The sequence below is a fragment of the Photobacterium sp. SKA34 genome, from assembly GCF_000153325.1.
In the GTDB taxonomy this organism is placed as follows: Bacteria; Pseudomonadota; Gammaproteobacteria; order Enterobacterales; family Vibrionaceae; genus Photobacterium.
In genome coordinates, this window is the sequence record NZ_CH724141.1 from 556199 (window position 1) to 613869 (window position 57671).

The 57671-nt window shown below is 37.4% G+C and carries 57 protein-coding genes, 4 tRNA genes and 4 pseudogenes (1 of these 65 cut by a window edge); 28 read left to right on the forward strand and 37 right to left on the reverse strand.

The features are described from left to right. Nucleotides 1–67 precede the first annotated feature (67 nt). Nucleotides 68–1309, forward strand: coding sequence for a serine/threonine transporter SstT (sstT, locus tag SKA34_RS03975; RefSeq protein ID WP_006644227.1), 1242 nt, complete (start codon nt 68–70; stop codon nt 1307–1309). 102 nt (nt 1310–1411) lie between these two features. Here sstT and SKA34_RS03980 read toward each other — a convergent pair whose 3' ends face one another. Next, on the reverse strand, nt 1412–1735 hold the full coding sequence (locus tag SKA34_RS03980) for a hypothetical protein (RefSeq protein ID WP_006644228.1): 324 nt from the start codon (nt 1733–1735) through the stop codon (nt 1412–1414). Between the two features lie 315 nt (nt 1736–2050). On the opposite strand from SKA34_RS03980, the gene SKA34_RS03985 reads away from it, so the two are divergent. Both SKA34_RS03985 and SKA34_RS03990 read left to right on the forward strand, forming a co-directional pair. Beyond that, the gene (locus SKA34_RS03985) at nt 2051–2365 is read left to right on the forward strand and encodes a hypothetical protein (protein WP_006644229.1); all 315 of its coding nucleotides are present in this window, start codon (nt 2051–2053) and stop codon (nt 2363–2365) included. Nucleotides 2366–2569: 204 nt separating this feature from the next. Then, complete coding sequence (locus SKA34_RS03990; RefSeq protein WP_006644230.1) at nt 2570–3742, forward strand: cation:proton antiporter; 1173 nt, start codon at nt 2570–2572, stop codon at nt 3740–3742. Between the two features lie 57 nt (nt 3743–3799). Here the strand turns inward: SKA34_RS03990 and SKA34_RS03995 are convergent, their stop codons facing one another. Beyond that, nucleotides 3800–5023, reverse strand: a complete 1224-nt coding sequence (locus SKA34_RS03995) for an HlyD family secretion protein (protein ID WP_006644231.1) — start codon at nt 5021–5023, stop codon at nt 3800–3802. Continuing rightward, nucleotides 5016–5387, reverse strand: coding sequence for a hypothetical protein (locus SKA34_RS04000; protein WP_006644232.1), 372 nt, complete (start codon nt 5385–5387; stop codon nt 5016–5018). The genes SKA34_RS03995 and SKA34_RS04000 overlap by 8 nt, the downstream gene beginning before the upstream one ends. Nucleotides 5388–5558: 171 nt before the next feature. Between SKA34_RS04000 and SKA34_RS04005 the strand changes: the two genes are divergently transcribed. After that, nucleotides 5559–6566: an AraC family transcriptional regulator gene (locus SKA34_RS04005; protein ID WP_006644233.1), complete on the forward strand. Its 1008-nt coding sequence runs from the start codon at nt 5559–5561 to the stop codon at nt 6564–6566. Between the two features lie 73 nt (nt 6567–6639). Here SKA34_RS04005 and SKA34_RS04010 read toward each other — a convergent pair whose 3' ends face one another. Beyond that, nucleotides 6640–6993 carry a hypothetical protein gene (locus SKA34_RS04010; protein ID WP_006644234.1) on the reverse strand — a complete coding sequence of 118 codons (354 nt, stop codon included), beginning with the start codon at nt 6991–6993 and terminating at the stop codon, nt 6640–6642. 407 nt (nt 6994–7400) lie between these two features. Between SKA34_RS04010 and SKA34_RS04015 the strand changes: the two genes are divergently transcribed. The 4 genes from SKA34_RS04015 (at nt 7401) to SKA34_RS04030 (ending at nt 13291) form a co-directional block, all read left to right on the forward strand. Next, nucleotides 7401–8444 carry a GMP reductase gene (locus SKA34_RS04015; RefSeq protein WP_006644235.1) on the forward strand — a complete coding sequence of 348 codons (1044 nt, stop codon included), beginning with the start codon at nt 7401–7403 and terminating at the stop codon, nt 8442–8444. Between the two features lie 582 nt (nt 8445–9026). Continuing rightward, a complete protein-coding gene (gene corA / locus SKA34_RS04020) occupies nt 9027–9977 on the forward strand; it encodes a magnesium/cobalt transporter CorA (protein WP_006644236.1) in 951 nt (316 codons plus the stop codon). Nucleotides 9978–10713: 736 nt separating this feature from the next. Continuing rightward, nucleotides 10714–12438 carry an ABC transporter permease subunit gene (locus tag SKA34_RS04025; RefSeq protein ID WP_006644237.1) on the forward strand — a complete coding sequence of 575 codons (1725 nt, stop codon included), beginning with the start codon at nt 10714–10716 and terminating at the stop codon, nt 12436–12438. A 46-nt stretch (nt 12439–12484) separates the two neighbouring features. Beyond that, nucleotides 12485–13291: an ABC transporter ATP-binding protein gene (locus SKA34_RS04030; protein ID WP_006644238.1), complete on the forward strand. Its 807-nt coding sequence runs from the start codon at nt 12485–12487 to the stop codon at nt 13289–13291. A 58-nt stretch (nt 13292–13349) separates the two neighbouring features. Here SKA34_RS04030 and SKA34_RS04035 read toward each other — a convergent pair whose 3' ends face one another. The 4 genes from SKA34_RS04035 to SKA34_RS04050 all read right to left on the reverse strand — a co-directional run bounded on the left by SKA34_RS04035 (nt 13350) and on the right by SKA34_RS04050 (nt 18266). Then, on the reverse strand, nt 13350–13628 hold the full coding sequence (locus SKA34_RS04035) for a hypothetical protein (protein WP_006644239.1): 279 nt from the start codon (nt 13626–13628) through the stop codon (nt 13350–13352). A gap of 85 nt (nt 13629–13713) precedes the next feature. Then, nucleotides 13714–14067 carry a putative quinol monooxygenase gene (locus SKA34_RS04040; protein WP_006644240.1) on the reverse strand — a complete coding sequence of 118 codons (354 nt, stop codon included), beginning with the start codon at nt 14065–14067 and terminating at the stop codon, nt 13714–13716. Nucleotides 14068–14249: 182 nt separating this feature from the next. Next, nucleotides 14250–16160 (reverse strand): BCCT family transporter, encoded by a 1911-nt coding sequence (locus SKA34_RS04045; protein WP_039859971.1) that lies wholly within the window; start codon nt 16158–16160, stop codon nt 14250–14252. Between the two features lie 732 nt (nt 16161–16892). Next, entirely contained in the window at nt 16893–18266 is a 1374-nt protein-coding gene (locus SKA34_RS04050) for a lytic polysaccharide monooxygenase (protein ID WP_006644242.1), read from the reverse strand. Between the two features lie 936 nt (nt 18267–19202). On the opposite strand from SKA34_RS04050, the gene SKA34_RS04055 reads away from it, so the two are divergent. Both SKA34_RS04055 and ald read left to right on the forward strand, forming a co-directional pair. Continuing rightward, nucleotides 19203–19595, forward strand: coding sequence for an H-NS family nucleoid-associated regulatory protein (locus SKA34_RS04055; RefSeq protein WP_006644243.1), 393 nt, complete (start codon nt 19203–19205; stop codon nt 19593–19595). A gap of 382 nt (nt 19596–19977) precedes the next feature. Next, a complete protein-coding gene (gene ald / locus SKA34_RS04060) occupies nt 19978–21096 on the forward strand; it encodes an alanine dehydrogenase (RefSeq protein WP_006644244.1) in 1119 nt (372 codons plus the stop codon). A gap of 73 nt (nt 21097–21169) precedes the next feature. Here the strand turns inward: ald and SKA34_RS04065 are convergent. Both SKA34_RS04065 and SKA34_RS04070 read right to left on the reverse strand, forming a co-directional pair. Then, nucleotides 21170–21613, reverse strand: a pseudogene (locus SKA34_RS04065) (YbhB/YbcL family Raf kinase inhibitor-like protein); the annotation flags it as partial. A gap of 405 nt (nt 21614–22018) precedes the next feature. Continuing rightward, nucleotides 22019–22393 carry a hypothetical protein gene (locus SKA34_RS04070; protein ID WP_006644246.1) on the reverse strand — a complete coding sequence of 125 codons (375 nt, stop codon included), beginning with the start codon at nt 22391–22393 and terminating at the stop codon, nt 22019–22021. A 280-nt stretch (nt 22394–22673) separates the two neighbouring features. On the opposite strand from SKA34_RS04070, the gene SKA34_RS04075 reads away from it, so the two are divergent. After that, nucleotides 22674–23534 (forward strand): sigma-70 family RNA polymerase sigma factor, encoded by an 861-nt coding sequence (locus SKA34_RS04075; protein ID WP_006644247.1) that lies wholly within the window; start codon nt 22674–22676, stop codon nt 23532–23534. A 349-nt stretch (nt 23535–23883) separates the two neighbouring features. Here the strand turns inward: SKA34_RS04075 and SKA34_RS04080 are convergent. After that, a tRNA-Ser gene (locus tag SKA34_RS04080) sits at nt 23884–23974 on the reverse strand. A 255-nt stretch (nt 23975–24229) separates the two neighbouring features. Between SKA34_RS04080 and SKA34_RS04085 the strand changes: the two genes are divergently transcribed. Continuing rightward, on the forward strand, nt 24230–24739 hold the full coding sequence (locus SKA34_RS04085; RefSeq protein ID WP_006644248.1) for a hypothetical protein: 510 nt from the start codon (nt 24230–24232) through the stop codon (nt 24737–24739). 323 nt (nt 24740–25062) lie between these two features. Here the strand turns inward: SKA34_RS04085 and SKA34_RS04090 are convergent, their stop codons facing one another. The 7 genes from SKA34_RS04090 to SKA34_RS04120 all read right to left on the reverse strand — a co-directional run bounded on the left by SKA34_RS04090 (nt 25063) and on the right by SKA34_RS04120 (nt 29192). Further along, the gene (locus SKA34_RS04090) at nt 25063–26610 is read right to left on the reverse strand and encodes an IS66 family transposase (protein ID WP_006644249.1); all 1548 of its coding nucleotides are present in this window, start codon (nt 26608–26610) and stop codon (nt 25063–25065) included. 59 nt (nt 26611–26669) lie between these two features. After that, a complete protein-coding gene (gene tnpB, locus SKA34_RS04095; protein ID WP_006643801.1) occupies nt 26670–27023 on the reverse strand; it encodes an IS66 family insertion sequence element accessory protein TnpB in 354 nt (117 codons plus the stop codon). Next, nucleotides 27020–27340 carry a hypothetical protein gene (locus tag SKA34_RS04100; protein ID WP_004998436.1) on the reverse strand — a complete coding sequence of 107 codons (321 nt, stop codon included), beginning with the start codon at nt 27338–27340 and terminating at the stop codon, nt 27020–27022. Before SKA34_RS04100 ends, tnpB begins: the two co-directional genes overlap by 4 nt. 76 nt (nt 27341–27416) lie before the next feature. Continuing rightward, complete coding sequence (locus tag SKA34_RS04105) at nt 27417–27893, reverse strand: HAD-IA family hydrolase (RefSeq protein ID WP_006644250.1); 477 nt, start codon at nt 27891–27893, stop codon at nt 27417–27419. 54 nt (nt 27894–27947) lie between these two features. After that, nucleotides 27948–28038 (reverse strand) — tRNA-Ser (locus SKA34_RS04110). A 140-nt stretch (nt 28039–28178) separates the two neighbouring features. Further along, nucleotides 28179–28808: an HD domain-containing protein gene (locus SKA34_RS04115; RefSeq protein ID WP_006644251.1), complete on the reverse strand. Its 630-nt coding sequence runs from the start codon at nt 28806–28808 to the stop codon at nt 28179–28181. Between the two features lie 72 nt (nt 28809–28880). Then, nucleotides 28881–29192: a hypothetical protein gene (locus SKA34_RS04120; protein WP_006644252.1), complete on the reverse strand. Its 312-nt coding sequence runs from the start codon at nt 29190–29192 to the stop codon at nt 28881–28883. 245 nt (nt 29193–29437) lie between these two features. Here SKA34_RS04120 and SKA34_RS04125 point away from each other — a divergent pair, with 245 nt between their 5' ends. The 3 genes from SKA34_RS04125 (at nt 29438) to SKA34_RS04135 (ending at nt 31832) form a co-directional block, all read left to right on the forward strand. Then, entirely contained in the window at nt 29438–30025 is a 588-nt protein-coding gene (locus SKA34_RS04125; RefSeq protein ID WP_006644253.1) for a TetR/AcrR family transcriptional regulator, read from the forward strand. 141 nt (nt 30026–30166) lie between these two features. Continuing rightward, the gene (locus SKA34_RS04130; protein WP_006644254.1) at nt 30167–31186 is read left to right on the forward strand and encodes an NADP-dependent oxidoreductase; all 1020 of its coding nucleotides are present in this window, start codon (nt 30167–30169) and stop codon (nt 31184–31186) included. A 22-nt stretch (nt 31187–31208) separates the two neighbouring features. Continuing rightward, complete coding sequence (locus SKA34_RS04135) at nt 31209–31832, forward strand: glutathione S-transferase family protein (RefSeq protein WP_006644255.1); 624 nt, start codon at nt 31209–31211, stop codon at nt 31830–31832. 204 nt (nt 31833–32036) lie between these two features. On the opposite strand, the gene SKA34_RS04140 is transcribed toward SKA34_RS04135, so the two are convergent. The 4 genes and pseudogenes from SKA34_RS04140 to SKA34_RS23865 all read right to left on the reverse strand — a co-directional run. Beyond that, nucleotides 32037–32113, reverse strand: a tRNA-Asp gene (locus SKA34_RS04140). A 40-nt stretch (nt 32114–32153) separates the two neighbouring features. Further along, nucleotides 32154–32244 (reverse strand) — tRNA-Ser (locus SKA34_RS04145). A 119-nt stretch (nt 32245–32363) separates the two neighbouring features. Then, nucleotides 32364–32675: pseudogene (locus SKA34_RS04150) on the reverse strand (response regulator transcription factor); the annotation flags it as partial. Then, nucleotides 32664–32861: pseudogene (locus SKA34_RS23865) on the reverse strand (ABC transporter substrate-binding protein); the annotation flags it as partial. The pseudogenes SKA34_RS23865 and SKA34_RS04150, both read right to left, overlap by 12 nt. A 464-nt stretch (nt 32862–33325) precedes the next feature. Here SKA34_RS23865 and SKA34_RS04155 point away from each other — a divergent pair. Further along, the gene (locus tag SKA34_RS04155) at nt 33326–33877 is read left to right on the forward strand and encodes a hypothetical protein (RefSeq protein ID WP_006644258.1); all 552 of its coding nucleotides are present in this window, start codon (nt 33326–33328) and stop codon (nt 33875–33877) included. Between the two features lie 454 nt (nt 33878–34331). Here the strand turns inward: SKA34_RS04155 and SKA34_RS04160 are convergent, their stop codons facing one another. The 6 genes from SKA34_RS04160 to SKA34_RS04185 all read right to left on the reverse strand — a co-directional run bounded on the left by SKA34_RS04160 (nt 34332) and on the right by SKA34_RS04185 (nt 41576). Continuing rightward, nucleotides 34332–34535 carry a hypothetical protein gene (locus tag SKA34_RS04160; protein WP_006644259.1) on the reverse strand — a complete coding sequence of 68 codons (204 nt, stop codon included), beginning with the start codon at nt 34533–34535 and terminating at the stop codon, nt 34332–34334. A gap of 244 nt (nt 34536–34779) precedes the next feature. After that, entirely contained in the window at nt 34780–34989 is a 210-nt protein-coding gene (locus SKA34_RS04165) for a cold-shock protein (protein WP_005364106.1), read from the reverse strand. 334 nt (nt 34990–35323) lie between these two features. Beyond that, nucleotides 35324–36850: a DHA2 family efflux MFS transporter permease subunit gene (locus tag SKA34_RS04170; protein WP_006644260.1), complete on the reverse strand. Its 1527-nt coding sequence runs from the start codon at nt 36848–36850 to the stop codon at nt 35324–35326. Beyond that, nucleotides 36850–37899, reverse strand: a complete 1050-nt coding sequence (locus SKA34_RS04175; protein ID WP_006644261.1) for an HlyD family secretion protein — start codon at nt 37897–37899, stop codon at nt 36850–36852. The genes SKA34_RS04170 and SKA34_RS04175 overlap by 1 nt, the downstream gene beginning before the upstream one ends. Nucleotides 37900–37978: 79 nt before the next feature. Then, the gene (locus tag SKA34_RS04180) at nt 37979–38422 is read right to left on the reverse strand and encodes an NUDIX domain-containing protein (RefSeq protein WP_006644262.1); all 444 of its coding nucleotides are present in this window, start codon (nt 38420–38422) and stop codon (nt 37979–37981) included. 328 nt (nt 38423–38750) lie between these two features. After that, nucleotides 38751–41576, reverse strand: a complete 2826-nt coding sequence (locus SKA34_RS04185; protein WP_006644263.1) for an FAD-binding and (Fe-S)-binding domain-containing protein — start codon at nt 41574–41576, stop codon at nt 38751–38753. A gap of 151 nt (nt 41577–41727) precedes the next feature. Here SKA34_RS04185 and SKA34_RS22650 point away from each other — a divergent pair. Continuing rightward, nucleotides 41728–42315: pseudogene (locus SKA34_RS22650) on the forward strand (LysR family transcriptional regulator). A 6-nt stretch (nt 42316–42321) separates the two neighbouring features. Here the strand turns inward: SKA34_RS22650 and SKA34_RS04195 are convergent. Then, nucleotides 42322–42804: a GreA/GreB family elongation factor gene (locus SKA34_RS04195; RefSeq protein ID WP_006644266.1), complete on the reverse strand. Its 483-nt coding sequence runs from the start codon at nt 42802–42804 to the stop codon at nt 42322–42324. Nucleotides 42805–43087: 283 nt separating this feature from the next. Between SKA34_RS04195 and SKA34_RS04200 the strand changes: the two genes are divergently transcribed. Continuing rightward, a complete protein-coding gene (locus SKA34_RS04200; protein WP_006644267.1) occupies nt 43088–43516 on the forward strand; it encodes a hypothetical protein in 429 nt (142 codons plus the stop codon). Between the two features lie 83 nt (nt 43517–43599). On the opposite strand, the gene SKA34_RS04205 is transcribed toward SKA34_RS04200, so the two are convergent. Next, nucleotides 43600–44172 (reverse strand): porin family protein, encoded by a 573-nt coding sequence (locus tag SKA34_RS04205; RefSeq protein ID WP_006644268.1) that lies wholly within the window; start codon nt 44170–44172, stop codon nt 43600–43602. A 449-nt stretch (nt 44173–44621) separates the two neighbouring features. Here SKA34_RS04205 and SKA34_RS04210 point away from each other — a divergent pair, with 449 nt between their 5' ends. The 6 genes from SKA34_RS04210 (at nt 44622) to SKA34_RS04235 (ending at nt 50146) form a co-directional block, all read left to right on the forward strand. Then, on the forward strand, nt 44622–45239 hold the full coding sequence (locus SKA34_RS04210; RefSeq protein ID WP_006644269.1) for a hypothetical protein: 618 nt from the start codon (nt 44622–44624) through the stop codon (nt 45237–45239). Nucleotides 45240–46185: 946 nt separating this feature from the next. After that, entirely contained in the window at nt 46186–46701 is a 516-nt protein-coding gene (locus SKA34_RS04215; protein WP_006644270.1) for an SRPBCC family protein, read from the forward strand. A gap of 175 nt (nt 46702–46876) precedes the next feature. Beyond that, nucleotides 46877–47410 (forward strand): GNAT family N-acetyltransferase, encoded by a 534-nt coding sequence (locus SKA34_RS04220; protein WP_006644271.1) that lies wholly within the window; start codon nt 46877–46879, stop codon nt 47408–47410. An 81-nt stretch (nt 47411–47491) separates the two neighbouring features. Next, a complete protein-coding gene (gene lhgO, locus SKA34_RS04225; protein WP_006644272.1) occupies nt 47492–48424 on the forward strand; it encodes an L-2-hydroxyglutarate oxidase in 933 nt (310 codons plus the stop codon). A 318-nt stretch (nt 48425–48742) separates the two neighbouring features. Beyond that, on the forward strand, nt 48743–49048 hold the full coding sequence (locus SKA34_RS04230; RefSeq protein ID WP_006644274.1) for a DUF1289 domain-containing protein: 306 nt from the start codon (nt 48743–48745) through the stop codon (nt 49046–49048). Nucleotides 49049–49111: 63 nt separating this feature from the next. Then, the gene (locus SKA34_RS04235; RefSeq protein ID WP_006644275.1) at nt 49112–50146 is read left to right on the forward strand and encodes a DUF2157 domain-containing protein; all 1035 of its coding nucleotides are present in this window, start codon (nt 49112–49114) and stop codon (nt 50144–50146) included. Between the two features lie 83 nt (nt 50147–50229). On the opposite strand, the gene SKA34_RS04240 is transcribed toward SKA34_RS04235, so the two are convergent. Both SKA34_RS04240 and SKA34_RS04245 read right to left on the reverse strand, forming a co-directional pair. Then, on the reverse strand, nt 50230–51990 hold the full coding sequence (locus tag SKA34_RS04240) for a lysophospholipid acyltransferase family protein (protein WP_006644276.1): 1761 nt from the start codon (nt 51988–51990) through the stop codon (nt 50230–50232). A gap of 176 nt (nt 51991–52166) precedes the next feature. Continuing rightward, entirely contained in the window at nt 52167–52502 is a 336-nt protein-coding gene (locus SKA34_RS04245; RefSeq protein WP_006644277.1) for a hypothetical protein, read from the reverse strand. A gap of 499 nt (nt 52503–53001) precedes the next feature. On the opposite strand from SKA34_RS04245, the gene SKA34_RS04250 reads away from it, so the two are divergent. Continuing rightward, nucleotides 53002–53490: a CreA family protein gene (locus SKA34_RS04250; protein ID WP_006644278.1), complete on the forward strand. Its 489-nt coding sequence runs from the start codon at nt 53002–53004 to the stop codon at nt 53488–53490. A 72-nt stretch (nt 53491–53562) separates the two neighbouring features. Here the strand turns inward: SKA34_RS04250 and SKA34_RS04255 are convergent, their stop codons facing one another. From SKA34_RS04255 to SKA34_RS04265, 3 genes are all read right to left on the reverse strand, one after another. After that, nucleotides 53563–53841 carry a hypothetical protein gene (locus SKA34_RS04255; protein WP_006644279.1) on the reverse strand — a complete coding sequence of 93 codons (279 nt, stop codon included), beginning with the start codon at nt 53839–53841 and terminating at the stop codon, nt 53563–53565. A gap of 466 nt (nt 53842–54307) precedes the next feature. Then, the gene (gene mog / locus SKA34_RS04260; protein ID WP_006644280.1) at nt 54308–54841 is read right to left on the reverse strand and encodes a molybdopterin adenylyltransferase; all 534 of its coding nucleotides are present in this window, start codon (nt 54839–54841) and stop codon (nt 54308–54310) included. A gap of 146 nt (nt 54842–54987) precedes the next feature. Further along, entirely contained in the window at nt 54988–55440 is a 453-nt protein-coding gene (locus tag SKA34_RS04265; RefSeq protein ID WP_006644281.1) for an isoprenylcysteine carboxylmethyltransferase family protein, read from the reverse strand. 130 nt (nt 55441–55570) lie between these two features. On the opposite strand from SKA34_RS04265, the gene SKA34_RS04270 reads away from it, so the two are divergent. Next, nucleotides 55571–56092, forward strand: coding sequence for a M48 family metallopeptidase (locus SKA34_RS04270; protein WP_006644282.1), 522 nt, complete (start codon nt 55571–55573; stop codon nt 56090–56092). 86 nt (nt 56093–56178) lie between these two features. After that, the gene (locus SKA34_RS04275; RefSeq protein WP_006644283.1) at nt 56179–56529 is read left to right on the forward strand and encodes a hypothetical protein; all 351 of its coding nucleotides are present in this window, start codon (nt 56179–56181) and stop codon (nt 56527–56529) included. A 58-nt stretch (nt 56530–56587) separates the two neighbouring features. Here the strand turns inward: SKA34_RS04275 and SKA34_RS23780 are convergent, their stop codons facing one another. After that, entirely contained in the window at nt 56588–56719 is a 132-nt protein-coding gene (locus SKA34_RS23780; RefSeq protein WP_006644284.1) for a hypothetical protein, read from the reverse strand. Nucleotides 56720–57019: 300 nt separating this feature from the next. On the opposite strand from SKA34_RS23780, the gene SKA34_RS04280 reads away from it, so the two are divergent. Next, nucleotides 57020–57442, forward strand: coding sequence for a DUF3010 family protein (locus tag SKA34_RS04280; protein ID WP_006644285.1), 423 nt, complete (start codon nt 57020–57022; stop codon nt 57440–57442). Between the two features lie 182 nt (nt 57443–57624). Here SKA34_RS04280 and SKA34_RS04285 read toward each other — a convergent pair whose 3' ends face one another. Continuing rightward, on the reverse strand, nt 57625–57671 hold the 3' end of the coding sequence (locus SKA34_RS04285) for a glycosyl hydrolase family 18 protein (protein WP_006644286.1). Its footprint extends 2509 nt past the window's final position; the window shows 47 of its 2556 coding nt (coding positions 2510–2556); its start codon lies off the right edge, out of view — the gene reads right to left on this strand; its stop codon occupies nt 57625–57627.

Consider the following 57671-nt stretch of genomic DNA (forward strand, 5'->3'; position numbering starts at 1 on the left):
CCTGTTAAAAAATGTTTCAGACGCAAAATAAAAAGCTATTCACAGAATATAAAATGCAGGAAGTTATATGAGTCAATCACAACCTTTTTTAGCCAGAGTGGCCAATGGTAGTTTAGTTATACAAATTATGGTCGGTATCGTTGCAGGCGTATTACTTGCGACACTATCACCATCATCAGCGATGAGTGTGGGTTTTCTTGGGGGATTATTTGTTGCAGCGCTAAAAGCCGTTGCTCCTATTCTTGTTTTCATTTTGGTTGCTTCATCTATTGCTAACCAAAAGAAAGGCACACATACCAACATGAAGCCAATTATCATGTTGTATTTATTTGGCACTTTAATGGCGGCATTTACTGCTGTAGCTATGAGCTTTCTTTTCCCTACCACTTTAACGCTTGTTGCTAGTTCCAATTCAATTGCTCCACCGGAAGGTATCGCAGAAGTCATTAGTTCCCTTCTATTTAAGATTGTTGATAACCCAGTTCATGCACTTATGAACGGTAATTTTATTGGTATTTTAGCATGGGCTGTAGCACTTGGTTTTGCTCTTCACCAAGCAAGCGATGCGACTAAACAAGTTTTCCATGATATGTCGAACGGTGTAACACTCATTGTTCGCTTTATTATTCGTTTAGCACCTATCGGTATTTTTGGTTTAGTTTCGGAAACCTTTGCTAAAACAGGCTTTGCTGCATTGGCGGGCTATGCCCACTTACTGGGTGTCCTATTAGGCTCAATGGCAATTCTTGCTTTTGTTATTAACCCAATTATTGTTTACGTAAAAACAGGTGAAAACCCTTACCCGCTTGTTTTACGTTGTGTACGTGAAAGTGGTATTACCGCTTTCTTTACCCGTAGTTCTGCTGCCAACATTCCAGTAAATATGAAACTTTGTAAGGATCTTAACCTGCATGAAGATACTTACTCTGTTTCTATCCCATTGGGTGCTACCATCAATATGGGTGGAGCGGCAATTACCATTACCGTATTAACCCTTGCTGCCGTTCATACCCTAGGCATTGAAGTTGATTTAGCGACGGCAGTTTTACTAAGTGTTGTTGCAGCGGTTTCAGCTTGCGGTGCATCAGGCGTTGCTGGTGGTTCACTACTATTGATCCCTTTAGCTTCAAACTTGTTTGGTATCCCTAGTGAAGTCGCAATGCAAGTTGTTGCCGTTGGCTTTATTATTGGCGTGATTCAAGATTCAGCAGAAACAGCACTAAACAGTTCAACAGATGTGGTATTTACCGCTGCTGCATGTAGAGCTGCAGAGCGAAAAGAATCGAAAGCGAAATTACAAAGATCATAATTACGTTTTATAAGCTTAACCCAAGTTATGGGTAAAAAATGAGGCGATATCATTCTATTTATAGAGATTATGATATCGCCGCTTTTTATCACTATACTTAACTTAATAAACGTTAGTTGCTTTACGTATAGCATTCGATGACTTATTAATGGCCCCATTCACGACTTTACGCTTTTGGTTGTGTACTTTTTTTTCAACACGCTTTTCTACATAAGTACCGTCTTGAATTTCACTGATAGCACGTTGCGTATTATCGACTTTATTCTGACCATTACTTATCGAGTTCTGCGTTCCATGAATTGTATTTTGCACTTTATCTATCGAGTTATCGACACGATTTAAACCTTGAATTAGCGAATCAGCATGGGCAGTTGAAAGAGTCAATAAAGCAACTACAGGGATTAAATTAAGGTAACGCTTATACATTCATGTATTCCTTATAACATATTGAATTTATGGCACCTATCAATAGTAGCAACAGAGATTAATTTTTCAGACTAAAATGAAATAATAAAAAAAATCGACTATTGATTATTCCTGAAATGGATGTCCTCTCCTTTCATATGGTTTTAAAATTAGTGATTTAGCCATTAATAGTTAGTTACATTTTAATAAGTAGAACTGATGATAATGATTGATTTTTTTAGTTGGTAACACCTTGTCTTTGCCCGATAAAATCTTCTGACAGCGACAGACGTTTACCAACGTCCTAGCATATCTTAGAACAGAAGGAGACAAGACATGGCAAAGTATTCTTCCCATGCCGATATCTATACAATTGCAAGATCAGCCTTAACCAAAGCCAGTAAAAAACTGGCCGATGACGGTTTTGACACAGACATTTATTGTATGGATGGTCGTATTCGTTTAGTGATTGATAACAATCGACATCAACCTTATGAATACGCGTTACAGCTCCATAAAAACACTGATAATGAACAAATTCATCTTGAGGTAATGATTAAAAACAATCAGCAATCGTATTTAGTTGATGGACTTTCTGAGCCTGAATTGATTGCCGATATTTTATCGCAATACAAACGGTATCGCGCTTAATAACATTAATAAACATAGATAACTCAGCGTTATCTATGTTTATTTCTGGTTATCTCTTCGCTAATATCACTTTCCCTAGCTTTTATCTATTCCTAAATTATTGTCGCAAAAACATTCAACCCAATTTTTTTAAACCACTATGCTTTTATCATTGCCTTCTGCAATCAACTACGCGTGCTGCGTTTCATAGCTAGGTAGGTGTCGATGGTTGATAGTATCAATACAATGATTTTCGAGCTTAGCGCGATAGTGATTAGCGCTGCGGGCTTAGGGAGTTTATTTCTCTTTGCCAAACAACCCATCATCATTGCGTACATCGTTGCGGGCATTATTATTGGTCCTTATGGGCTTGGCATGATCAATAATGCTGAAGCGATTACCCAAATGGGGCATATTGGCGTCATTTTATTACTTTTTTTACTAGGGCTTAATTTACAACCTCAACGCTTGCTTCGTCTGTTTCGAGAAAGTGCTCTTATCACGCTGTGTTGCAGTCTATTTTTCTTCATTTGCACACTCCTTTTTGCATTAATAATCCAACTTCCTCTCAAAGATGCCATTATCACAGCCGCTGCAATGATGTTTTCCAGTACCGTTATTGGCCTTAAATTAATTCCCACCACAACGCTTCACCATCAGAAAATGGGAGAAATTATGACCAGTATCTTGTTAATTCAAGATATTTTAGCCATTACTGTTTTATTACTGCTCAATATCGATACTGAGCAGCGTATTGACCTTGCTATCTTTTTGATATTCGCCAAGCTTCTGATTTTTATAGTTAGTGCATACTTCGCCGTTAAGCTTATTCTGTTTCCACTAATGAAAAAGTTTGATGTTATTCAAGAATACAGTTTTATCGCAACCCTAGCGTGGTGTTTCTGTTGGGCTGAAATCAGCCATCGTATTGGTCTATCGTACGAAACAGGAGCCTTTATCGCGGGTACATTGTTAGCCGTAAGCCCCATTTCCAATGTGATTTCTATTCATTTGAAACCATTAAGAGAATTTTTTTTAATCCTGTTCTTTTTCGCTATTGGTGCGAATATTAACTTATTGGCCAGTGATATTTATACTTTATGGGGGATTTTATTTGGTGTAGTGCTGATTCGTCTAAAGGCATGGGGGTTTCATCGCGCTCTTATCATTTCAAACACAGAGGCTCCTATAAACAAAGAGTTGAGTGCAAGATTAAGCCAAGCAAGCGAGTTTTCTTTATTGCTCGCTTACACTGCCGTCGCCAATGGGTTGATTTCCAAACAAGGACAGACATTTATTCAAATCGTAACATTAACAACCTTCATTCTTTCAACCTATTGGATAGTGAGCCGTTATCCAACACCTATATCGAATGTTAATACGTTACGCCAAGATTAAAAAAGCCAGCCTCTTTAAAATAAGAAAACTGGCTTATTGCATTTTGTAAGTAATTACTTACATTGACCACACATAGAATAGCTGTGACTTCATTCGAATAATGATCCCACGAACCACATCTAAGAAACCTAAGAAGCTAATCGGTTTTTCAGCGCTGATCCAACCGATACCTACCGATCCAACAGGAATATCATAACCTTCAGTTTCACGTACTTTCAGGCGGACGAAGTGATGTTTATTTGCCATATTCGCCCCCGTTGTTTGACGTACATTGGTTTCTCGACCAATCAAGTTACCTTGTGATTCGCCTGTTGCTTCAACAATACCTTCCACTTCAGCAGTAAACACCTTTCCAGGGTAAACTGCCGTTGCAAATTCAGCCAGTTGTCCCACTTTTACATTACGAATAGCCTGGTGATTGACACGCATTAACATATATTTTTCGTTAGTATACATTTGCATACGGGGCACAGAGCCTACGAACTGCCCTTCGCGCATAATGAAGTTTGTTACATAACCATCAGCAGGCGCGTACACTTTGGTATGATCTAAATCCCATTGTGCTTTCGCGACATTTTCATGCTGTGTATCAACATCAACTTCACGGCTATTCACTGCTAAACGTGACTTTTCTAATGCTAACTTCGCTTTCTTAACTGATATTTTGGCTTTTTCAATTTGTGAAGCAAGCATCACCTTTTGTGACTTAGCAACCTCTACAGCTGTCCGCTGCTCATCTAATTTACTTTGCGTAATCGTATGTTGTACTACTTTATTTTGCTTAATATAGCGATTCAGCATTGCTTGTTTTAATTTATAATCTTCATTCGCTGCAACAAGCTGATTTTGCGCGATCTCAATATCTTTATCTGCGGCGTGATAACTCGCTTGTGCCATATCAACATCTTCTTTTGCAATATCTAAAGCTACTGCTGCGGATGCTAAACTTGCTAGATCTTTATTTAGCGCAATACGATAGGGTTCAGTATCAAGTTCATACACTAAATCCCCTTCTTTCACCTGACTATTAGGTGCTAAGTGAATAGCCTTTACATGACCATTAATTGTTGTTGCTGCAGGTCTTAGTTGAATATGGGGAGACTGCACTAACGAGCCTCCAGATAAATCCATCGGTGCATACGTGATTAATCCGTACCATACAAACACTAACCAACTACCACCGCCAATATACGCAAAAGCCTTAGTAAACTTATTCCATGGCATACCCACTAAACGGAGCAGGTATATAAATAATGTCCAGACGGCTAAACCTTCAAGCATTCGTCTGCTCCTCTTTTGTTTGTATCGCTAAAGATGAATCATTATCTACACCGTCAGTTTTTGTATTAGGACTATCGCTATGCCAGATATCACGTAATCGCTTCAGTGCTTGCTCTCCATCAACGAACGCAATTATTACTGCAAGTACCCATACCCAATGCCAAACGAAGCCTATCCAGGTTAAGGCTGTAATTAATCCTATTTGGTGATGTTGATTACTGGATGCTTTATGAATAGGTAATTCATGAAGTTTCCAAAAACCAATGCCAATAGCTGCAATAGTGCCAATCATGACAACGCCTGCAACAATATGTAATACCGTATCTATGTTCGTGCCAGTGAAAGGCATGCTAAATAAACTCATTAAATTCTCCGGTCAATTTAGTCATCATTCTTATTTAACGGATTAGCGTTATTAATTGAGTTCATTGTGAGTAATTTTTAGTATCGAGAAACAAAACCGGATTGAAAACATCACTTATTGCTCATATTTGATATATTCTATCCATTACGTGTTTTTTATCGGCCAGCCAACATGTTAGATATTGCTTTTATAAGAACCTTATTTATCAAGCCTCTCAATAGTGCAATCCAAAAGCACTATGACCTTTCATTCAACCAGCTTGATGTACCAGATTTATTACTTAAAGAAAGCATGTCGCTGATCCCATTTAATGATTATTTAGCTTGGTTAGAACGTATAGAGCAACTCACCGATGACTCCGCTTATATGGTAAAGCTGGCTAAAGAGATAACATTTGAACACATGGGAGGGTTAGGAGAATGGTATTTAAGCTGCCCCGATTTGCCATTAGCACTGCGACGAATCAACTATGGTTTATCATGCTTGCAAAGTGGTGCGTCATACCACAGCGAACTTTCGGGCAATATATTAAAGTGGACTTATCACAACCCTTACTCCAAAGGACGAGGAGGGATTCATGATAATTTGCGGATAGCTGTATTATTCGTTCAAACAATTCGTGAGTATTTGGGTAACGACTTCATCCCATTAAAGATCCGACTAAATACCACTGAAACCCACAACTCAGCTATCAATGATTATTTTCAATGCCCTATACGCTGGAACGCACCTTCGACCCAAGTTTGGCTCCCAATATCAATATTAGAGCATGTCGATAATCGTGTTCTTAAATTCAAAAAACCCATGTTAATGTCAAATTTACAACTTGATGATTTTTTGAACATGCCACAACCGACTGATACCGCAAAATTAATGTTTGAGTTGATCAATTATTCACGCTATTACCAGTATCCTAATCTAGATTTTATTGCACAACGTTTAGACTTATCTAAGCAACAGTTGCAACGACGATTGCACCGCTTTGGCTGGACATTCACCGATACCACTAACTATGTATTATGTAATATTGCAATAAAGTACATGCAACGCGGATTGCCTATAACAGAGATCGCTGCGAATTTAAGTTACAAAAATGTCCAAAGCTTCAACAAAGCCTTTCAGAGAAATCGAGGGGTAACACCAATACAATATCAGCAGCGTTTACTAGAAAAGCAATAATCGCAAATAACAAAAACAAAAAAACGTTAAACAACTCAGTTGTTTAACGTTTTTTCAGTTTTAATTATTAATTTTAAGCGACAGCTTGTGTAGTTATATCAGTGTCATCTGCTGTAACGTTAATCACTTTATCTCGAATTGTCGACATCAACACGATAGGTCCCATCATATTGACACGTAATGGTGCTTCGCCTAAACCATAGTGTATTTCAGAAGAATCAGATGATGAGTAGTTATATTTGTAGTTAAATTTATCGCAAGCCATATGCAACAAGTCAAAATCTTTACGATGACAAGAAATATAAGCACACCAATACATTGCGTCAATGATCTCTTCAGGATGCTCTGCCCGAATGATGAAACGCCAACTTCCATCCTCCCCATAAAAATCGAGAGGAAAAACTTTTCTTACCTTTCTTTTCTTCAACAAATTAAACCTTCCCACAACCTTTCGTAGAAAAAGATAGCTTTACAAACTGGCCACCTTTAATAATAGCTTCTCATTTTAAAGATACGAATTATTTTAAAGTTTATTTTTATCAGTCAAACCACGCAGGAATTATGCAAGGATTTACCAAGAATGGAAGCGAAAAGTTTATAAAAAGTACTACTTTGATAGAAAATCAGGCTGCTTTTATCTTAATTTATCTTCACAAATACACATTTATTTACATTTACAGGGTTGTTTTTGAAAATTTGCTTCCTATAATGTTGTAAACCGGAGCGTCTGCCAACGCTCCGGTTTTTTTGTGCCCGCTCATAAGGCGAAAATGTTTACCTGCCAGTAAAGATTTCGTTGAGCAGCATTCGATAAGATAAGTGTAAGGAATAACCATGCGTATCGAACAAGACTTGAAATTGGGTTTTAAAGATGTACTGTTTCGTCCAAAACGTTCAACCCTAAAAAGTCGCTCTCAAGTTGAATTAACCCGCGATTTTACATTCAAACATAGTGGTCGTCAATGGTCTGGTGTACCTATTATTGCTGCGAATATGGACTCTGTCGGTAGCTTTGAGATGGTAAAATCATTATCAAAACATAATGTAATGACAGCAGTTCATAAGCACTACACTGTAGAGCAATGGGCTGACTTTATTGCTAAAAATGATGCCTCAGTTCTTAAAAACGCAATGGTTTCTACAGGCACCTCTGACGCCGATTTCCAAAAAACCAAAGACATCATGGCAATGACAGATCATCTAATTTTCATCTGTATTGACATTGCTAATGGTTATTCGGAACACCTTGTTGAGTATGTAGAGAAAGTACGTGCTGAATTTCCAGATAAAGTGATCAGTGCTGGTAACGTTGTAACCGGCGATATGGTTGAAGAACTGATTCTTGCTGGTGCTGACATTGTTAAAGTTGGTATTGGCCCAGGTTCGGTATGTACAACACGTGTAAAAACTGGTGTTGGCTACCCTCAACTATCAGCAATCATTGAGTGTGCAGATGCTGCGCACGGCCTAGGTGGTCGTATCATTGGTGACGGTGGCTGTTCATGTGCTGGCGACGTAGCAAAAGCCTTCGGTGGCGGTGCTGATTTCGTTATGCTTGGTGGTATGTTAGCGGCGCACGATGAAAGCGGCGGCGAACTTATCGAGCAAGATGGCAAAACATTCATGAAGTTCTACGGTATGTCTAGCCAAAGTGCAATGGACAAGCACTCAGGTGGCGTGGCGAAGTACCGTGCAGCAGAAGGTAAAACTGTACTGCTTCCTTACCGTGGGCCTGTTGAAATTACAATCCAAGATATTATGGGTGGTGTTCGCTCAACATGTACTTATGTCGGTGCTGCGCAGCTTAAAGAGCTAACTAAGCGTGCGACATTTATTCGTGTTCAAGAGCAAGAAAACAACGTATATGGTAAAGAATAAGTTATTGATTTAATTTTTTGTTGATACAACCATAAAGTGGTTGTTTCAACATTTTTAAAATAGAAAATCATAATTTGATATAGCCTTTTTCTTCACGGCTTTCGTGTTTGAGGAAGGCTTTATTCTTTACCATAATTGCTCATTAATACTCCTAGCATTAATATATAAAACATATATCTAAATTACACCAACCACAATCTCCCACAGATTATCAGTTCAAAATAACGTTCCTGAATCAATGCTGAATAAAGCATTTACCTTACTTATCTTAGTGCAAATCTAATGTTGCAATAGCGCAAGTTGCTGACTTGGGTTGTCAGGCGTAATATCCGCTCACCATTATTTGAGAGGACACCGTTTTGAACATACCCAGTCGATACTGGATTGAGATTTTTTCCTGTTTAGCTGTCCTCCCTTTTTATTACATGTGAGTTGACAGTACTTAGCTGCCAGCATGCACCACCTCTTATTTTCGTGCCTCTGTTTAAAATCTAATTACGCCAGTTTTCTATTGGTAGAAGTTGTATTCATTGAACTTCTAATCATGCTTTAAAGTGTTGTCTATTATTTGAGATATAAAACATGCTAAACGCCTTTAAATTAAACGATTCCCGTTTACAACGTTTAGATTTGGAAGCCCAAGCCCCAATCTCATCTGCATTATGGGTTGATCTTATCGAACCCAATGAAGAAGAACGAGTTCGCGTTCAACTAGAGTTAGGTCAAGAGTTAGCAACTCGTCCTGAACTTGAGGATATTGAGGCTAGCGCGCGTTTTTTTGAAGATGAAGACGGTCTTCATATTCACTCATTCTTCTATTATGAAGATGCTGAAGATTATGCTAATAACTCAACAGTGGCTTTTACCATCCGTGATGGTCGCTTATTTACCTTACGTGAGCGTGAGTTACCTGCATTTCGTCTTTACCGAATGCGAGCACGTACTCAACATTTACAACAAGGTAACGCTTATGAGTTGCTGTTAGATCTATTTGAAACAAAAATTGAGCAACTGGCTGATGTTATTGAAGACATTTACAGCGCATTAGAGTCAATTGGTAAAATCATTTTAGGTGGTAAACCGGGCGAACACTTCGACAAAGCCTTATCTAATCTTGCAGAGCAAGAAGACGCAGGATGGAAAATCCGCTTATGTTTAATGGACACCCAACGTGCACTAAGCTTTTTAGTTCGAAAAGCCCGTTTACCTGCTAATGAACTTGAACAGGCACGTGAAGTATTACGCGATATTGAATCATTATTACCACACAATGAGTCTCTATTCCAAAAGGTTAACTTCCTAATGGATGCAGCTATGGGTTTTATTAATATCGAGCAAAACCGTATCATTAAAATTTTTTCGGTTGTGTCTGTTGTATTCCTCCCACCAACACTGGTGGCATCAAGCTATGGAATGAACTTTGAGTTTATGCCGGAACTTCATTGGAAATTAGGTTACCCCTATGCTCTATTGCTGATGGTGTTAGCAGCTCTTGCGCCTTACCTTTACTTCAAACGTAAAGGTTGGTTATAGCAAGTAAACCTGAATATAACTATAACGAAAACACTAGCCCTCAATGACTCTTTCATTGTGGGTTTTTTATATCTTTTAAAATATAACAATTATTAGTTATTAAAGACTTAATTTCGCTTATTTACAAACCTTACTCATTATTTTTAATTAATAATCAATTATTGCTTTTATAATCCGTAATCAACGTAATTTATTAATATATTTTTCACTTTTATATCTGAATATAACTTGAATAAAAATACGTAACTTTAATTTAGTTGATAAAAAAGGTTTACATTATTCTTATCCATACTATTATGACCAGCGTAAACAGCAAGACACTTTAATTTCCATTAACCAAAGATATTTTAGGAGAAAAAGATGAAAACACTTTCAACTCCTCTACAGCCCCCTTGTAGATACTAAAATAACTTCCCCCTTTTATAACTGCTTTATAGCATTTTATTAATCCATTGAAAAAATGGAGTTTCATCATGGTTCGTTACTTTTCATTACAACCACCACCCATAAAAAAACACTAGCTTTATGCGATGTCATTTTATCTAAGTGATTATTAATACTTAAAAATTAATTTTAAGCGTCTGTTATCGACCGTAATAAAAATGACTGATTACGAAGCAATTTTTATCTTTAAAATATATTTTCGTTTTTAACCTGAATATTCATTATATTGTAACATTCTTTTTATAATCGATCTTACTCATACTATATCCATAATATTTATGGAGGACTTTTCATGTCCTTAGCATTACAAAATTCGCTTAAAAAAAATAAGCCTTTTATTTTCTCACTCAATAGTAAAGATATTATTACTTTTACTATTTTTATTATCGCCATTACTCTTTACAAGTATGGTTGGCATGATATGCACCATTCTTTAGATCAATTTCAACCAGAAGTTCATGGGGCTTTATCTCAGTTACCTTACGACATGTTACGCACCACAATGCGGCTTGTAATTGGTATGTTCTTTTCTTTTATATTTGCTATCACAGCAGGTGTTGCTGCCGCTAAAAATAAACATTTAGAACGAATAATTCTACCTTTTATCAATATTATGGAATCAGTACCTTTACTTGGATTTATTACTTTTTCTACGATTATATTTATCAATTTATTTCCAAACAGTGTGATGGGCTTAGAGGCAGCTTCTATTTTTGGTGTTTTCACAGGACAAGCTTGGAATATGGCGTTAGTGGTCTACCAAACGCTTAGGATTGTTCCTCAAGAGCTCCAAGAAGCAGCGCAACTATTTAACCTCTCACCTTGGCAAAAGTTTTGGCGAGTCGAATTTCCATATACTATTCCTGGATTAATTTGGAATGCGATGGTCTCTCAGTCAGCAGCATGGTTTGCTATTGTCGCTGCTGAAATTATTCCACTATCAGGTAAAGATATGCCTTTACATGGCGTGGGAACGTTTATTCAAATTGCTCTAAATAATGCTGATGTGAAAATGATTATTTGGGCTGTGCTCGCCATAATTATAAACATTATGGTTTTTGATCAACTATTCTTCCGTCCGTTAGTTCGTTGGTCTGAAAAATTTAAATATGAATCGGTAAAAACACATAAACACAATACTTCATGGTTTTACAACGTACTAAGCGACACCTTACTGTTAAAACGCATTATCCGCCCTATCAAAAATACAGCGGAAGTATTTGTAAATGGTGGTCGTCGCTATTTATCAAATAGGAAACGTTACGCTTTACCAAAAACATTAAGACTATTTTCGGTTATATCATGGTATGCAATCGTGCTGTATTTTTGTACAACATGGTCTTACGAGTTATGGCATTACGTACCTAAAAATGAAATTTTGTCCATGGTTCCACTAATGGCAAAAACAACATTACGCGTATTAGCGGCAATGTTATTAAGCTTAGTTATTGGCGTACCTGCCGGAGTTTGGATTGGTTTGAGCCCTAGAGCAACTCGTATCGCGCAGCCTATTATTCAGATAGGCTCAGCATTACCACCAAATATCTTTTTTCCATTGGTTACTATTGCATTAATGGCAACCAGTACATCATTAAACTTATGGACCATCCCATTGATTATGATGGGGACAACTTGGTATGTACTTTTTAATGTTATTGCTGGCGTTACAACTTTGCCGCAAGAAATGATTGAACTAGCAAAACTCTTTAAATTAACAGGCCGTACATGGTGGCTACGTTTTATGTTGCCAGCAATATTTCCTTATATTCTAACCGGAGTGATCAGCGCCGCAGGTGGGGCTTGGAACTCAGCAATCTGTGCTGAACTGTTGCAATGGGGAGTATCGACCGTCCACACCTCAGGGCTTGGCTTTTATATCTCTAAAGCCACAATAGATAATGCATTACCACAGGCAGCATTAGGCTGTGTGGCCATGTCTGTATTAGTTGGCTTGTGTATCGTATTCATATGGAATCCTCTTTATAAGTTAACAGAGCGCAAATACAAAATATCCTAACTCCTTGCTAACCAAAAACTACATATCAAAAAATAAGAGGCTTACTATGACTCAATCAACACTTTCACTTAACAAGCAAAATTTATCAAACGATACAGAGATGATGACCTTAAACGGAATCACACACACTTTTACACAAGGTACAGAACAGAAAACAGTACTCAGCAACATTAACTTAAATTTATATGAAGATCAGATAGTGGCGATTATTGGTCGCTCAGGCACAGGTAAGTCAACACTACTTCGAATCATAGCAGGACTAATTGCCCCTTCGTTAGGTAATGTCCATTATTGTAATGTGCCAATGATAGGCCCTGTTGGTGATATTTCTATGGTTTTTCAGAGTTATGCTTTATTGCCTTGGCTTACGGTTAAAGAAAATGTGGCATTTGGGCTTGAAGCTCAAGGGATGTCACCTGCACTTCGCCATAAGAAAGCCATTGAAGCCATTAAAATGATTGGGTTAGAAGCGGAGGTTGAAAACTTACCAAGTGCTTTATCTGGCGGGATGAAACAACGCGTTGGTATAGCAAGAGCCCTTGTTGTAGAGCCTGAACTTCTGTTAATGGATGAACCTTTTTCATCTCTTGATATGTTCACGGCAACACGTCTTAGAGATGATATTATTTCATTGTGGGACTCAAATAACCTTAAAACTAAAAGCATTGTAATGGTAACCCACAATATTGATGAAGCAATCACAATGGCTGATCGTATCATTGTGATGAGTAGTAACCCTGGGCGCATTCAGAGCGATATTAGTATTGAGCAGTCACGACCAAGAAACCTAAATGATAAAGCTTTAAGCTCCTTAAAAGCAGAAATTATCGAACAATTAATGCACAACGAATGAACAATTTGTAACGAAAGACAAAAGCTCGTAAAGACAAGGATCTTACGAGCTTTTTAGCCTATTTTTCTACCTTAAACAGCACTTTTCGAGCAGGGGTTTGCAATAAAATTGCTTGCTGTTGCAATCTTGATTGAATGAGTTCGCACATTTGTTTTTTGACATCATCAGAAGGCATTGCATCATAAACACAAGTGACCGTTAAACTGTCTGGGAAATTTTGGTAGTCAACTTTATGCGTTAGCCATTGAAACCCTTGATCTTGTTCTTGAACAAGGTGACATACCTGAGTTAATACAGAGACAATAGTATTATCTCGTTTTTTATCAGTTTTTCGCATTACTACATCCATAAATTAAAAATGCCCTAGCCATTGATTATAACTAAGGCACTGTGTCACATTTTGAAAATAATTTTATAAGCTGCTATACATCAAAACACGGCGCATCATAATCATAACCTTCATCACTATAAGCTGTGACAATAGCATCTTCGACTAATCCTGCAGGGTCTTTAACTTGGCTATTAAAGAAATGTTGGATTTGTTTACGTCGACCATGAGCGGCCCAAGATTCAGCATCTTGCCAGATTTCGTTAAAAACAATCGGATAATCATTTCGAGTTGCACTTGGGTGATCAATCTGACGCGTCAACATATATTGAACACAACCTTCTTCACGGTAAGAATCCGGCTCTAATGATTTTAGCACGTCAAATAATTCAGCTTCTTTCCCTGCTTTTGGTTTAAATTGAGCAAGTACATATACTCGGCTTGTCATTATCATTCCCCTTCTTGTGCCATGTTTTACGTATCGGTAAATCAAAACTTTAACGTATCAATGTTTACAAAGATACTTGTTACTTCTTTGGTATTTCTATTTTGTTATCTCAATACCAGTAATATAAAAAAGCGACCCCGAGGGATCGCTTAATGATTGCATTAACTCTTTAACGTTAGCTATTAAGCTGTTGCTTCAGTTATTGCTGCTTGTTCTTTTTCTTTCATCAAGTCATTGAAAACAACACGTGCTTCCTGTGCTTGTGCTGATGCTTCAAGCTTGGTTTCTTTCGCTGCCATCGCTTCTGTGGTTAGGCGGTGTAACTCTTCTGCTAATTCAGCAGGAACTTCACCCATATCCGCGCCACTATCACCACGAGCTAATGCTTCAGCTCGAATAGTTTTTTTAATTTTCCAGATGGCATTCAGTGCATCACGCTCAGCATCTGCAGCTTCAATTGCAACATCTTTTAATTGCTCAAACTTCGCTAGCGCCATGCCTTCTTTTGACCATGGATCAACATCGGGTAAATCTTCGATATTAATAACTGGATCTTCGTAGCCTTCTTGATGACTCAAGTCTAATGTTGCAGCTTTAACTGCTGAAATCATTAGCATTACAGTAATTAATAGTAATGGTAAACCACCTACAATCGCCGCAGTTTGAAGCGTTGCTAGCCCCCCCATAAACATCAGTACCGATGGCATGAACGACATTGCAAAAGCCCAGAATAAACGGTTCCAACGCATTGGTTCTTCTGTTACATCATTCTGTACTACAGATGCCAGAATGTATGAGATTGAGTCAAACGTTGTTGCTGTAAAGATTAAACACAACAATGTAAACACGGTAATAACAAGCGTACTAAACGGTAGCTGCTCAAGAATAGAGAAGATTGCTTTAGTTGCGCCCTCTGCATTCAGGATTGAAACCACATCTAGTTGGCCTGATAACTGCAGCGATAAACCAAAGTTACCTAGTACCATAAAGAACAGGAAACAGCCCATTGAACCAAAGAAGATAGAACCTGCAACCATTTGTTTAATTGTACGACCACGAGAAATACGTGCAATAAACAAACCCATACTTGGAGCAAATACTAACCACCACGCCCAGTAGAAAATTGTCCAATCTTGTGGGAAGTGAGTATCTTCAAAAGAACCGTAACCACCGAAAGGTTCAGCCCATGTTGCCATTACAAAGAAGTTAGACAACATACGACCTAGAGAGTCTAAGCCCGTTTCAAGCATGAAAATAGTAGGACCCACTGCAAGGATAAACGCAAGTAAACCTAACGCACCCCAGAAGTTGATATTACTTAGGATCTTAATTCCTTTTTCCATACCCGCATAAGCCGAGTAACCAAAAATCACAGTACAGATCAGTAATACGAAAATTTGTGTTTCTGTATTTTTTGGCGTACCGAATAAATAGTTTGCACCTTCAGTTATAAGAGGAGCGGCTAAACCTAATGTTGTTGCACCACCACCTAGTAGACCAAAAATGAAAAGAACATCGATAACTTTACCTGTCCAGCCGTAGCTACGCGCTTCACCGATAACAGGCATTAATGCTGCAGAAACTTTTAATACAGGCTGCTTACGAACATAGAAGAAATAAGCAATTGGCACAGCCGGTACAAGGTAAATAGCCCACGCAACAGGTCCCCAGTGGAATACACCGTAAGTGGCAGCCCAGCGAACCGCTTCTTCACTTCCAGGTGTTAACTGGAAAGGCGGACTTTGGTAGTAGTAAGCCCACTCAATAGCACCCCAATAAAGAATACTTGCACCAATACCACCACAAAATAGCATTGCAGCCCATGATGCTGTTTTAAACTCAGGCTCTTCATCTGCATCACCCAATTTAATTTGGCCAATATCAGAGAAAATAATGTAAACCATAAAGAATACAGCAGCCAAACCTAACGCTAGGTATAAGAAACCTAGTTTATCTGTCATGAATGTTTTTGCTGTCGCAATCCAGATTGCCCCTTCTTTAGGGAACAGGATCAGTGGAACAACCACCGAGATCAACATTGCTAGTGCGCCAAAGAATGTTGGCTTATCGATCAACTTAAAGTTTTTTTGTATTGTGTTCACTATGTTTCCTTACTGCTACACATAGTCCGTAAAAGTAAAACCAATGTTCATCTTTTAACAACAACAACACAAACAGAAAACTTAATTGAGGCTATGAGTTTTTTTTATCAATCCTGTTTTTATTCATTTTCTGAGCACTAACCTGCATATATATTAAAAAACAGACAATAACACGTTACTGAATTAACATTTTGATACAATTGAGGTATGTAACTTCCCTCCTCACATCTCGCCCCCTCATTCAAAAGCACTCACTCTTATAGTGACTATTAACAATCTACTTATACTCTATAACTAGCCAAATCATAAATATCCAAAAAAAAGCGAGGCCCTATTCGGGCTTCGCTTTATTAATGATGGTTAAGTTAAATCAAATAATGAGGTCATTAATAAGTATTTACTTTCACCTTTTTTGGGGCTGCTTTATTTTATATCGAGCAAGATCAAACCCCCTTGTACTTGGATCTTTAAAGGCGGAATTCCGAACTATTTTATTTGTGTTTTTACGCAACAACATTGGCTAGTTTTACTTACTCTTATATTGACTTTCAATAATAGAGCATAATGATATATAAACTTTTTTAGATAAAGCACGATCAAAACTTTTTCTATTCTTGCCGAAAAAATATCTGACAAACTCATCTTTTTCTAACTTATCACATCACAATAAAGCAAAGCCTATACCATAAAGATATAGGCTTCTCTTTTAGTTGAGAGTTGAGATTACAGCTTGCGCCAAACACCCCACTCACCTGTCGTTCCAGGCTCTTCACCTTTAGTGTACCAGCCAGCTTTCCAACTTGAGCCGTTGTGAGTTGCCACATCGTTCTCGTTATATACTTGAGTTGCTGACCAAGCGCCAACTTCAGGTGTTTCACCCTCACCTAATACAACTTTCCATACTTCTGATTTACCTGGTTCATCACCTGTTGTCCACCAACCAGCTTTCCAAGTTTTACCAGCATGTGTTACTTCATCACCTGCTGAGTAAGTGGCAGACTGATTCCAACTACCCTCAGGTAATTCAGGATCAACAGGTGGAACTGGTGGTAATGGTTCAAGTTCAGCAAAAATACTTACAGCAAATGCGTACTCTTTCTCTGATACCCAAACTTTATTGGCATGCACATTCGAAGCATCAAATTCATATTGACCTGAAGTTTTATTCCATACACCAACAAATAGTTTTTCTGAATTTAGGGCATTAATTTCAGTCGCTAGTGTTTCAATCCATGTTGCTTGGTTAGCGGCAGTGATCACTAAACGGTGATCAAACACTTCAGCGCCTGTTACTGGTGCCATTAAACGGAAACGTACTGTTTCACCAACAGTTGGAGTTTGGTAGCCTACAGGAATAAAGTAGCCAGGAATTGCATTCATGTCACCGCCAACAACTGGTGGAGGCGTTACTTCACCTTCATTGTCAGATTGCTTAATAATAACATCACTACAGTTGTAGAAACCTTCACCTGCAGAATCAATACGCTGCCAACGAGAGTAAAGTACAGCATCACCTGAACGATCAGTTGGAAGCTTCACTTTAAAGTTATACGTTTTATATGGTGAGCCTGCATTTGGCATCACATTACCAACCGTATCAACGAGCTCTAGATCATCCCAGTTTAAAGGTTTTGAAAAATCGTGACCGGGTTTTGTTAAGTAAAACTCCCAATAAGATGGGTTATGCGCCGCAGTTGCAGTCCACACAAAATCGAACTCACCATTTTCATCAAGCACCAGATCTGTTTTTTGCCAGTACTGAGAAGGGATATCTAAACCATCTTTTTTAGTATCACCACCTGCACATAACAAACCATTCGGAACAGAAACTTTTACAGCTTCAATATTCTCATAATCTGCAGTGTTTGCAGCATTTTCATTTTTCTGTGTATATGGCCAACCACCATTTTCAGCAAATAATTTACGACATGCTAAGTTTGGAGCTTGACCACCCCAGTAGTTACCGTCAGCATCACAAATAACAGTTCGAGCAGGAGGGAACTCAGCCCAACCGTGAGCATTTGCAGTACCAATTGCAGCAACATTAGCTAGAGCAAATGCTACAGATAAAGATATTTTTTTTAATTTAGATGACATTATTTTCTCTCAATAATTGTGTCGTGATCTAAGTTTTTAAATTTAAATCACTATTCTATGACCACTGTGTTAATCCAGTTTTACGATTATTTTTTCTACAGTGAAAGCGCAGAAAATAATTCACTCTGCATTTTCAATTTATAAATCATAGAACAATAAACGTATAACAAACAATATTAATCCACACGATAAAACCATAAAAACAAAAAAACTAAGTGGTTGTTTTTAAAGAAAATAAAATAATAAAAATACGCCAAGAGAATAATTTTGTTACATTTAAATATGTTGAATTGAGATATATTTCAAAAATAATCGTCACACGAAAAAGTTATTAAAATAAATATCATTAAATATAAAAATATATCATCAGGTAGTCAAAAAATCGACTTTAAATATGTCAACATATCGACCATTAATAATTAAAATATTATAATCAACCTTCAATTTAATCGTTATTTTTTAAATGTTTTCCAACATTACAAGTACAGGTAAAAAAATCATTTACAACGAGTATATACGAGAACGAGGCTCAAACCACACAATGGATGATAGTGATTTTTATTAACGTTTCATTATCATTTTTAAACAGTCTTTAGTTGCAACTTATACCTTCCACCTAAGCAACAACAAATGAGATAAAGCTAAAGACTTGATGATAATTACAGTAAATAAATGCTAGCTTTGAAAGCTCTGAACTTTCTTTAAAACGAAAAACTTTTTTTTATGCTTACAGTTCCTCATTTTCGCATTCTAGATAAAATAGCGTTCAATATTTAAAGCGTTTCTTTTCTATATTTACTATTAGTGTATTTCTATATTCATTAAATTTAAAAAATGAGATTTAGTTTCAAATATAACGTTTTATTTTTCGTGCCTTATTTAAAAACTTAAGTACAATAGGAACTAATACTTCTTTTTATTTCAGAACCAAATTATATGATTGATATTCTATTAAACCTCCGTTCACTGCGTGCACAAGCACGTGAAATGTCAGTTGTAGATCTTCAAGAAGGCCTACAGAAATTCACTCAAGTTGTTGAAGAACGACGTGAGGAAGAAGAAGCGGCAAATGCTGTAAATAAAGAGCAAGAAGCAAAGCTTCAAAAATACCGTGACATGCTTGAAGCTGAAGGTATTACTGCTGAAGAGCTTGTAGCACTTTTAGGTGATGCACCAAAAGCAAAGAAAAAACGCGCTGCTCGACCTGCTAAATATACGTTTTCTGATGAAAACGGCGAAGAAAAAACATGGACAGGCCAAGGCCGTACTCCAAAAGCACTGCAACAACTGCTAGATAATGGCGCACAACTTTCTGAGTTCGAAATTTAATTTCGTGACATAAAGTGAAAAGTCGCTAATGAATAGCGACTTTTACTTCTTCCTTGTATTCATCGTTAACACCTTTCCTTTACTTATCTTTTTATATTATCCGTTTTATTATTGCTATCTAGCACTAATGCAATAACAGCAAAAGATAAGAATATAAAAAGACAAATGAACTCAAAATGTTACGTTATAATTGTATATAGACACTGTTATACCTAAGTGACCTAGTTACAAAATATAGTCACGGCTTTGCATTCAAAAAAATCAACCCTATGTAATCGTAGGCTATTTTCAAGTTACTTGGGTCTATACGTTTTACTTAATCTATTTATTACTCCAAAAAGATAATCGTCGCTACTTTTCTATCATAGAAGGAGGTAAGACTATGATTCTTGGTGTACCTAAAGAGATCAAGCCCCACGAGTATCGTGTTGGTATGACACCAACCGCAGTAAAAGAACTCACAGCTTATGGGCATCATGTCTATATTGAAACCCTTGCGGGTAAAGGTATTGGGTTTAACGACCAAGACTATATAGACGCTGGCGGCTTTATTTCACCAACAGCTGAGCATGTTTTTTCTACTGCAGAAATGATCATTAAAGTAAAAGAGCCCCAAACCAGTGAGCGTAAACTTTTACGTGGGGGACAAATTCTATTTGCTTACCTTCACTTAGCCCCCGATCTCGCACAAACTAAGGACTTGATCAAATCAAAAGCTATTTGTATTGCTTATGAAACAGTCACTGATCATAACAATAAACTTCCCTTACTTGCTCCGATGTCTGAAGTCGCTGGAAGAATGTCTATTCAAGCAGGAGCATTTGCATTAGAAAAATCACGAGGTGGACAAGGTATTTTATTAGGTGGCGTCCCCGGTGTAAATGCGGCAAACGTTGTAATAATTGGTGGGGGCGTTGTCGGTAGTAACGCTGCTCAAATGGCAATTGGCTTAAAAGCAAATGTTACTATTATCGACAGGGATATCAATGTATTACGACAATTAGACATACAATTTAATGGTAAAATCAATACGATCTATGCGACTAATACAGCAATAGAAGATCATGTAATCAGAGCAGATCTTGTTATTGGAGGTGTACTTATTGCAGGCGCTGCGGCACCTAAACTGATCACAAAAGCAATGATAGAAAAAATGAAGTCTGGATCTGCCATTGTTGATGTTGCTATTGATCAGGGTGGCTGTGTAGAAACATCACACCCAACAACACATGATGATCCGACTTATATTATTGATGATGTTGTACATTATTGTGTCGCCAATATGCCTGGTGCCGTTGCCCGTACCTCAACCGTTGCTTTAAATAACGCAACACTGCCTTATATTATTGCATTAGCAAATAAAGGGTATAAACAAGCACTTCTCGATGATAAACATCTACGTGATGGACTCAATATTTATCAGGGCGATATAACCTGTAAAAACGTTGCGCTATCACTTCATCTCCCTTACATAGAAGCAGAGAAAAAACTGAATGAATAAAGTGCTTAAAAATAAAAAGCCACTTACAAAAACTAATACTAGTTTAGATAAGTGGCTTTTTATTTAATCTCAATTAACGTGCATTTGTTGGTGCAACAAGCTCTGCTTTACCAATAACATGGGCAAGAATGTTATAACCTGCTAGTGCTGGTGATGCGTTCTCTGGTAATTTAATATTCGCTGTATTTAATGCATAAACCGTAATTTCATAATTATGTGGCTTCGCATTAGGTGGAGAGCATGCACCACCAAAGCCTTTAAAGCCGAAATCATTGGTTACCATACTTGCGCCTTTCGGCAGCGCTTTACCACCAACAGCACCCGCTGATAGGCTATGCACATCTGCAGGAATGTTAATAACACTCTAATGCCACCAGCTACTTCCTGTTGGTGCATCGGGATCATACATAATAACAGCGAAGCTTTTTGTCCCTGCAGGAAAATCTTTCCATGTTAATTGTGGCGATATATTCTTACCTGTACAGCCCCATTGATTAAACAATTGCTGATTTTGTAAATAGAATCCTAGTTCAAAAGCAACTCAATGATGGCACCTTGGTTGAACGACTTAACATCATTTACATCAACGATAAAATACCAACGTATTATCTCGTATGTCCTCAAGAAAATAAAAATAATCCAGAAATAGCTTTTTTATACAATTCGATTTTATAACTACCTAAAATCAAATAAAACGGATGAGTATTGTATCTTCATCCGTTCTAAATACCTTGTTAAATGTAACTACAACTTAACCCTGTTTTAATTGGCTATCTGTTAATGCCGTATAATCAACGATAGCATCTAGTAGTCACTGTAAGAATTCTAGTGATTGCTCAAGAGCTCCTGAATGCTCTCGCACAATTACGTCTATCTGTTGTTGATAGTCAGATAAATGTCGCATAAAACCTCAACCTTTCGACTAGTATTTTTCATTTAACACTTCATCACGTGCACGAGACCAGCCATTAGCATAACAAACCGCTATTTTGGCTTCTTTGTCAGATTTAATCATTGTAGTATCTTCATTAAGTTTTACTTGTAACTTTTGACATTGGGTATCGATAGCATTTTCATAATGCTCACCTTGACTTGATAAGTTATAAACTTGATCTTTTGCCGTTGCTTCAGCTTGTTGGTAGCAATGAATCAAACCTTGTTCATCAAAGTTTTGGTTATTAATACATGATTGAACAACAATCGAATTACCAGATATCTCTTCTGCATTGGCATAAGAAAAACATAAAGAAGATAACAGCGCGACTGATAGAGACACTTTTTTAATGAATGATGACATGTTTATAAACTCAATATTTATTTTTTTATAATACGACGATATATACTACTATGATATATAAGCAGCAATAAAAAAAGAAAAGTAAAAATAACATTACGTTTTTTGATTGTTTAATATAGATATAAAGCCATTTAGTTTTAAAATACAACGCTCAAAACTTAAATATGACAAAAATGTTACAATTAATATTTTGCATTTTATTAACCTTTATATTTATATGCTTAACAATGCATTCACGGATTGATTGCAACACTACATTTATTTTATTAAGGAGAATAAAGTGGAAGCGACAAGTTTTGAGATAGATGTAGTACGCTTATATCTTAACGATATTTCGAATAAACCTTTACTTAGTAAAGATGATGAAATTCAATATAGTCGAAAGTCTTTAACTGGTGATCCTGCTTCAAAAAAAATTCTTATTGAATCTAATTTAAGACTTGTCGTTAGCATTGCCAAAAAATATCGCGCTGCTAATCTCTCATTAAGTGATCTCATTGATGAAGGTAACATTGGCTTAATGACCGCTGTGGAAAAATTCGATCCTGAAAAGGGATTTCGTTTTTCAACTTATGCTTCATGGTGGATTAAACAAACCATTGAACGTGCTATTCACAATCAAAATAGAACCATTCGTTTACCAGTCAATATATCTAAAGAAATCAACACCTTACTTCGCACTCATCGTGAACTAATGAAATTAAACAATAATGAACCTACTCATGAAGATATAGCACAAGCACTCAACAAAGAAAGTAAAGAAATATCAGCCCTGTTCTCTAATGAAGTTAATGTAGTTTCACTTGATCAAACCATTGGTGATAACGAAAACTCGCACACCATTGCTTATTTAGTGGCTGATGAACAAATAACATCACCGAGTGCGGAAGTAGATAATGATGACATGATAAAAATCACGAACTTAGTACTAAATGGTATTAATAAAAGAGATAGAGAGATCATCTGTCGTCGTTTTGGACTGATGGGCTACGAGCCTCATACATTACAAGAAGTCGCTGACGCTGTTGGGCTAACAAGAGAACGCATACGCCAACTTCAAATAAAATCCTTAAATAGTTTAAAACGCTCACTGGCACGAGAAAATTATGATTTAGATATCTTATTTTCAAATATGGTTTAAAAATAATGTAGAGTGTGATTCTATTTATATAGTAATCTGCTACATTTCTTTTCCAATAAAAATATAAACTGGACATCACACAGTTTCATTTAGACTGTATAGCATTAATTTTTTGGGAGGAATTTTAAGAGTACGGATGAAAGAGTGAAGTACACTATGAAACTGTCGATAAAGATAGACAAATCATAATAGAGTTTAAGTCTATCTCAGCAATTAATACCAATAAGTTTATTAATTCAAATAACTTACAACTCTTAAAGTTTGTTTGAACATTCTTGGAGTAGTATTGATGCTCATCATACAATTTTCATATAAAAAAACCTCGTCATTTCTGACGAGGTTTAAAATGTGGCGGAGAGATAGGGATTTGAACCCTAGATACGCTATAAACGTATGCCGGTTTTCAAGACCGGTGCTTTCAACCACTCAGCCATCTCTCCATGCCGCGAATACTACTCGCTATTTTTAATTATGTAAATAAGCAGCCATTTGAATGATTAATAATGAAGCAAAACCGTAGATTTCCCTGAATCTCTGCCTATCATAAGGTTACTCATCAACAATTCTTAAATTCTGATCATTTCTACACAGTAATGCTGCATAACTGGCAATTGCGTCGCAGAATGAAGGGAATATCATTAAAGCATTCGTGCAGATATCTCGCACATTTTCTTAGTGTAAAAGGATGCATTGCTATGCCAGCTGAGACTACTTTTGATAATTCTGATTTACTTCATTCACTCATTTCTCGGCAGTCAGTGCTTGCGAATAATCGAATTCAATATATTGCTTATGCAGCAGCACTAGCTACACAAAATAGTGCCGTTCTACAACGTATCAAACAGCAAGTTGGTGATATTAATAGCTTACAATTCGCCGATATTAAACATGCTGTCATGCGTATGGCAATGACAAATAACTACTATATGGCAATTCAAAACTTACATTTATCTAATATCAAACAAACTAATGCGTTAGAACTCAAACCATTACATAGTTTAGATATCGATGATGAAACTGCTTACTACTATGCTTGCATTGCGGCATGTATGGTAAACCAAGGCTACAGTTGTTTAGATGGGCATGTTGATTTATTACGATCATTAAATGAGTCAGATGATGCAATAAATGCAGCCCTACGTTTAACCGCTTCAATTATGGGAATGGCTCAAGCTAATTTTATTAGCCAATATGCTGAATGCTAAAAAGATTAAGCATTAAAAATACTATACCTAAATAATAGATCTAAAAGTTAGGTATGAACTCATTATTCAAACCATCTCAAAATTAGATCTGAATTTAACTATTCAGATCTAATACATCGAATAGAAGCCCCACTCTTAGTAATTTTTAAATCATAGCCTCTTGTTAGTTAAGGTACGACAGAATCGCTTGGTGATCACATATAAGTTAGCAAGAAAGCTAACTCATAATTGGACAAATATGAGCTAGCGATAAAATCTAGGTCATCAAAGCTACTAAGTGGCTTTCATTGTAAACGCCCCATGAACCCACGGGGCGATATTTGTTAGTGTTTGAGGTTCCAAGGTAGGAGTGCATCGATATCGGGCTCAGCTTTCGCGAGCTCTTTCATGCACTTGACCATGTAGTCGTAGAGGATAAGGCCGTTGGCTTTCGCAGTCTCGACGATGCTGTAAAGCATCGCACTCGCATCAGCACCATTTGGCGTGTTCGAGAACAACCAGTTCTTTCTGCCAATGACCAGCGGTTTAATTGCGCGTTCAGCGCGGTTATTGTCTATCGATAAGTGACCGTCATCGATATAGCGGATCACCTTCGGCCATTGGCCGAGCGTGTATTTTATCGCTTTACCCAGCGGGCTAGACGCTATCACTTGTTGAGATGTCATCCACTCGTACAACTCGTCCAGTATCGGTTTGCTATGCAGTTGACGTTCTGCTTTTCGTGTTTCGACAGTCGCACCTTTTAAGCGCGATTCTATCCCATAGAGCTTCTGGATTTTGGCCAGCGCTTTATCTGCTTTGCCTGACTTACCTTTACCTTGAAGCTTCTTAGCCTCCATGAACTTTCGCCGTGCATGTGCCATGCAGCCAACATTGGTGACGTGATAAAGACCATCATAGGCACCATAGCCATCGGTTTGTAGATAACCACTGTAATCCCCCAAGAAGGCAACAGGGCATGCCCTCGCGCGACTGTTTTGATAGTCGTACAAGGCAATATTCTTCACATTGGGGAGTGCGGCTTCTGGCGAGTCTGCGCCCGAGCAGTAGAGCCACATGTAACACTGTTTTTCTTCCTTGAGAACATTGAGTGGCGTTTCATCCGCCTGGACCACCACTTGTTGAAGTAGGTGCTCTTTTAGAGCGGCATAGAGTGGTTTGAACTTCTCACTAACTTGGATAACCCATCTGGCCATAGTGGTTCGTGATAGCTCGATTCCCGACTGGGTAAACAGCGACTCTTGGCGGTAAAGTGGCATCGCGTACTGGTATTTGCCAAGAATGATGTTGGCAAGCAAGCTTTCTGTGGCAAAGCTCTTCGGGATAATGCTTTGCGGTGCTGGCTTTTGAACGATGTGATTGCTGTCTTCAGTTTGCTCGCACTGGCGGCAAGCATATTTAGGGCGAACATATTCCAGCACTTTGAGTACGGCTGGCGAAAACTCCAGCTTTTCACTGCTGTCTTCACCGATTTTATGCAGGTCATGATTGCAGCATGCACACTGCTTTTCATGGTCGTCTAAATCAAGTTCGATAACTTCACGAGGTAAGGTCTTTGGAAGAGGCTTACGCTTACCGCGTTTCTTCGTTGTGGTTGTGGTGGTCGTCGTAACCTCAACCTCTTCTTCCTTAGCGGCTTCACATTCCGCTTCGTTGAAGAGGTCACCTTGAGATTCATCGTAGGGCTTTAACGCCTCCGAGCGTTTTGCGAACTGGCGGTCGAAAGCCAGTTTGAGTTGCTCAAGCAGAGATTGACGCTCTTGTTTCCACTGAGATTCGCTGTGTTTTTGCAACGCCAACAACTCTTTCACCATCGCTTGTAGCTCGGCAACATCTTGGCTTTCTGGGTTGATATTTGGCGTCTTTTTCATGGCATTTATTATACTAAAGTCATGCCGTTAACGCTTGGTGGATATAGCTTTATTATCGATTAAGTCATTGTAAAATCGTTTATTTGAACGGGTTTATGGCCGATAATCGTGAAGCCAGAAAGCAGTCTATCAAGCTCGCATTGAGTCAGGGTAAACACGTCATTTTTCTCTTTTGACGGCCATTTATACTTGGCTTTTTCAAGGCGTTTATACCAAAGTGCAAAGCCTGTTTTATCCCAGTACAACACTTTGATTTTGTCGCGCTGTTTATTGGTAAACAGGAATAGTGCGCCGCTTCCCAAGGGTAAATCGGTGTCACTTTCGATAATCGCCGCGAGGCCATTGATGGACTTTCTAAAATCGACACTCTCACGATACAGATAAATATCTGGTGCACTTAGCATATGTTTCATGACAAGGCTCCAATGAGTTCTGCCAGGTAGGCAGCGGGCGTGCCTTGAGGAATACTCAGCTCAACGTCGTTGACAAAAAGTGTCATATTCGCGGTAGGTATTTGCGTCATATGGTAACGTGTTGTCTGCTCTACAACGTTTGCTTTGACGAAGCCGTTAGTCTGTGGTGTTTGAAGGTGTGTTAACTGTTGGCGTTTGGCATGAAACGTGGAAAGACTTAATCCGTGATGTTCACAAAAAGCACGTTGAGTGAGTTGGCTGGATTCATAACACTCAAACAAAGTCTGCCATTCTTGATTGGTACGTCGTGTTGCCATTTTAAATCTCCTTTGGATTGGAGATTTGATCTTATTCTTCGAGTAAAGTGATTAGAATGCGGTGTTTATGGCACGCTTACCTTTCATTGAAGTCAGACAAACTCTGTAGCTTTAAGTGTGATTCGGAAAAATATTGCTGATATTTGTCTGGGTGGGGAACAACGATGGTTTTGATGTTTGCTCTTGTTGCTGCGAGCATTCCTGAGTACGAGTCTTCAAACGCAATACAGTGTGTAGCTTCAACACCCAACTTATTGACTGTTGATAGATAGACATCTGGCTCTGGTTTACCTTTTTTTACGTCGTCAGAAGACGATATCGCATCAAAGAAACTTGCTATTCCTAACTTATTTAATATGACTGGAATAAGTTGATGCGGCGAGTTTGTAGAAAGTCCTATCTTTATACCTTTGCTTGCGAGCAAGGAGAGAGTTGTGCTCACACCTTGTAACTCGCTTCCCCTTTCTTCAACTAAAGCCTCAACCCTATTTATGACTGCATTCTCCACCTCATCTAGACGCAGGCCAGACCAAGGGTAAAGATGCGAACTCACAGTTTGAATTTAAGATGCAAAAAAGCCTCGTCATTTCTGACGAGGCTTGAAATATGGCGGAGAGATAGGGATTTGAACCCTAGATACGCTATAAACGTATGCCGGTTTTCAAGACCGGTGCTTTCAACCACTCAGCCATCTCTCCATGGCGCGAATAATACGGAGATAATGTGTGGTTGTATATACCCACTCTGGTTAAGTGGTTACTATTACAACGTTATCTAACGATTTAATCTTTCAGCAAGATAAAACACAGAGTAATTGCTTATTCTTTATACTATCTCACTAAATCTCTGACTCTAACTGTAAGAGATAACTTTTCATAAACTCGATCCTTTTAACCGCTTCAATCTTTGCTGTGTCTGTTTGCATGGTGTCAGCTAAATCGAGTAACTTAATATAAAAGTGATCGAGGGTATATGTCGTATCATCTGGTTGTCGTTTTTTACAAAAAGGATCCTCAAGAGCATACAATGGTCGACCTAAAGCTGTACCAACCTGAATACACCGTGTTAAACCTATCGCGCCAAGTGCATCTAACCTATCAGCATCTTGAACAATTTTTGCTTCCAATGTTAACGGCTTAATATCAGCACTAAAGCTATGTGCCATAATCGCATGATGAATATCGTCATGATGTTCAAGTAGTAACTGTTTATCAGATAAAAATTCGATCGCTTTATTAGCTGCAAGTGTTGAAGCTTGTTTTCTACGAGGATCATTTTTAGCTACGGCAACACAGTCATGTAAATAGGCCGCAGCCAAAATAATGTTCAATTGTGCTTGCTCTTGCTTAGCAAGCTGTTTTGCTACTTTCACCACACGTAAAACATGCGCTTGATCATGCGCCGCATCTGCACTACTCAACAGCTCAAGTTCTGTCGTTAATATTGATTCTAATGTCTTGAGATGCATATCATAGCCTCTTATAATCAAAAGCCGACATCATGTCGGCTTCAATAGGTATCTTTATTTATGCGACGAGCATTACTCTTCGTCAAACTCTTCATCATCGAATTCGACAACAAAGTTATCTTCTAAGTAATCAACAACACAACCAACAGCAGCTGATGATACTGAGAATGTATTTGGTTCTACACCTGTTTGCTTAGACATTTCAAGTACAGCCAGTGCGGTATGCTCGTCATTAAAGCCAACATCAAACTTTTTAGCGATATCGCAGCTTGTTTGATAAAGCTCATCCGTTAAGATGACCTCGCCATAGTATTCGCCATCGTCTAAATCAAAATTATCAACCAGTACTTCTATAATGATCTCGTAGTAATTTTGAAAATCCATCACTTAACCTTTTTAACCAATAAAATAAGCAGAAAAGCGTTCTGCTTGAAGATCGTTATAGTTTCATAATCTTGTTTTACACACAATAAAACAAATACACCATAATAAGTGGATGACTAGTCTTAGCAGAGCATGCTTAAAAATATAGCACCAAACATCAAATCATTACTCTTAAGCTAATTTATAATAAAATCATTAAAACCCAAGCACTAGACGACTGGTCTAATTTATTCTATAGTGACTTCATGAACGAAAAAACAATTGATACACGGCAGCACATTCTTAATGTTGGTTACCAGCTAGTTGTCACAAAAGGATTTACGAGTGTTGGTTTATCGCAATTATTAAGTGCGGCAGAAGTACCTAAAGGCTCTTTCTATCATTATTTCAAATCTAAAGAGCAATTTGGTGAAGCATTGATCCACTCTTATTTTCATCATTATTTACAACGTGTCGCCCATGTATTAAAAAGCGAGCAAGGCACAGGCTTTGAACAACTCAATGAGTATTTCAAGCTATGGATCAAAGTTGAAAATGGCATCTGTAATGCTAATAAATGTTTGGTGGTAAAACTCAGTGCAGAAGTATCCGATCTCTCCGAGCCTATGCGAGAAGCATTAAAGCAAGGAGCAGATAGTGTTGTCGCTTTAATCGCTAATACAATAGAAAGAGGAATAAAAGATGGCTCAATCGCTAACTGCGACAGCCATGTAACCGCCCAAACTCTATATAATTTATGGCTTGGAGCAAGTTTACTCAACAAACTGAGTCACGATTTATCAGGACTACAGCAAGCATTAACAACAACACAAACACTACTGCTCCCAAAATAATTATCGACAAGACACGTAATATCGATAAGCCGCAGTATTGAAAAGACAACGCCCGCCTATCAGCACATTAGCGATGCGATAAGGCGGGATTTTTTGAAACACCAACTAGACGACTGGTCTAATTGAACAAGGAAATCAGTAATGACAGCCACTAATCGCCAACTACTATTAGCCTCTCGTCCTGTAGGCGCACCAACCCCTGAAAATTTCCACTTAAAAGAAACAAAGATCCCAACTCCGCAACAAGGCGAGTTACTACTTAAAGCCGTTTATCTCTCACTCGACCCTTATATGCGTGGACGTATGAGTGATAAAAAATCCTATGCTGAGCCTGTCGGTATTAATGAAGTGATGGTCGGTGGCACAGTATGCCAAGTAACCGCTTCTCACCACCCTGACTTTCAAGTGGGTGAATGGGTATTAGCGTATTCTGGTTGGCAAGATTATGCCGTTTCAAATGGTGAAGGGTTAATAAAGTTAGGAATGAACCCCACTCACCCATCCTATGCATTAGGAGTAATGGGTATGCCTGGCTTTACCGCATACATGGGGCTACTCGATATCGGCCAACCGAAACAAGACGACACTATTGTTGTTGCTGCAGCAACTGGCGCAGTAGGCTCTATGGTTGGTCAAATTGGTAAGATAAAAGGCTGTCGTGTTGTTGGTATCGCAGGTGGTAACGAAAAATGCCAATACGCAAAAGAAACATTAGGATTTGATGAATGTATTGATCACCATGCAACTGACTTTGCGCAGCAATTAGCAGATGCATGTACCGATGGCATTGATATTTATTATGAAAATGTTGGCGGTAAAGTCTTTGATGCAGTGCTTCCTCTACTTAATACTGGCTCACGAATTCCGCTTTGTGGCTTGATCTCTCAATACAATGCAACATCGCTTCCAGACGGCCCAGATCGTATGAATATGTTAATGGGACAACTACTGGTTAAGCGTATCAAGATGCAAGGTTTCATTATCTTTGACGATTATGCTCACCGTTATGACGAATTTGCACAACAAATGTCGCAATGGCTTGCTGAAGGAAAAATTCATTACCGTGAAGATAGAGTCGAAGGCCTAGATCAAGCTCCACAAGCTTTTATTGGCTTACTTGAAGGTAAAAACTTCGGCAAAGTTGTAGTTAAAGTTAACTAACTAAACGTAAAAAGGACTTATCATGATCATATTGCACCATCTTAATCAATCTCGTTCAAAGCGTATTATCTGGTTACTTGAAGAGCTGGGTGTTGAATATAAAATTCAACCTTATTGCCGAGATAAAGTCACTTTTCTTGCGCCACCAGAGCTTAAGAGTGCTCATCCACTAGGTAAATCACCGGTATTGGAAGATAACGGATTGATCATTACCGAATCAGGTGCTATCACAGAATATTTAATTGAGACTTACGGTAACGGTAAATTTATGCCTGAACGTGGCACTCAAGCTTATATTGATTATATTCAATGGCTACATTTTGCTGAAAGCTCAGCTATTTTACCTTTACTTTTAAAGATGTTTGTCACCAAAGATGGTGCAAAAATGAATTTCCTTGGTGATTATGCTGACATGGAAACTCAGAAAGTGATGCAATATTTTGATCAACGGTTAGCTGATAAAACTTACCTTATAGAAGAGCGTTTAACGGGTGCAGATTTCATGATGTCATTTATTGCTGAAATCCTTGGTAACTATGGCGTATTAGCTGCGTTTCCAAATATTCAACGTTACGCAGAGCAGTTACAAACACATCAAGGCTACCAAACAGCTCAAGCGTTAGAATTACAATATAACGGCGAATAAACCAGTCTCTAAAGCCAAACAGGTCGTTGTTTGGCTTTTACTATACTATTGATTTACAGTGTGAATAGCAGGTTATCTGCACAAAGAAGTCCTAACATTCAAGCAGGACTCTCTACCTAGGCTAATAGCATAAAGGCATATCAGCAACAGCTTAGAATTTAGATACAAAAAAGCCACGTCATTGCTGACGAGGCTTCGTTGTGTTGGCGGAGCGGACGGGACTCGAACCCGCGACCCCCGGCGTGACAGGCCGGTATTCTAACCAACTGAACTACCGCTCCAATTCTTTATGAAACCCGATAAAATCGAACTTCTAGAATATGGCGGAGAGATAGGGATTTGAACCCTAGATACGCTATAAACGTATGCCGGTTTTCAAGACCGGTGCTTTCAACCACTCAGCCATCTCTCCAATGCCGCGAATAATACGTAGTTAAGCTGAGCTTGTAAACATCTTTATTCATTATTTTTATCAGGTGCTTATTATCTGTACGACCACTTCGACTAACGCTCAAAAGTACATTAGCAATACTATTTAATAAGTCCTTTTTCTAATACATATTTCGCCAACTCGGCCGTTGAATGCAATTCAAGCTTATGTTTAATATTCTGACGATGCGTTTCTACGGTGCGATAACTAATCTCTAATGATTTAGCAATTTGCTTACTACTTAATCCTTGCGCGACATGTTTAAGTAACCTTTCTTCGCGGCGACTCAAAGGATTAATATCAGGGCTTATTACTAGTGAAGATGTCTGAGTAAAAATGGTTTGGCTCGTCGTTTCACAAAAATATGTCGCTCCTTAATTCACCTTTTTAATCGCTTGAACCATTTTTTCTGCCATCGCTGCCATATTCTTCGTTGCATCACCAAAGATCGGAAAATTTGGTCTCCATGTTTCGGTTAATTTTAAACGGTACACTTTTTCTGATGTTTGTGGGCTTGTTGCCAACATAACAACACACCATAGCGCAACGATTAGGCTTTTTTTCACCACACGTTTCACTACGCTACCAATAATAGTCATTCACTCATCCTTTCTTTTATATGATTAGGCTACAAAATGATGTTCAAACATACTTTCGCTTAATGTTATGTAAGATAAAATGAGAACGACTACGGATTAAAAGTTAAAAATCGTTAATAAAAACAAAAATAAACAACGTATAAAATCGTATCGATAAAATTTAAATTAAATTTATCAATAACTTAAAAGCAACCAACGCAAAGTATTTATACGTACTAATCCAGAATAACGATTCGCCACACAAGATATAATTTATGTAAACTCAGCATATTTAATTCATTCTTTATAAGAAGAAATTAGTTGAAATATGAAGCTTCAGTTAATGTCATGGAAATGACAACTGTGGTAGGATCCCTCGAAATTAGCGTAACAACAAGTAACTAATGTTGTTTAAACGTTAAAAAACAGAATCAAGCACTATTAAATGTCATTACTATCAATGACATCACTGAGAGATATTTACATTGGTTGATCTATTAAAAGAAGTATTAGGCTGGACTTCCGTCGTCTTATATATCCTGCTTACTATATTTAACAGCATGATATTCACTCGCTATGCTGCTTTTGCATCTGCAACAAATGATACTGTTTGGTCAATTCTAATGGGGTGGTGGCCGAAAGTAATTTTAAACCTTTCCGTTAATGCGATTAATACTTATCGCTATGTAAAAGACTTCACCAAAATGGGGAAGGCAATAGTTCACACACTCGCAGCCATTATGGCATCAGCTATTATCTATATAACTTACATTGCTATTAGTGCCTTCATTGCAGAGCCAACGATTACTGTCGCATTACAATATTTAGATTTAGCCGTTATTGTTGCTGCACTTTATATGACATCACTGAAAAATTATCGCATGTTAATGCTGACATCAGGTTTTGTTGGGATAGCGGGATATTATGGCAATCCACAAATGATGATTATTAAAGCGCTAGTGATTATTATCATGAGCTATAAACTATGTTCGACACGTCATCATACACAAGAACAACAGCTAGTTGAAAATAATTAAACATAAAGATCTTACTAGCTGTTTAATAAGCTGTAGAGCGCAACGTTCTGCAGCTTTTTTATAACTATCATCGTTTTATCCTTCCTTGTTCAATTCAGTGCCAAAATCAATTTAGTCCTTTACAAAAATATAGAGAATGACGCTCATCAAGTAAGTTGCCTACATATAATTTATATAATAGATACGAATCAATGCTGTGGGATAGCTGCTTTTTATCGTGATGATGTGAAATGGCAGCACTTAAAGCGCTCTATCACGTCAGTCCTAGCGTTCAGAGTTTTTATTAGGAGGAGGAAGTTATTGCTGTTTGCGATAGTGATAATGGAAACCTATGTAAGCTTATATAACCAATTGAACATTTGTACTTACTAACGATATTAAGTTTAAGGCAGACAACCTGTTCTGCCTTTTTATTCCAAATAAACCATGACTCGCAAGCATGTTATTTCAAGCCTTAATTAATAATTGAAAAATGTCCAATCTCTTTATTATTGTGATTAGTAATAATGCCTTTTTCTGATTGTTCACAATAAGTAAAATTGACATCTAATGTATCGAGCTTACCGTTAATTAAAACATGTCGGCGCAATACATCACTATTTAACTGATGCACAGATGCATTCCAGCTAAGATCATTAACGTTGAAGTTGATAATCATAATATACCTCTTTAAATTGTAGCGTTGATGAATTCTAGCTATGACAATAGTAAAGCTAAATAATATCAACAGTTTTATAGCGTAATGAATTTTTAATGAAGATTATGAGTACAGGGATAAGCAAAACAACTAAGGAGTAAAAAGAAGATAAGCAAAGTATTTCGAAGAGTATGACGCAGAAGGAATTTTTTATTAAGTGGTGTAAAAAGTTACACCACTTAGAAATCTTATAGAAACTATAAAATTATAGAGCTACAACGTTTGCAGCTTGAAGACCTTTTTGGCCTTGCTCTACTTCAAAAGACACTTTTTGGCCTTCAGCAAGAGTTTTGAAACCTTCAGAAGCGATAGCACGGAAGTGAACGAATACGTCAGCACCGCCATTGTCTTGAGTAATGAAACCGAAACCTTTCTCTTCGTTGAACCACTTAACGATACCAGTTGACTTAGACATAATGTGTCCCTTATATAAAATTCATAGAAAATATCGCAAAATTGCGATGCACTGAAAGCTTGAATTATTAAATATGATGAAGCGAAGGAAACACAAAGGTACAACTAAACGAAGATACTTCTGGAGTTTTTCTTTAACTTAACTTTTCATTAATAACTCTGAACAATAGAGCGAAGACATAATCACATTAAACGCATCGCCTGTAAACTATTTTTTCTAAAAAACCCAAAAATAATTCATAACAAACTGATTTTTAATTAAATTAACATTTAAACACATACATCTATCTATAAAAAGCAGACCATTATTGATCTGCTTTTTTCTTATCACTCGATTAATGTACGTTTAAATTCTTAGGTACTGATTGCGTTTTCTTAAACTTAAATAGTGTTAAGAGCGGTAACAACACAATGTAAGAGACAAATATAAATCCAAAGGTATAAACAAAAGCAAGCAATGTTGACTGCTGATGTAATAGCTCACTGATTTGGGCAATAAAATGAGGATCCGTCACAGTCGTATGCTGCATCATGGCTTGCTGCTGTAACTGCGGATTACTTAATGTTAAATCGGCTCCTAGAGCATGCCACTCTCGTTGCTCTGTACGTGTAAAATACGTATTAACAATAGAAATACCGAATGAACCACCAATGGTTCGGCAAAGGTTGAAAATAACCGCACCACCGACTGTATTTTCGTGGCTTAATGTTCGATATGCCATTTGACTTAATGGTGCAAATACAAGCCCCATCCCTAACCCCTGAACAATCGATGGCATTAATACCCAGTAATAATCAATATTCATTGAATACTGCATCATTAAGTATGTACCAAGGATATTAAACCCGAGCCCTACTGCCACTAACATTCGAGGATCTAGGCGATCCATAAATCTTGCAATCACTAACAGCACAATCGCTGAAGTTAATCCCCGAGGCGCCATGGCAAACCCTGTTGCTTCTACAGGGTAATGTAGTAACTGTTCTAGCATCATAGGTTGTAATTGGGTAATACCAAACATACCCATAGAGAAGCCAGCCATCATTAAACAAGAAACAGCAAGGTTTCGATCTTTAAGTAGCCACATAGGAGCGACATCGCCTTTCGTGATCCATGAACGAGCGATAAAGAAAATCCACGCAACAACGCTGATCACCGCAGAGAAAAGAATAAGGTTAGATTCAAACCACCCTTCTTCATTACCTCTGTCTAATACCATTTGTAACAGCCCAATGCCGATAGTCATACCTATCACTAAAGGCCAGTCTAATTTGCTCTTACCGCGTCCATCTAGATTCACAAAGAAATAAAGCAATGATAAACAAATCAATCCAATGGGTACATTAACGTAGAAAATCCAGCGCCAATCCATATTCTCGGTAATGATACCGCCAACAGTAGGACCTAAAATAGGTCCTAATAAAATCCCGACACTGAATAACGCCATTGCTTTACCACGTTCTTCAGGCGGATAAATTTGCACCATGATAGATTGTGATAAAGGGATCACTGATGCGCCAAACGCGCCTTGAAATATTCGAAAAATCACCATTTCGGCAAGGCTGTCAGCCTGCCCACATAAAGCAGACATAACCACAAAACCGCCAACCGAAAAGAGCAATAATTTACGCACTCCAAACTTAAGCGCTAAATAGCTAGCTAAGGGGATGAAGATCGCTTCTGCCATCGAATATGAGGTTAAAACCCATGTTACTTGCTCTGAAGTTACGCCTAACGCTCCCATCATATGAGGCAAAGCAACATTCGCGATCGTCATGTCTAACAGCACCATGATGGCGGATAGCATAACAGCAAAAGTGATCAACAACCGATTGGCTGGCGTTAACGTAGCACCTGTCATTACTTAGTCTCTGCTAACGTATCAATAGTGACTTCCGCACTCGCTCCAACACGAAGTAAAGGCTTACCTTTTAAATCATCAAATTGAATACGCACAGGGAAACGTTGAGGTACTTTAACCCAGTTACCCGTGGCGTTTTCTGGAGGGAGTAATGAGAACGATGAGCCACTTGCTGGTGATAAAGCAATAATATGACCTTGATATGTAACATCTGGGTACATATCTAAAACGATGCTGGCTTTCATGCCTGGTTTTAATAAACCAATCGATTTTTCTTTGTAATTTGCTTGAAGCCACGCTGTATTATCTTCAATCAAAGGCATAACAGATAACCCAGGCGATACAATACTACCAGGACGTACACTCACCTTGCCTAAGCTACCGTCATGGGGTGCATAGATATTGGTATAGGATAAATTCAACGTTGCTTGGCTTAACGCTGCCGCCGCTTGTTTAACCTGAGGCGCTTCATCACCTTTAGCACCTTGCTGGTTAATTAACTGGCTCATGTTAGCGCGTGCAGCTTCTAATGCCGTTTGAGCAGAAGCTAAATTAGCTTTAGCATCATCACCTTGCTGTAAAGGTAATAATTTGCGATTCACTAAATCCATCACTCGACGATAACTTTTTTGTACATCAACAAGTGTCGCGTCTGCTGATCGCACATTAGCACTTGCCGCTAAAATCGCATCATCTGTCGCTTTATTTTCTTGTGTGGCGACTTCATACGCAGCTTTTGCTTTTTCTAACTCTATTTCAAAAGGAGCAGGATCAATCGATAATAACAAATCGCCTTCCGCTACATGTTGATAATCATTCACATTGACCGTAAGAACTTTGCCACTAATTTGTGGGGCAACATATAAAACATTAGCGTGTATATAGGCATCATCTGTCGCCGGATATAACTTTTGATGACGAATATAAAAATACCCTGCCGTGCCTAGCAGAGCAGCTAAAAGTACAAAAATAAATAAATTGCGGAACAGATGTGAATCATTTTCTGGCGTCTGAGATTGTTCAGACGGCGAGTTATCAGTCGTTGCCATTAAAATATCCTATTTAGCTGAAATATCGCTAAATTTGAGTCTAGATGATAAATATATATTGTTGTAATCCATCACGTATTTACAAATCACTGCCCCAAAATGCAGGTTGGGATTTTGTAAATTCTAATTGCGAAGACATTAGCCACTCTCTTACTGCTAATGGGTATAAATTACTCGTTAACAGATCTTCTCTTTTTAACCAAAAATAATCGATATGAGCTTCACAACTCTTAATAGTATCCAGGTTATTATCTGATTCTGATGACAATAAAAATAGCATGCATAGTTCAGTATTTAATTCTTGCTCTATATGCCAATTGTTTTCTACTGCCCCCAAAAAACAATCAATGTTAACCTTTAAGTTCGCTTCTTCATTCAATTCTCGAATCACCGTTGTCGCTGCTGATTCTTTTGCATCAATATGTCCACCAGGTAAAAATATTTTATCATCACCTTTAACTCGTGTTACAAGCACGGCATCATCGTTTATTAAAATACCGCGAGCAGTTGAGTGAAAACGCATATTAAACCCTATTTATTATATGGGCTTTATAATCCATAGCTGAATATTTACTCATAGTTAAAGAGTAATAACGTATAAATTACAAATCCGAAAAGAACCTATTGGCTAATCTATTCTATATATCTGAATATAGAATGAGGCCTAATAGTATACGAAAAAAAAACATGTTCTCTTAACTTTCAGCCAATCATTTATGCAATGTAATATATCGAAATAAGACATTAAGAATATCATTCTAAACACAAAGCATTATTTTATAAGTCGCCCTAACTAAACATAAAAAACGCTGATAGTTTCTTATCAGCGTTTTTATTTAAAAAAGCAACACTTACATGCTGACTTTATCAACTAAATAGAGAATTGAGCGATATTCTATCCCGCTATGTTCAGATAGTCCTAATTCACAAGTACGACTATTAGAGTAACCTTCAGTACAACCTACAGGTACTTGACACTTTAAAGGCACTAGTGAACTTGCGTTAAGTTCTGGTGTGGTAAAACCTTTATCGCCGGCAAAACCACAGCAGGTAATATCGTCTGGAATAATCACTGTCTTGGCACAAGCTTTAGTGACTTTTTCCATCACCCCAGCTAACCCTTTACGGCGTGATGTACAGGTAATGTGTAACATCACAGGATCTTCTTGCTGTGTAATCGTTAATTTTGGTATCACATAATTTGCCACAAATTCAAAAGGCTCGTAGATTTTAATTTCGCTGCGTAGTGTTTCTTTTCCTGTACTTGCACAAGGACTGGTATCCATTAATACGGGATAGCTTCCTTCACTAGATACTTCCCATAACGCATTTTCTAATTGCTGTGCCTTTTTCGCTGCCGTTTCAGGAAAACCTTTACTAGTATATGGCATGCCACAACATTGGTTGTTCAGATCCTTTGGCATAACAACGTCATAGCCCGCTTTTTCAAGCAGAGAAATTGTCACGTCGACTAATGGTCGAGGATCTTTTGCATTCGCTTCAGTACCCATTGTACGTGCGGAACAACTCGGGAAATAAACTATCTTTTCACGACCCACTTTTTTAACTTTCAACATTTCTGTTGATTTTACCGCGACAGGCATATGTGAAGACCACATAGGAATACGATGGCACGACAAGTCATAAGCAGCCTTCGTCAACTTGCGCATCTTATTAGTGCCAAGTACCTTATGCATTCCATTTGCGACAGTTAAACCAGTTTTAGCCACTGACGTAACGATTGAAAAATGATCCGCAGTCCAATTCGCAATTTGTTTTGCTTTATCTGTATGGTTTTGACGTAATTTACGAACAAGATCGCCGGTATTAATGCCAACAGGACAACGATCGGCACATAACCCTGTTGCGGCACAGGTATCTAAGCCGTAGTAACGATAGGTTTTTTCCATCTGAGCAAGACGACGAGGATCTTCGTTAGTTTTTCTTAAACGAGAAATTTCACGAAATACTGTATTACGTTGACGTGGTGTTAACGATAAATTACGAGAGGGACAAACAGGCTCACAGAAACCACATTCGACACACTTATCAATCAACTCATCCGCTTCAGGCATCCCTTTTAAATTTTTGATATGTGATTCTTTATCTTCATTAATGATCACACCAGGGTTTAAAATGCCGCGCTTATCAAAAATACGTTTAATATTTTGCATTAATTGATAACCATCAGCTCCCCATTCAAGCTCGATAAACGGAGCCATATTACGCCCAGTACCATGTTCTGCTTTTAATGATCCTTTATAATCGACGGCCACTAATTGAGCCACTGCATCCATAAAATCACTATAACGGGTTATTTCTTCTTGGCTATCAAATGATTGAGTGAATACAAAGTGGAGATTTCCCGCCAATGCGTGACCAAAAATGATCGCTTCGTGGTAATTGAACTGAATAAATAATCCCTGTAATTCACGTACTGCAGGTGCTAATTGTTCAATTGGAAAGGCAACATCTTCAATGATAACTGTGGTTCCTGTCTCTCGCACAGCCCCCACAGATGGGAATAGCTCTTTACGGATTCCCCATAACTGCTCACAGATTTTGGTATCACGACTAAAATCAACCTGAGCAACCGGTGAGAAGCCATTAATAATAGCTAGCAACTGTTCAATTTGTTGCTGTAAAGCAGCATCATTATCAGCATGAATTTCAATCAATAATGCCGCAGCTTCAGTATCACCTTTTTCACCAAGATCTGCGATAAAACTCGGCATTCCCGGCTTGTCGGCAACAGATGCTAAAGAACGGCTATCCATTAATTCAACCGCAGCGACTGAGGTTTTGCTCAATTCACTTACCGCAAGGCAAGTGATTTCAATATCGCTAAAAACAAACAATCCAGATGCTTTATGTGCATGATTAACAACAGTGTTATAAGTTACGTCAGCAATAAAACCTAATGTACCTTCTGAGCCAATAAAAAGGTGTTGTAATACGTCAATCGGATCATCAAAGTCAATCAGCGAATTAAGACTATAACCTGTGGTGTTTTTTAAACGGTATTTATGGCGGATCTTATCTGCCAGTTCGCTGTCTTCCTGACACTGGGTGACAAGTGTCATCAACTCATCAATCATTTCTGCATGACTGAGTTTAAAGGCCTCAATGCTGGCACTATCTAGTGTATTTAGTACTGTACCGTCAGCTAATACAACCGTCATCCCCGCAACTGTGCGGTAACTATTTTCTGAAGTACCACAACACATACCTGATGCATTATTAGCAACAATACCGCCAATTTTACAGGTATTAATTGAGCCAGGATCAGGGCCAATTTTACGACCAAATGGCGCTAAATATGCATTAGCTTCTGTACCGATAATACCCGGCTGGAGCCAAATCTGTTCGCCATCATTTAGAATCTCATAATCACGCCAATTTCGAGTCAGCGTGATTAACACAGAATCGGACAGGGCTTGACCAGATAAGCTGGTACCAGCAGCTCTAAATGTCACCGGAATTTGGCGGTCATAACACGTTTTAACGGCAAAGATCACCTCTTGCAAATTATCCAGTTGAAGGACAACTTGAGGCGTTAAGCGGTAAAAGCTGGCATCGGTACCATAGGCCAGTGCGAGTGTTGGATCGGTGATAATGCGACTTTTATCTATTTGTTGTTCTAGTTGCGCAATCAGTTCAAGGTAGGGCTGCTGCATTATAGCTCCATGTATATCTACGAATTAATCGCTTTATTTCTTATAGGTATATTCTGCTCTGTTTAGTTGATATATATTACCTAATTCACATATTTGTTGAAAAAGTACACCAATAGATGAAAGCAACGAATAATCTACTCCTTTTTATCATCTGATTGATAAAGGTTCTTTTAGTAAAGCAGCCGAGCATATTGGCTTAACAAAATCTATATGTAGTAAGCAACGTATCACAGCACTTGAAAAAGCGTTAGGCGTTCAGCTTATTTATCGGACCACAAGCAAGTTGACGCTGACAGAAGCCGATGATGTTTTTTATCATCATGCGAGTAAGACTACAATACTGTTCAAAATGCAGAAGATACAATGTGTGGATTGGGTGAAAGCTTAACAGTTAAGATACGTATTACTGCTCCTATCATTTCGGGTGAGCTCATGGACGAATGGTTAATTGAAGATACATTAGGTATTCATACCGTTAAAGTAAAAGGCAACTTTACCACTAATAACGCTTCTGCTTTGCGCGGCGCTATACGGACAAGGCTTGGTCTACATTCCCAAAGTATTAGTCGCTCAAGATCTGAAAAAAGGTGACTTGGTTGAAGTACTAACTGATTATGTAGAAAAATCATTAGGCATTTATGCGGTATATCCTTATACCAAGCAGCAACCAATGAAAGTAAAACTCTTTATTGAGCATATTTATCAGTATTATCAAAAATACCGAGATACCTTTAAATAAAATGATTTAATTGATCGCCATAACTTCATACCAAGTGACTTTATCACCAATATGAATATCGACTTCTTCACCGATCTCACGACCTACCAATGCATCACCAAATGGCGAAGTTGGTGTCACTATCGTGACAGAATACTGTTCAAACGTTACGACTAGACCACCAGAGCTGGGACCCAGAAAAACAAAACGCATGTTATCGTCTTCATCAGCTAACGTTACAATATGCCCAAGTAGTACAGTATCAAAGGCTTTAGGTAAGTTAGCTTGTAACACTTGATAAGCTGTTATATCGGCTTTGCACTCTTCTACTCTTTGTGCCTGGCCATGTGCTAAATAAGACGCTTCAAGCGCCAGTGTGTCATATTGATTTTCTGCAACATTTTCATCATCAGTAGCCGTATTATAGGCACGTAAAGCCGCTTCAGTCGCCGCTTCTAATGTTTGTTGTAGCCTAATTTGTACCTGATTTAATAACTTCTGCTTATTCACTTTTACTGCCTATGATCTCAAACGCGCCATATCATAATACGACTTTGTATGAATTCATATTTTCGTCATTGTGTATCTTCCTAAAAAGCGACTTATCTAGAACAGAAGCCCCCTAAAAGAGCATTTTACGATCAATTAAAAGTAACATTGCAGATGTAATGACTAAAGATGTCGCTTAATCTTTGGCGAAAAATCACTAGCAATTGTCGTGTACTATCAAAACAAAATAAAACAGTCTGTTAAAGTAATCACAGCTTTAATAAAACAACAAAAGGTACACTCAATGACAGAATCAAGAACTCCTGACTGGGATAATATAAAAACTTACGAGAAGTTATATCAGGAAATATTAGTCAATCCTGACACATCAAAGTTTCATCATTATTTTACGGAAGATTGCTATATCAATATTAACGATAAAGAATATGATGCTGATGCTGATGCTGATGCTGATGCTTTTAAGCAACGTATGATCTGGTTGAAAAAGAATGCAAAGGTTAAAGTTGAAGTAGTTAACTTTTTTACCTCAAAAGACGGCACTAAGATAACAGACACGCATTTATCTCACTCCATAGATGCAGAAGGAATCAAGAGAACTTATCGTGTTATGCAACAATCCGAACTTGAAAATGGCAGGATAAAAAGATTTATCGACAATACATTTATGCTTAGTGGTAGTGATTCAGATTATAGTATTACAACAAATAAATAATTTTATTGCTTACCTTTAGCTTCTACATCGCATAGCACCCCACTTTAGGTGAGGTGCTAAGTTTTTATAAAAGATTAAATTTATCAGAATTTATAATCAACGGACCAAACTACTTGCTCTGTTCCTTTTAAACGAACACCATCTGTTTTGTAATTTTGATCTAGATAACGGTATGTTAGATCAGATGAAATATTATCCGTTAGCTGAACCATTGCACCTAGCTGCCCACCCCATACAAAATCAGTGGAGCTATTTTTTAACGATTCTTCTGATATCTTAGCTGTTAATTTATTATGAGCAGCACCCATTGACGCACCAGCAAAAAGGTTAATATTAGAAGTGACTGGTACTAGGTAATCATAAGAAACTAAGTATAAATCTTGCTTATGCTTAGCCTTAATAGTTGCTTCATCTGAAGCGATATTGAAATTATCTTTCTTATAACCGTAGGTTGCCATTAAGCGGTGATGGTTATCGACAATTACACCACCACGGATTTGGTAGCTAGCATCTTCACTGTTCATTTTAGCCGCGTCTTTAAAGTTATCTAATTGATAACCCACACCACCACCCATAAATGTTTCTACATTTGTTGCCATAGCTGGTGCTGATACAATACCTGCTAATACCAATGTAGATAAAATAGACTTTTTCATAATTTTATTCCTAACTCATTGTTATAAATGAAAGTTACTAACCTAAGAGGAAGGTTAATTAGCTTTCAAAATGCCTTTGCCTTTTCGTTAGCAACAAAACTAAAGCATTTCTCCTGTATGAAAACTTAACAAATAAAACACTATTTTATTAGATAAATACAAACTGAATAAGGATGAATTTAAGCGTCTAAAAAGCATCTCAAGTGTAAGTAATTATGTCAAAATACATTACAATCCATATGAAGAATAAAATATAATTCGATCTCTAGTTCATCACCATGCTTTTTATTACTCTCATAGACCGTCAGCTAATGGCTTTTTGGAATAAATGTTTCATTTATGTTGAGCTTGGTTCCAAAATAATATTTCGCTATTTACTCTAATCACAAAAATTTATTACTAATAAAGTAATAATTAAAGTTAAGCACTTTAAACACGATAGCAATAGTATGGACATAACTCGTGAACAACCAAACTCAAGCATTACGAATAATGAAATAATGGAAAAACGATTAAAAACACGACTGACTCTGCATACGTTCGCCACTTTCTTATTACTAGGAAGTTCTGCGCCGCTATATGCTTATGCTCTTTCACCTATTCACTTACTGAACTATGTCGATTCATATGGCAATGTCTCATTAAGAAACAGTGGAGATATACAATTACCCGATCCACTTGTGATCACTGGTAACTTGAATCTTGAAAAAAGCAAGATTTCACAACTTCCACGTAGCCTGACAGTTAAGGGGAATCTTAATCTTGCTTACACTGAAGTTAAGTATCTCCCCTTAGTATTTAACGTCGATGGATTCGTTAACCTTGCTCATTCAAAAATTAAAGAACTTAACAATGGTATGAGAGTAAAGGGAGATCTCAGTTTAATGGGAACTGAAATCCAAAAGCTTCCAGATAACCTCTATGTAAAAGGGGATCTTTACTTAAACAACAGTAAAATAACTAAACTTCCTAATCAAATCATCGTTGATGGCGATATCCACATTAAAGGTACACAGATAACAAAAATCCCAAAAAGTGCAAGAATAAAGGGGCATATTATCAATTAACAAGTTATTGGATTATTTTATATCTAAAATAGCAATCGTTTGCCTTTTAATTTAAATGCGAATTTTAAATATAAGAAAGCCAGAAATATTTATTTATTTCTGGCCACTGATACTCAATAAGTATTTAAAATTACATTATTCAGATTTTGAACATTTAACGGAGGATTTGTTAAATGTATAAGACTTTCTTAATCACCTAAAAGAAAGTCTTTCTGTCAGCATTGATTATGCTTTTTCAACTTTAGTAGTTTGATTTTTGTAGTAAAACCACTGTCTACGGTTACGTGTTTTCATTTAAAACCTCTCATTAATCTTATATGAGTAAGGTTGATATCACTAAAATTAATACCGTTCTTACTCTTTACTTATCTGTTCTACTTAAACAATTTGATGTGACATAAACATGACATCGCAATAATTTTTTGTGAACATCTTTTTTATTAATATATCTTAGGCTGCGAACTATCAGAAAAGTTCACAGTAGATTATTAAAATGATTTTTATAGATATGGGTTCGATAGGAAGTATTGAAATGCAACCATAGCTAAGTATTATCAGCTACGTTTTCTTACTTAAAAAACCTCGAACAATTTATATCGATGACTCAATATATGTATCTTTCGCTCATTTGACAACCACTAAAATAGATTTTTGTGTGATTCAACTCTTTATTTTATTATACAAGTGATCACATCCTATTAATGACAATGATAAGTCATTGTAAAATAAGTACATTTAATAGCGATCGGCAGTTTATACCAACGTTATATCCTCTAAAAAAATTTAATCAAAACTGCCAGTTTTACTTTTGATTATTCAGATCATGGCCGTTGATTCCTTTTAACACTATCAGCAAATAAATAAATTCTCTTAAGGTTTCACTTTAACTTTCAACAACCACTTGTTAATGATATGTTAAATGCAATTAAGTACTATGGAGACGATAATGACGATTCATACCGTTACTTTAGAGGTAACCGCTAATGTGCCTAAAACTGTTCTTTTTGCATTACTTTCTGATCACGCTAAATTAGGGCGCTTTTTTAATGCTGAATACTCGTTGATTCGCTCAGGAAAACCAGAGGTTAATGGGATCGGTGCTATACGAGAGGTAATTCAAGGGCCATTTACGTATCAAGAGCAAATCATTGATTTTAAAGAAAATGAACACATTCACTATCAAATAATTCAGGGCGCTCCAGTGAATGAACATGGCGGATGGATAAAATTTAAAAGTATCAATGCAACCCAAAGTAAAATTCATTATCACATTACTTTTTCTCCTAAAATTAAAGGCACTGGCTGGTTAATTAAGTTTCAAATACAAAACTTCTTAAAACAAGCGCTAGCAAACGTGATTCAACACAGTGAAGATATGTGGAAATCCACAACGACAGTGAACGCTTATTCACGCAATACCGCTTCGAAAAAAGACATTCCAACCAAAGCCCGCATTAAATAAGCGCAACAGCATAATCACGATCAGTTCTACATTTTTGATTTTCTCTTCCCGTAAACACGGCCCTTATTGCGCAATCTTTGATCAAATCGAGGGCGTACATATCAAAATACGTTTTAATAGCTCAACAATATGCCTTTAATTGCACTTATATTTACGTTGAGAGGTCCTCTAAACAATGTATCAATCGCAACTGCAACTAACAACTGACAGGTTAATTCTTCGTCCACTACAATTATCAGATGCGACACAAATTCAACATCTGGCAGGTAATATCGATATTGCAAATAGTACTATCAGTGTTCCTCATCCCTACTCTGACGGTATGGCGGGGAAATGGATTGGTAAGCATTTAGCTGGTTGGCTCACCCAAAACTCAGCGATCTTTGCGATAACGTTAAAATCAAATCACCAACTGGTTGGTTGTGCTGGACTTGAAAATATACAAAACGGTAGTGGTCAATTGGGCTATTGGATTGGTGTACCTTACTGGGGGAATGGATATTGTACTGAAGCAGTTGAACGTCTTAAAGAATTTGGTTTTAACCGATTACAACTCAAACATATTTATGGTCGCCACAGTAAAAACACCACAGGGCCTGCAAAAGTGATGCTAAAAGTAGGTATGTATCCTGTTGATAAACTTTCTATTACTTCTATTGATAATATAAATAATGACATTTCATTGTATGAGATCACAACAACAGCATGATACCTTTTTAATAATAACATCGTATAATAAATAGCATTATTATTCTCTCATTACGCATTTCCATATCAATGGGAGGATTAAGTGTTAGATTGTGATTTTCTAGTTATTGGGGCTGGAATAATTGGATTAAGTACAGCATGGGAACTGCAACAACGTTTTCCCCAAAAAAAGGTATGGGTTATCGAAAAAGAAGCTCATGAAGCTTTCCATCAAACAGGCCATAATAGCGGTGTTATACATGCTGGTATTTATTACCCTCCAGACAGCTTAAAAAGTGATTTTTGTCTTCGTGGCAATCAAGCGATTAAAGCCTTTTGTGGCGAGTTTAATATTCCTTTCGAACAATGCGGAAAATTAGTCGTTGCCACAAACACAACCGAGAAACAACATTTACAACAACTAGCAATTCGGGCTGCTCACCTTGATATTAATATCGCCCTTCTCGATCAACATGCGCTGAAACAAAAAGAGCCTAACATTACAGGTATTAGTGCTCTTTTTGTTCCAGATTCTGCCATCGTTAATTATCGCTTGATTTGTCAAAAACTTGTTGAGTTGATCCGGCAACATAACGGGCGTGTTATTTTTAATCAAACTGTTGAAGCAATCGAAGAGAAGACTGATAACGTTGCTATTAAATGTATAACGAAAACATTTTTAGCGGGTAAATTAATTGCGTGTGCTGGACTACAATCCGATAGAGTTGTTTCTATGCTTGGTACTCAACCCTCCTTTTCTATTGTTCCTTTTAGAGGTGATTACTACCAAATCTCAAATAAGCACAACGATCAAATTAACCATTTAATATATCCAGTCCCAGATCCCAACTTGCCTTTTCTAGGGATCCACTTAACTAAAATGATCGATGGTAGCATTACTGTTGGACCCAGTGCAGCCTCAATTTTGCGCGTGAGGCTTATGATTCACCAATGTTTAATCTTAAAGATAGCTTGGACTTACTTAGCTTTAAAGGCCTATATCCTCTGTTATATAAACACTTATCATCAGCATTAATAGAGTTTACTCAAGCAGTATGGAAACCCTCTTATTTAGCTAAAGTTCAGAGCTATTACCCTCAATTAACGATCTCTGATTTGCAATCTTATCCTTGTGGAATAAGAGCTCAAGCGGTGAATAAACAAGGTCAACTAATTGATGATTTTATGTTTCATCAAACAGCATTAAGTCTTGTCGTATGCAACGCCCCCTCACCAGCTGCTACATCATGTTTTCCTATCGCTCAGTATATTGTTGATAAGCTACGCTATGAGTGAGTGATGTTTTTGATATACTCGCCAGCATCAAAAATTATCGTAAATAAGGGATCTTGTAGTGAAAAGCCCATGTGTTGCCAAGTGTAAGAATAGTGATGGTATCTGTAGTGGTTGCTTACGCACAATGAAAGAAGTTATAGAATGGCAAAACTTTGATGACATCAAGCGAGAATCAGTTATGGCTGAAATTAAAGGGCAGCCTGATACTCATTTTTGCCCTGAATGCCATGAGCCCGCACATTGCGATATTAGTGCAGGAAAGGCAACGTGTTGGTGTTTTGAATTAGATAACCGTGACACTGCAGATTGTCCTTCAGGACGCTGCTTATGTCGTAAGTGTTTATCAAAGCAACCTCTCGCTTAATAATAAATGGCGTTCTAACTTATTTAGATCGCTTTGCAAGCCTTTTGTTACTAGGACAGTGAAATGACACTTAAGCTTAATAAAAGAAAAGCACAAACCCTTGATGAGGCCATTGCGCACTGGGAACAAGAAAAACTTGTAAGTATGGAGCAAAGTGAGCACTTACGACAAAGTTATCAAGTTGCAAATTTTGATTGGAAACTACTTGCTGTTTATTCGTTCTGGATAGCTATTGCTTGTTTTATCCTCTCCGTCATTTTGTTAGTTGCTGATAACTATCTAATGTCTTTATTGGCTAAATTAATTAATACACCAGCCAGTGTTTTAACAATTATTACCGCGTTTTTATCCGCAGCTTTATATTATCTAGGCGTTAGAAGACGTACTAAGTACCCAGAAAAAAGTATTAGCAATGAAGCAATTTTCTTTTTTGGTGTATTACTCACGGCGGTTTCTGTCGGTTTTTTAAGTAAAACAACACTCGCTGAACATTGGCGAGAAAGTCTATTTGTTACTATTCCTGCCATCATCTATTGTGCGTTAGGTATCAAGTTAAGATCGGTTTTAATTTGGTTATTTTTCTTATTAAGTGCGGGGCTATATTTACTATCAGAAACTGCCTATTTAAGTGATAGCCATTACCTCTTTTTAGGAATGAATATACCACTACAATTTACTTGTTTTGGCGCCATCATTATCTTAATTAGTCTATCTTTTCCAAAAATAAAAATACTAAAACCGCTAACAGAAGCTACACGTTTTTCTGGACTGCTCTATTTTTTCACTTTTTTATGGTTACTGACTATATTCGGTAACTATGACAGTTTTCATGAGTGGTCACAGATAAAACAAGTGGAATTATGGGCATGGAGTCTCTTAGCTTTAACTTGTTGTAGTATCGCAATTATTATTGGTATAAAAGCTAATGATGTTATGACGCGAACATTCGGTATTACTTTTATGTTGATTGTGCTGTATACCGAGTATTTCACCTATTTTTGGGGCGAGATTCATAAGGCACTTTTCTTTGCGATACTTGCTCTTAGCTTTTGGTTTATCGGTACACGAGCTGAAAAGTTATGGCAACCTAATCAGTAAATAACACGTATATTCTTTCTACCATTAAAACGGGATAGCTTGACAATAAAGCTATCCCGTTATGAAAATAATCAATCCAATCGCTATCGATGATAGGCAATATATTGCTTTGCCTTTTTAAGCCCCATATATTTAGCGAGCGTCTTTTCTGCGACCTGACGTAAATCAACCACAATTAAACCATCCAACGAATCATTAAAAGCAGGATCAACATTAAAGCAAAGTAGTTTGCCATTTAAGCCTAGATATTGCCTTAACAAAACTGGTACACCTTTCTTATCGTTATCTAATCGACTCACAACTTTTGAGAGCAGTTGAATATCAGTAAGCGCTGCCAATATATCAGGATGATGATAACAACGATCCCCTTTAGGCAAAGGATAACTAGGCTTTACCAACGTTGCTACCTGCTGATCGTAATGGTGCACCTCTAGACTAGCAGCTAATAACTGGCGGGCTCCTAAACTATAGTCATTACTTATACTCACAGGGCCAAATAAGTGCGTGTATTGAGGGTGCCGATACACAAATTCGCATATTCCTTTCCACAGTAACAATAGTGCGCTAAGACTACGCTGATAAGGCTGAGCAACAAAAGAGCGCCCTAACTCTAATGATTTACCTAACTGTTTCACTAACGCCTGCTCATAATTAAACAAGGTTCTTGAGTATAAACCTCCAATCCCTTGCTGCTGTATGATTCGATCAGATGCTCCTAAACGATATGCGCCAACCAACTGCTGTTTCTCTTTATCCCATACGAATAAATGATAATAAAAGTCATCAAACCGATCTAAGTCCAACGCTTTTCCAGTGCCTTCCCCGACCGCCCTAAAATTAACTTCTCGCACTCGACCAATTTCTTTCAATAAATGTGGCGCGTCTTCAGCCGTAGTGCAGTAAACATCAAAGCGAGTATTTTCAATAAGCTTCTGATCATGAGGCAAATGTGCAATTTCTGCTGCTAATAATTGAGCAGGGATAGGAGGATGAATCTCAGCTATTTCAGCATTCGATACAGGTTCTTGCTTTGTTGGTTGAGATAAATAGTTTGAACCTAAAAGATAAGTATTAAGCCGTAAGTAATTAACTAGCTGATAGTCATCTTTAATATTCTTCACTTCCGAATAATGTATAGCTTCACCGATCGCTAGCCCTATACATTGTTGGCGTTTATTTAGCATCTCTCGCCCAAGCATCGCAGTACGTAATAATGGATGAATTTTCCCTGCTAAATAAAACTTTTTACTGTTTTCACCATTAATAAAAATCGGTACCACAACTGCTTCATGACGACGAATAAAGCGACTTACGGAGCGATTCCAACTTTTATCGACTAAGCGTTTTTTTTGATCTTTAGTCGATACTTCTCCTGCAGGGAATACCAGTAATAAGCCCCCCTCTGCAAGATGATGATGTGCTTCTCTTACCGCTTTTGCATTCACTTTTACTGTAGATTGACTTTCAAAAACATCAACGCCAATAAACAGGGAATCTAATTCAGGCACTGTTTTTAAATATTCATTAGCCAAAATTTTTATATCTGCACGAACGGAGAGAAGAAGTTCAGCAAGAATAATGCCTTCCACACCACCAAGAGGATGATTTGCAACAATCAACGTTGATCCTTGCTGTGGGATTGTTTGTACCGAGCCTTGTTGGAGTTGATAATCAATCCCTAACGATTCCAACGCATACCGCACAAAAGTTGTTCTATCTGAATCAATGGGGCGCTTTAAATAATACTTATTAAGCTGCTTTAGTCCTGTAACCCATTCAGCCACATTCTCAGCAATACCTAATGGCGTTTTTCTTGGAAGCAAAAAAGGCGTGTTCGTTTCCATACTTTCACCGCAAATCACAGAATTTGGTGTCAGTATAAAAAGGATAAATGACGAAGGAGTTTCAATCTATTGCCGTTTTAATGACAAAAATAAAGCCACTGTTTAAAGTGGCTTTATATCGGTAAATTATTTATAAACGCTATCTGTAACAAAGTAGATACTCAAAAATGGATATATTATCTTACTGCTTGCATTTCAAGATTATAAAGACGGATCTCATGTAATACACGTTCTGTCAGAATTTCATTCATGTTGTCACGAACTGACGCTTGCATTTCCGATATAGCAGGAAATACATTCTCATGCATTTCATCTAAACATTCCTTTGATACCTTCATTTTTAAATCAAACTCAAAAGATGCTAAAACCAAAAACTTCTCCATTCGCTCTAAAACGACATCAATCATGTATTGATCAGCATTTAAATCAAGCAATTCCTGCTCAACAATGGTTTCTAAAGGTGTCCGTTCTTTCGGTTGCTCTTTTACTGGAAAAGTAAGAATATTCGACATAATATCCCCCCATAGACAGTAACTGTGAAGTCCCTAACAAATTTCCCTGTAACAATACCGTTACATTTATCCTATGTGTATTTATTCATTCTGAAAAGCACAATTTTGAAAAAACGTTATAACTATAACATTTTTGAAATTTAACACGCCTTACCCTAACCCTACAATCCTTTAATAAACAAATAGATAATGAAATAAAAATAAATATAAACTTTTCTTATTTTTTTTTCGTACAAATGTTGTAAATAACCAACATTGTTTGAATTTTATACATTGCCTATAACAATACGTATTTGATTTGGAGCCTTGTAGCGCCACTTATCCGAGTTACTCAAGCCGTATCTCGGTTTTTTTTATCCTAAAAATAGCAAAACCTTAAGATGTGGTCTAAATATCAAACGTTTAATGAAAATAAGACATTTTTCACGTATAAACCTATATATCGATCTGCCGTAAATAAAAATAAATCGATTACGGCGAATAGACCAAGGAGTGAATAATGAAAAAAACCATAATGGTGGCAGGATTGGTAGCAACAGCGCTATTAACAAGTGGTTGTTCGGATAATGAAGTTGGCGATGTATCACTAGGGGTATTTACCACCAAAGATATTAAATTAAATACTTTAGTCGACCCATTAGTGCCAGGTGTTACCTGTCATATTGCAAGTATTGAGGCAGATTTAAGCTTAGCGGATCCATCCGATTCATCCATTTCATGTCGTCAAACGGGTGAAATTACACATGATATGATTGCAAAAATTGATAAATCAAAATCAGGTGAAGTAGTATTTAAAAAGTCAAAAAGTATCTTCTTTAAAACTATGAAGATTCGTCGTATTTATGATCCTGCTTCTGAAACATTGATGTATTTATCATACTCAACAAAAGAAACATCAGGTAGCTACAAACATAGCTTATCAACTGTGCCTCTTTGGGGAACGAAAGCTTACGTACCCAAAGACGTAACACCACAATCAGCACAGTAATATCAGTATATATACCGCAACAATGTACTTTTAGCATACATAGTTGCGGTATCTCTCATAAGAAAAAGTAATTTAAAACTTGTTAAATCGTCCTTTAACCATGATCGAACCGATCAATGCCATTACAAGACCCGTTAATAACACCACAAAGTTTTTATGACGTTCAGCGGCTAAAACTTTTTCTGCATAATTTGCATTAGGAAAATCAGTGCTACTCGCATGAATATATGATCCCATTTCCATCAGTACATGCTCTTGTCCGACCATACCACTTAAAGAAATAGTTGCCCATAATAGCGATACAACGCCAATTGAAATAGAAATAAAACCCCAGCTTTGTTTAACATCCATATTCTAGCCTGCTTTAAAAACCATAAAACATGGTTTTTTATTTATATAATGGATAAATACACAGTATGTGTAATAAATATCAGAGATGTTTCTCTTTGGTTGCATAGAATATTATAATAGCAATTGAAAAACAAATGATTAATATAAACTAAAAATTGTTCAAAAAGACATCAAATATAGATTTTAGAGTTTTAAAAACAATTAATAACAATTAACTAGCTGTTTTTTAATGATTTAAATTTTTATGTGTTTTTTTTGAATTTCAGTGTTGAAAATATAAATAAATAATTTTGGAATTAATATTTATACTATGCTTAATTTCATGAGCAAGTACTAATTTAATTTACACAAAAATAACAATAAAAAGATATGAGAACACATACAACTGTATATATATACATTGCTATTTGAGTATCACTAAATAAAAAAAGTAACCATAGGTTACTTTTTTATTTATAGCACTGTATTACTTCTGCTTTGGTCTAAAAGGCTTTATCACCGCATCATCACATTCTAAGAATGGACCATTCATTAAATCAATACAGTATGGAATCGCAGGAAAAACAGCATCTAAACATTCACGAATCGATTTAGGCTTACCTGGTAAATTAACAATTAAGCTATCGCCACGTAAACCCGCAGTTTGACGAGACAATATCGCAGTTGGTACAAACTTAAGTGATTCAGCACGCATCAATTCACCGAAACCAGGCATCATACGATCGCAAACAGCTTCAGTCGCTTCAGGCGTCACGTCACGCTTAGCAGGGCCTGTGCCACCTGTTGTAACAATAAGACTGCAGTTTTCCACATCTGCCATTGTAATAAGTGTTGCTTCAATCACATCTTGCTCATCAGGGATCACCTTATAAACAGGCTCCCACTCTGAGGTTAAATAATCATTTAGCGTATCGATAATAGCTTGGCCTGAAATGTCTTCATAAATGCCAGCACTTGCGCGATCACTTACTGTCACAATACCAATTTTCGCTTTGCTCATTCGTTTCCCTCAGTTTTCTTTTGTCTCTTTATTACTCAACCTTTAAAGTAATAAACTCACGTGATCGCAAGTGTAAGGAAAATAACGTCGAGGTAAACCGTTATTTTCCTTACACTCTCTATTCTCAATTAATATCATCTGACGCATTAACACCAACGACGAACATTTCTGCAATATTGCAAATATTCATCACCAAACATAGCGAGTAATACCTCTTCTTCTGGCTCTATTTGAAAATTATTCATCACCCATATAAAAATAGGTACGATCACAAAGCAGCTCAGCGCGGAAAAATAAAAACCAGCAGCGAATAGGAAAAAAACTAAACCTATATACATTGGATTACGCGTAAAACGATAAATACCGGTCGTCACCAACCGTGATGTTTTCTGAGGATGGCGGGGATCAATCGTTGTATTAGCCTTTGCAAACGCAATTATTGCTGTAAATCCTGGGATAACACCAATAAAACACAACACCGAAACCAGCAAGCTCTTACCGCTAAAATCAATTGTTAGAATAGGATAAAAGCGAGAGAGTAAATACATGGCTAACACTGATAGTAACAATAATATTGGAGGTGGGACACGCAACGACATACACAACGCCTTCTAAAACAGATTAAGATATCACTTTGATATTATAGATATATTTATATCTAGTAGATATTTTATTTGCCTCAAATGCGATCAACTTATAGCATGACCGTTTTATCTATTTTGTCACGTTATGCAGCCACTAAAATACCTACAGGGTTATCCTGCTCATCTTACTGAGCAAGTACAACAGCTTATCGATAATGATACGCTCAAGACACTGCTCTTAAAGCGATACCCGACGCCTCATAACATCAAAACAGAAAAAGCACTGTATGATTATGTCGTTGAACTTAAAAATGCCTATCTGAAAAAATCAGCGCCGATCAATAAAGTGGCTTATGATAATAAGATCAACGTTATTAATCATGCACTAGGCCTACATACCTTCATCTCGCGCGTCCATGGAAGTAAGCTAAAAGCCAAGCATGAAATCCGTGTTGCTTCCGTCTTTAAGTCAGCGCCACTTGAATTCCTGCGTATGATTGTGGTTCATGAATTAGCACACTTACGAGAGAAAGAACACAATAAAGCGTTCTACGCATTATGTTGTCACATGGAACCTCGCTATCACCAATTAGAATTCGATATGCGTATGTATCTGACGCAACTTGAGCTATTAGGTCCAATTTACGCTCAACCGAAAAACGGTTAAGACCATTATTCCTCTTTCTATGGAAAAATTAGGTCGTCGATTTAATTACGATTACAATAGCGTAAAACGTCACAGAGATATTAAGCATGCAACAAGAAGAATTTGAGATTTTAGTAAAAGAATTGGCAGCACTCGATAGCGTTTCAGCGATCCTAAATGCCTTAAAAGGCAACGATGAGCCTGAAATTGCAGAAACAGCAGCAGCAATGGTTGGTCACTTTAGTCTTGCTGAAATCGACGGACAACAGCGTATTTACCACGTTTTCACTCAAGAAAACGACCAGGGCGAAGAAGAAGAGTTTGCCGAGTGGGTAATGAATGCTAATGATGAGCTGATGCGCTTCATTGCATGGTTCTTCTACACTACCTTTGAAATTAACGATAAAGAAACGTATCAAGCTGCTGGTCGTTCGTACACACCAGCAAAACGTAGCTAATACGAAAGAATTTAAACCGCCAATAACGTTCTTTTATTGGCGGTTTCTAACTACATACTTATTCATCTTGAGCACGTGGCACCCAGTTACATAACGTAAGCATTTTGATTATTGCGTCATATTCTTCGTTATTTTCAGTATCATTAAGACGTTGAAGGTAAAATTGCGACATCACATTCGTTATAGTCATAACGATTCTCCTCTCTAGAAACTGTACTCAGTTTGCTAAAAAGAACCGTAACTAAAAACAGAACAAATACGATTTCCCCCCTTCCCTATTTCACCATTCTCCATGCGACAACACTGAATAAAACGTCATAAATATAGAAATATGGAACTGTTTTCCAGCTTTATTATCCTTATTTAATTTATCGATATTTTATTAACCTTCGTCTGGATAGAAAGGCGTAAGAAAAATGCAATAGGTACTAACAGCAAATCACTTTTTCGCCTACAATAAGCGCCAAAATATTCAGATTCAGGTGTTAACATGAAAATTTGTGCTGTTGAGCTACGTAGTAACGAAGCGGTTATTTGTCTTCTTTCACTTCAAAATGGCATGTTCGATATTCCACAATGTCGTACTCAAAAGTTCATCATGGAAGATTCTCTAGATAACCAACAAATGCGTGATTTCCAATTCGCATTTAAAAAACTACTGGATGATTACCAAGTAGATAAGGTTGTAATCCGTAACCGTGAAACGCGTGGCAAATTTGCAGGTAGCGCAGTAGGCTTTAAATTAGAATCAGCTATCCAGCTTATTCCAGATGTTGATGTTAACTTCATGACCAATGCTGACATAAAGCAAAAGCTAAAACGTAACCCAATGGCGGTTGATTTCCGTGATACCGGTTTACGTCAATTCCAAGAAGCCGCATTTACAACAGGCTACGCATTTCTTAGCCGTTAATACATTATCTAACATAATGTAATCAATATTTTAAAGGCGCTTTGCTATGACTTAGCGCCTTTTTATCCGCACAGTAAAAAATCCCCTGAGACTTATTACGACTCAGGGGATAATTACTTAAAGCATGTTGTAATGGCTGATGAATAGGTTACTGCGCTATTACCAGCTCATTGATTTTACGCTTATTGACAGTTAGCTACGCCAACTTCTTTCCATACACCCCATTGAC

Bases quoted from the DNA above. Each gene is read 5' to 3' on its own strand.
- SKA34_RS04205 (WP_006644268.1), bottom strand. From the start codon at position 44,172: ATGAAAAAGTCTATTTTATCTACATTGGTATTAGCAGGTATTGTATCA.
- SKA34_RS04250 (WP_006644278.1), top strand. From the start codon at position 53,002: ATGAAAAAAACCATAATGGTGGCAGGATTGGTAGCAACAGCGCTATTA.
- ald (WP_006644244.1), top strand. From the start codon at position 19,978: ATGATTCTTGGTGTACCTAAAGAGATCAAGCCCCACGAGTATCGTGTT.
- SKA34_RS04165 (WP_005364106.1), bottom strand. From the start codon at position 34,989: ATGTCTAAGTCAACTGGTATCGTTAAGTGGTTCAACGAAGAGAAAGGT.
- SKA34_RS04275 (WP_006644283.1), top strand. From the start codon at position 56,179: ATGCAACAAGAAGAATTTGAGATTTTAGTAAAAGAATTGGCAGCACTC.
- SKA34_RS04185 (WP_006644263.1), bottom strand. From the start codon at position 41,576: ATGCAGCAGCCCTACCTTGAACTGATTGCGCAACTAGAACAACAAATA.
- SKA34_RS04055 (WP_006644243.1), top strand. From the start codon at position 19,203: ATGATTGATATTCTATTAAACCTCCGTTCACTGCGTGCACAAGCACGT.
- SKA34_RS04035 (WP_006644239.1), bottom strand. From the start codon at position 13,628: ATGCGAAAAACTGATAAAAAACGAGATAATACTATTGTCTCTGTATTA.
- SKA34_RS04265 (WP_006644281.1), bottom strand. From the start codon at position 55,440: ATGTCGTTGCGTGTCCCACCTCCAATATTATTGTTACTATCAGTGTTA.
- SKA34_RS04270 (WP_006644282.1), top strand. From the start codon at position 55,571: ATGCAGCCACTAAAATACCTACAGGGTTATCCTGCTCATCTTACTGAG.
- SKA34_RS04175 (WP_006644261.1), bottom strand. From the start codon at position 37,899: ATGGCAACGACTGATAACTCGCCGTCTGAACAATCTCAGACGCCAGAA.
- sstT (WP_006644227.1), top strand. From the start codon at position 68: ATGAGTCAATCACAACCTTTTTTAGCCAGAGTGGCCAATGGTAGTTTA.
- SKA34_RS04135 (WP_006644255.1), top strand. From the start codon at position 31,209: ATGATCATATTGCACCATCTTAATCAATCTCGTTCAAAGCGTATTATC.
- SKA34_RS04050 (WP_006644242.1), bottom strand. From the start codon at position 18,266: ATGTCATCTAAATTAAAAAAAATATCTTTATCTGTAGCATTTGCTCTA.
- SKA34_RS04005 (WP_006644233.1), top strand. From the start codon at position 5,559: ATGTTAGATATTGCTTTTATAAGAACCTTATTTATCAAGCCTCTCAAT.
- SKA34_RS04015 (WP_006644235.1), top strand. From the start codon at position 7,401: ATGCGTATCGAACAAGACTTGAAATTGGGTTTTAAAGATGTACTGTTT.
- SKA34_RS04255 (WP_006644279.1), bottom strand. From the start codon at position 53,841: ATGGATGTTAAACAAAGCTGGGGTTTTATTTCTATTTCAATTGGCGTT.
- SKA34_RS23780 (WP_006644284.1), bottom strand. From the start codon at position 56,719: ATGACTATAACGAATGTGATGTCGCAATTTTACCTTCAACGTCTTAAT.
- SKA34_RS04000 (WP_006644232.1), bottom strand. From the start codon at position 5,387: ATGAGTTTATTTAGCATGCCTTTCACTGGCACGAACATAGATACGGTA.
- SKA34_RS04280 (WP_006644285.1), top strand. From the start codon at position 57,020: ATGAAAATTTGTGCTGTTGAGCTACGTAGTAACGAAGCGGTTATTTGT.
- SKA34_RS04130 (WP_006644254.1), top strand. From the start codon at position 30,167: ATGACAGCCACTAATCGCCAACTACTATTAGCCTCTCGTCCTGTAGGC.
- SKA34_RS04215 (WP_006644270.1), top strand. From the start codon at position 46,186: ATGACGATTCATACCGTTACTTTAGAGGTAACCGCTAATGTGCCTAAA.
- SKA34_RS04160 (WP_006644259.1), bottom strand. From the start codon at position 34,535: ATGATTATCAACTTCAACGTTAATGATCTTAGCTGGAATGCATCTGTG.
- SKA34_RS04070 (WP_006644246.1), bottom strand. From the start codon at position 22,393: ATGTCATCATTCATTAAAAAAGTGTCTCTATCAGTCGCGCTGTTATCT.
- SKA34_RS04240 (WP_006644276.1), bottom strand. From the start codon at position 51,990: ATGGAAACGAACACGCCTTTTTTGCTTCCAAGAAAAACGCCATTAGGT.
- SKA34_RS04115 (WP_006644251.1), bottom strand. From the start codon at position 28,808: ATGCATCTCAAGACATTAGAATCAATATTAACGACAGAACTTGAGCTG.
- SKA34_RS03990 (WP_006644230.1), top strand. From the start codon at position 2,570: ATGGTTGATAGTATCAATACAATGATTTTCGAGCTTAGCGCGATAGTG.
- mog (WP_006644280.1), bottom strand. From the start codon at position 54,841: ATGAGCAAAGCGAAAATTGGTATTGTGACAGTAAGTGATCGCGCAAGT.
- SKA34_RS04085 (WP_006644248.1), top strand. From the start codon at position 24,230: ATGCCAGCTGAGACTACTTTTGATAATTCTGATTTACTTCATTCACTC.
- SKA34_RS03980 (WP_006644228.1), bottom strand. From the start codon at position 1,735: ATGTATAAGCGTTACCTTAATTTAATCCCTGTAGTTGCTTTATTGACT.
- SKA34_RS04170 (WP_006644260.1), bottom strand. From the start codon at position 36,850: ATGACAGGTGCTACGTTAACGCCAGCCAATCGGTTGTTGATCACTTTT.
- SKA34_RS04220 (WP_006644271.1), top strand. From the start codon at position 46,877: ATGTATCAATCGCAACTGCAACTAACAACTGACAGGTTAATTCTTCGT.
- SKA34_RS03985 (WP_006644229.1), top strand. From the start codon at position 2,051: ATGGCAAAGTATTCTTCCCATGCCGATATCTATACAATTGCAAGATCA.
- SKA34_RS04100 (WP_004998436.1), bottom strand. From the start codon at position 27,340: ATGGCAACACGACGTACCAATCAAGAATGGCAGACTTTGTTTGAGTGT.
- SKA34_RS04040 (WP_006644240.1), bottom strand. From the start codon at position 14,067: ATGACAAGCCGAGTATATGTACTTGCTCAATTTAAACCAAAAGCAGGG.
- SKA34_RS04125 (WP_006644253.1), top strand. From the start codon at position 29,438: ATGAACGAAAAAACAATTGATACACGGCAGCACATTCTTAATGTTGGT.
- tnpB (WP_006643801.1), bottom strand. From the start codon at position 27,023: ATGAAACATATGCTAAGTGCACCAGATATTTATCTGTATCGTGAGAGT.
- SKA34_RS04235 (WP_006644275.1), top strand. From the start codon at position 49,112: ATGACACTTAAGCTTAATAAAAGAAAAGCACAAACCCTTGATGAGGCC.
- SKA34_RS04030 (WP_006644238.1), top strand. From the start codon at position 12,485: ATGACTCAATCAACACTTTCACTTAACAAGCAAAATTTATCAAACGAT.
- SKA34_RS03995 (WP_006644231.1), bottom strand. From the start codon at position 5,023: ATGCTTGAAGGTTTAGCCGTCTGGACATTATTTATATACCTGCTCCGT.
- SKA34_RS04025 (WP_006644237.1), top strand. From the start codon at position 10,714: ATGTCCTTAGCATTACAAAATTCGCTTAAAAAAAATAAGCCTTTTATT.
- corA (WP_006644236.1), top strand. From the start codon at position 9,027: ATGCTAAACGCCTTTAAATTAAACGATTCCCGTTTACAACGTTTAGAT.
- SKA34_RS04120 (WP_006644252.1), bottom strand. From the start codon at position 29,192: ATGGATTTTCAAAATTACTACGAGATCATTATAGAAGTACTGGTTGAT.
- SKA34_RS04245 (WP_006644277.1), bottom strand. From the start codon at position 52,502: ATGTCGAATATTCTTACTTTTCCAGTAAAAGAGCAACCGAAAGAACGG.
- SKA34_RS04210 (WP_006644269.1), top strand. From the start codon at position 44,622: ATGGACATAACTCGTGAACAACCAAACTCAAGCATTACGAATAATGAA.
- SKA34_RS04180 (WP_006644262.1), bottom strand. From the start codon at position 38,422: ATGCGTTTTCACTCAACTGCTCGCGGTATTTTAATAAACGATGATGCC.
- SKA34_RS04200 (WP_006644267.1), top strand. From the start codon at position 43,088: ATGACAGAATCAAGAACTCCTGACTGGGATAATATAAAAACTTACGAG.
- SKA34_RS04090 (WP_006644249.1), bottom strand. From the start codon at position 26,610: ATGAAAAAGACGCCAAATATCAACCCAGAAAGCCAAGATGTTGCCGAG.